Raw genomic sequence first — 54,844 nt, 5'->3', positions numbered from 1 at the left:
CGAAGCGGCGGTCAATGTGGCTTGCATGAGGTTGTTCCTGGTGCGTTGCAGTGCGTTTTGCTAATGATAACGATTCGCAATTACAAGTCAAGCAACAGGAGTGTTTCTTTTTGTTCTTCTGGGTGAGACATTTGATTTCGAATGGTGCGCCGCTGGTTTTGGCGCCGATTTACGCAGCCTCAAGCGGGAAAGTAGGTCAAGCAGCCGGGGGGAAACGGAAACGGTCACGTCTCGGGCGGCGGGTGTCACCCCGCTCCGACGGGAACCGCCCAGGTGTGAACTGACCCCGGATGCGGCGCCGCTGTGGGTCAGTCTTGGCAGAGAACACTGTGGGGTCTCTGCAGGGACCCGCCTCTCCACCGCCGGGTGAGCCGCTTCAGAGGATGAAGGAAGCCAGGGCGTTCTCGGCGCCCGAGCGGGTTCACATCCCCCCGCCGACATCGGGCTGGGCAGGAAAAACGACCCAAAGACGAACAAACCCGGCGCGTCCTCTGCAGCCAATAGTGCAGCGGCCGGGCCGGGCGGGTTTTTGGCGCGCAGGACGCTGGCGGATTGTCTGACTGATTGACTGTCTTCAGGGCGCGGGGTCGGTCACGAAACCGATCTTGCGCACGCCAGCGCGTTGCGCGGCGGCCATGGCCTGGGCCACGCGCTCGTAGCGCACTTCCTTGTCGCCGCGGATGTGCAGATCGGGCTGCGGCTCCTTGGCCGCCTCGACCTGCAGGCGCGGGAAGAGTTCTTCCTCCGTGACCTGCGACTCGTTCCAGTAGTACTTGCCGTCGGCCGATACCGACAGGCGCACCGTCTCGGGCTTGATGTTCTCGGGCTGGTTCGTGGCGCGTGGCAGGTCCACGTTCACCGAGTGCTTCATGACGGGCACGGTGATGATGAAGATGATGAGCAGCACCAGCATGACGTCCACCAGCGGCGTCATGTTGATCTCGTTCATCACGTCATCGGCATCGTCTTGCGTTCCGAAAGCCATGGCTCAGCCGCCTTTCTTCATGGGCAGCACCTTGCCCTGTTCGCCCGCCGCGCTCACGCGGGCGCCGGTGACGAAGTAGGCGTGCAGGTCGTGGGCGAAGCTGTTGAGGCCGCCCAGGATGGACTTGTTGCCGCGCACGAGGGCGTTGTAGCCCAGCACGGCGGGGATGGCCACGGCCAGGCCCAGGGCGGTCATGATCAGCGCTTCGCCGATGGGGCCGGCCACCTTGTCGATGGTGGACTGGCCCGAGGTGCCGATGGCCAGCAGCGCGTGGTAGATGCCCCAGACGGTGCCGAACAGGCCGATGAAGGGGGCGGTGGAGCCGACCGAGGCCAGGATGGCCAGGCCCGACTGCAGGCGCGAGGTGAACTCGTCGATGCAATTGCGCAGGCAGCGGGTGACCCAGTCGCTCACGTCCAGCGTGTCGTGCAGGTGGGCCTTGGTGTTGCGGTGGTGGGCGGTGGCTTCACGGCCTTCCAGCGCCAGGTGGCGGAAGGGGTTGGTAGGGTCCGTGCCCAGCTTGGTCAGGCCGGCGGCGAAGTCCTCGCTGTGCCAGAAGTCCTGCGCGGTGCGGGCGTGCTTCTTGAACTTGATGATGTCCAGCGCCTTGATGAGGATGACGATCCACGAGGCCAGCGACATGGCCAGCAGCAGGATGGCGACGGCGCGGGTGACGAAGTCACCCTGGATCCAGACGTTGGCGATGCCGAATTGCGATTCCATGAGAAAAACTCCCTAAAGCGGTGATTTGCGGTGATTTGGTTATTCGAGAACGAAGTTGACAGGGACCAGGTTCCACATGGTCTCGGGCACGCCGTTGCGTTTGCCGGGCACGAAGCGCCAGCGCATGACGGCTTCCTGGGCCTGTCGGTCCAGCCGGTCGAAGCCGCTGGACTTGTTGATTTCGACCTTCTGGGGCAGGCCGTCGGTGCCGATCAGTACCCGCAGCACCACCTTTCCCTGCTCGCCCATGCGCTTGCTGATGGCCGGATAGCTGGGTTTGGGGTTGTTTAGGTAGGCGGCGTCGCTGGACGGCAGTTCGATCTTGGGCGGCGCGGGGGGCGCTGGAGGAGCTGGCGCCGGTGCGGGCGGGGCCATGGGCGCCTCGATGGGCGGTGCCGGCGGCTGCGGGGTGGTGATGCCCGTGGGGGCATTGGGGGCGGGCGTGGGGTCCGCGATGGCCACCGGCATGGGTGCGGGGCGCGGGGCGGCCTTCGGGGCCGGCTTGGGAGGGGGTGGCGGCGCGGGAGGCGGTGGCGTGACCTTGGGGGGCGCGGGTGGTGCGATGAATTCCGTCAGCAATTCCGCCGGCACGATGACTTCGGCCGCGCGGCGCAGCAGGCCCGACTGCAGGGCCCAGAGGCCCGCAACATGCAGTGCGACGACGGAGCCCACGATCACGGTGTTGCGGCTGAACCCCCCGGGGGTGGCAAAACGATCTGGGTGAGACATAAAAATGATAGCAGCTAGCGCTTGTGGATCAAGCGCTAGCGCCCTAAAAGACCTTGATTATTTGCGAAAGATCCACCAGGCCGAGCCTGCGACGAGGATCAGGCTGCCAGCGAGCGTTGAGAGGAGTTCCATGACTTGCTTTCCAGGATGGAGCTGGCAAGCTGGATCGTTTGCGGCGCTGCCTCATTGTGCAGGGCCGCCACCGGATTCGATGCGCTGCACTGTGCCACCACGTCGCGGGCACAGCTTTCGCAGCATCCGCATTGGGTGGCCACGCCCAGCTCGAACTGGATTTCGTCAAAGCTCATGCCCGCACGTGCGTGGCGGGCAATCTCACGGTCGGAAATCCGGCGGCAAACACAGACGATCATGGCGGCAGGCAGTGTGGCTGGCTGTTGAAGGTGTCGCCATTATAAATAAGAATCTATCGCATTTGCAATAAGCCATTTCTGCCATGAGGGAGAAACCGGCGCAAAGGCGCCGCCTCAGCCGGGGCTGTCTGCGGTGAGCAAGGCTGGCGTGGCGTCTGCCAGCGTGGCGCAGCCGGTGAGCGCCATGGCGATCTCGAGCTCGTCGCGCAGCAGGCGCAGCACGTGGGCGACGCCGGTGGCCCCCGCATTGGCCAGCCCCCAGACGGCCGGGCGCCCCACCAGCACGGCGGATGCCCCCAGCGCCATCGCTTTGAGCACGTCGGTGCCGCGCCGGATGCCGCCATCCACCAGCACCGGCAGTGCGCCGCCCACGGCCTGCACCACGCGCGGCAGGGCGGTGGCCGTGGCCGGGGCGGTGTCCAGCGTGCGCCCGCCGTGGTTGGACACGATGACGCCCGCAACGCCGGCCGCCACGGCCTGGCGCGCATCCGCCGGGTGCAGCACGCCTTTGAGCAGCACGGGCAGCCGGGTCACGGACTGCAGCCACGCCACGTCGTCCCACGTGGGGGCGTGGTGCAGCAGCCCGTCGAACAGCGCGCTCTGGTCCGCGCCGAGGGGTGGGGTGGGCGGCGCCTGCATGCCGGCCAGATTGACGGGGCCGATGCCGGGCGGCAGGCGAAAGCCTGTGCGGCGCTCCCGGTCGCGTGCGCCGCTGGCGGGCGCGTCCACGGTCAGCACCAGGGCTTCGAACCCTGCGGCCTCGGCGCGCTGTGCCAGTGCGCGGGTCAAGCCACGGTCTGGCTGCAGGTACAGCTGAAACCACAGCGGACCGCGGCCGGGGTCGGGCAGTACGGCCTGGGCAATGCTCTCCAGCGACACGCTCGCCTGGGTGCTCAGCACCACCCCCGCGCCCAGGGCCGCAGCCGCGTAGGCCATCGCCAACTCGCCGTCGGCGTGGGCCAGGCGCTGAAAGGCGACGGGTGCCAGCAGGATGGGGTGTGCCAGCGTGCGGCCCAGCAGCTGGACGCGGGTGTGCCCGCCCGCCAGCGGACGCAGCACGCGGGGCCACAGGGGCAGGGCGTCCCATGCGCTGCGGTTGCTGCGCAGGCTGATCTCATCGGCCGCGCCGCCACTGAAGTAGGCCCAGGCGTTGTCGTCCAGGTGCCGCCGGGCCTGCTGCTCGTGGTCGGCCAGGCTGACGATGCCCGGAGGAAGCGGTTGGCGTGCGGGGACGTGGGTCATGGCAATGAAAAAAGCACCTGGCGTTTGTTCAGAGCGCGCAAGGTGCTATCAATAAAGGAGCGAAAGGGGCGGCGCTCACACGTCGGCCCACATGCGCAGCAGGTTGTGGTACGTGCCCGACAGGGCGATGACCGAAGGATCCGTTTCACCCACGCTCTGGCGCAGCCGCAGCAGGGCCAAGTCCATGTCGAACAAGAGCTGGCGCTGCTCCAGCCCGCGCACCATGCTTTCCACCCAGAAGAAGCTGCTGATGCGGTGGCCGCGGGTGACGGGCGACACCTGGTGCACGGTGCTGCTGGGGTACAGGATCATGTCGCCGGCCGGCAGCTTGATGCGTTTTTCGCCCCAGGCTTCGGTGGCGACCAGTTCGCCGCCGTCGTATTCGTCCGGCGGGGTCAGGAACAGCGTGCACGACAGGTCGCTGCGCACCCAGCAGCTGTCTGCCTTGGAGTGCATGACGGCGCTGTCCACATGGCGGCCATAGAAGTTGGCGCCGTCGCCGTAGTTGTTGAACAGCGGGTTGTAGATGCGCCGGGGCAGGGCGGCCGAGAAGAACAGCGCATTGCGGGCCAGCGCGGCCTTGACGATGCCTTGCAGCTGGGCCGACAGCTCGCTGCCCTGCGCGAGTTGCAGGTTGTTCTTCTGGTGCACGGCCTGGCTGCCCGCGCTGCGGGCGCCATCCACCCAGGGGGTGTCGGCCGCCCAGAGCTTTTGCCGGAACAGGGCGACCTCGTCGGCCGTCAGTACGTCTTGGATGTGCAGGAACATGGGGCCTGATTGTGACTCCGCCCCAATGAAGGGGCGGTGTCGTTTCGTCAAAACATCGGCGCTTTCAGTGCGTCAGCAACGCACCACAGGCGCATTGCATGCGCGTCAGAAGCGCGTCTTGAGCGACAGCTGCACGGAACGCGCCGTGCCCGGCGTGTAGAAGCCGCGGTACAGGCCGTCCGCATAGGTGCGGTCGAACAGGTTGTTGACGTTGAGCTTCAGCGTGGTCTTGTCGTCGAACGCGTATTCGACCATGGCGTCCATCACCGCGAAGCCGCTGGCGTACACGGCACGCGAGCCTTCGGGGTTTTGCTTGCCGCGGTAGGTCACGCCCGCGCCCACGCGCACCTTGGAGGTGACGGCGTAGGTCGTCCACACGCTGCCGCTGTGCTTGGGCGTGAGGCCTGGGCGGTCGCCCTGCGCCTGGGCACCACCGCCGTTGGCGGGCACCACCACATTGCTGTGGTCGATCTTGGCCGAGGGGATCCAGGTGTGATTGGCGAACAGTTCCCACTGGGGCGTCAGGCGGCCGGCGAGGTTGAATTCCATGCCGGTGGCGTGGCGCTTGCCGGACAGCAGCTCTTGCTGGGCTGCGGTGTCGGGGTCGGTGTTGCGCTCGTTGTACTTCTGGCTGTAGAACGCGGCCACACCCAGCAGGGCACGGCGCTCGAACAGCTCGAACTTGCTGCCGATCTCGAAGTTGCGGCTCTTTTCAGGGTCGGTGTTGGCCGTGCGCGCCGTGCCGGCGCCGGGGTTGCCGAACTGGTAGGTGTCGCCCGAGGTGTTGTACGAGGTGCCGTACGACACGTAGTACGAGGTCAGCTCGGTGGGCTGGAACAGCAGGCCCACGCGGGGGCTGACCAGGCTGTCGGAGCGGGAGTTGCTCAGCGCGCCGGTGGCGTTCTTGTAGGAAGCCCTGAAGTTGTCGTAGCGCAGGCCGCCCACCAGCTTCAGGGTGTCGTTGATCGCGACCGTGTCCTGGAAGTACAGGCCCAGGTTGCGCGAGGTGAAGGTGTTCCACTGCACCGGTGCGCGGCCGTCGGCCACCCAGGCGCCATCGTTGGGCGAGCCCACGGTGGTGTTGGGGCGCGGCGTGGTGTTGGCGTAGTTCTGGTTGCGCTTGGCATCGTCGTCGTAGTAGTCGACGCCGGCCAGCACCGCGTGCTTGCGGCCGCCCCAGTTGAAGGTGTTGTTGTAGTCGCTTTGCACCTGCAGCACTTCGCTCTCGCCCAGGCGGCCCTTGGAGCCACGGGTCAGCACGGTGCTGCCATTGATCTGGCCCAGCGTGATGCTGCCGTTCTGAAAGCCGATGGTGCTGGCCAGCAGGTCGCGCTCGTATTTGCCGTAGCGCAGGCGCGTGGTCAGCTCGCCGTTGTCGTCGAAGCGGTGGATGTGGCCCAGCGTGACGTACTGCGACGAGGTGTCGTTGTGGTCGCTGGCCAGGCCGTAGTAGTTGCGGGCTTCGAGCGGCGTGTTGATCTTGCCGTCGACCACGCGCCAGGGGTGGTTGTACAGCGGACGGCCCTTGGATTCGAGGTAGTACAGGCCGATCGAGAATTCATCGCGCGTGCCGATGCCCCAGGCGAAGGTGGGCGCAATGCCGCGCTTGTCCTGCTTGGCGCCGTAGTTGTCGTACTCCTGCACCATGGCGTTCAGGCGGAAGGCCGCGTTTTCGCCGGTCTTCCAGTTGAAGTCGCCCGTGGCGCGGTGGAACTGGCCGGTGCCGAAGGTGTAGCTGGCTTCGTGCTGGTCGATCAGCAGCGGGTACTTGTTGACCTGGTTGACGATGCCGCCGGTCGAGCCCTTGCCGAACAGCATGGAGGCCGAGCCCTTGAGGACTTCGATGCGGTCGTTGTTGAACGTGTCGCGCTCGATCAGTGGAGCGTCCTTCATGCCGTCCACATAGATGTCACCGGCCAGGCCCAGCGAGAAGCCGCGCATGCGCACGTCTTCTTCACCCGTTTCGCCCGACTGGAAGGTCACGCCCGCCGTGGTGCGCAGCACCTCGCGGAAGTCGTCCTGGTTGCGGTCGTTCATGAGCTTTTCGGTGAACACCGTCACGGACTGGGGGATGTCCTTGATGTCCTGGTTGCCCTTGCCGACGGTGGTCTTCTTGAGCAGCAGGGTGTCCTTGCCTTGCACTTCGGCCGCTTCCTGCACCGTCACGGTGGACATGGTGGCTTCCGGTGTGCCGGACTGGGCCATGGCGCCCATGGAGGCGGCCAGCATCAGGGCGCCCAGGGGCAGCAGGGCCATGTCGGACGATGCGCCGGTGGCGGTGGAAACAGGGGATGCGGTTTGACGCAGCGCGGTGCTGCGGCGCTGAGCGCGTGATTTTGCCAAGATGGACTCCGTCGATGGGGGATGTGCTGATCGGCGCCCGATGTGCGCCGCAAACGAGCCGGATGCAATGACGCTTGTGAGAAATACGTCACAAAGTCATGCTTCTTCGTGCATCTTTATGTTACATCGAATGAGGGTCATTCTCATTTGCATTGATGTTTACACGCCACACTTTGCCTGGGTACGGACGAAAAAAAGCCGGCAGAGCCGGCTTTTTCGGGGGGCGCGAAGCGCTTACTTGACGTGCTTGCCAATGAGGCCGGCGAGTTCAAACATCGACACCTGGGGCTTGCCGAACAATTCCTTGAGCTTGGCGTCGGCATTGATGTTGCGCTTGTTGGTGGCGTCCTGCAGGTTGTTGGCCTTGATGTAGACCCACAGCTTGCTGATGATCTCCGTGCGCGGCAGCGGTGCCGAGCCCACCACGGCGGCCAGCGCGGGGCTGGGCGTGAGCGCCTTCATGAAGGCAGCGTTGGGGGTGCGCTTCTTGGCGGGGGCAGCAGCCGTCTTGGCTGCGGGGGCTGTTTTTGCCGGAGCTTTTTTTGCAGTTGCCATGTTGGGTTTTCCTTGTTGGAAGTAAATTTTCACCAGCGAAAACTAGGCTGTCCCACTGGCAGGCTGATGCTACTGGGAAAAAAACGCGTTTCCAAGGGAGAAACGGCTTTTTTTGCCTCGATTTGTAGCCGTGGCGCCGCGTGCGGGCCAATAAGTCGCGTGCGCGGCGCTCCTGCCTTGACAAAGCGGTGCGTGTGCACGCGTTTTCCCTATGGCGGCGCAGGCCTGGATGGCGTCCGGGAGGTCTGTATGACAATGCCGGAAGCACCACGGCGCCGGTGGCCCGCCCGCAGCTGGAAACGGACCGCTGGCGGCAGGCCCCGTCCCGTCTCTTTCCTTCTTTTCCTGTTTGAAAGGCCTTTGAAAATGACCGCTGCACTTCCTGTCAACACATTCAGCACCTGCGATTTCTGCGATGTGCACAAGGGGGACATGGGCGGGGCCTTTCGTGTGCTGCCCCCGGTCTTCCAGAGCTTTGGCGGTGTGGCTGCGTTCGCGGGCGCGGTCAGCACCGTCAAGTGCCACGAGGACAACACCCACGTGAAGGCCGCGGTGGAGTCGCCCGGAGAGGGCCGCGTGCTGGTGGTGGATGGAGGGGCCTCGCTGCGCCGGGCGCTGGTGGGCGGCAACCTGGCCGCCGCCGCGGCACGCAATGGCTGGGCGGGCCTTGTGGTCGATGGCTGCGTGCGCGATCTGGCCGAACTCAATGCGGCCGCCGTGGGCATCCGCGCATTGGCGCTGATGCCGCTGCCCACCGAGCGGCGGGGCGAAGGGCAGCGCGACGTCGCGGTGCAGATCCAGGGCGTCTGGGTGCGGCCGGGCGACTGGCTGTATGCCGACGCAGACGGCATCGTGGTCAGCGCGGGGCCCCTGGCTGCATGAACGGGGGGAGGCCGCAGGCCGTGGGCCGCGCCTCAGCTGGCACGCCGGCCCACGCGCAAGGCAGCGCGTGAGGGCAGGGTGGCCATCAGCACGCTGGCCAGGGCAATGGCAAATGCCGCCCATTGCAGGCCTGTGAGCGATTCGCCGAGCACCAGCACGCCCACGAGGGCCGCACTGACAGGCAGCATCACCGAAAAAACGCCCCCCTGCGCCGCCGGGACGGCCTTGAGGCCGGTCATCCACAGCCAGACCGTCCACACGCAGGCGGCCAGCGCGTAGAACACCAGCAGCGTCCACGTGCCCCAGCCCACGGCGGCAAAGTCGAATTGCCAGGCCGCATACAGGCCGAAGGGGGTGGACAGCACGAAGCCCCACAGGTTGATGAGCGAGGTGATGCGTTTGGGCCCGAGGCTGCCCGTGAGCTTCTTTCCGATCACCGTATAGGCGGCCTCGCACACCACGGCACCCACCAGAAGCAAGGGGCCCAGCCATGCCAGATCTTGCATGTTTTGGGCATCTGGCGCTTGTGCAATGTGCGCTGAATGCTCTTGTTTTGATAGCGAAAACAAGACAATGCCGGCCACTGCGCAGGCCACGGCCGCCCAGGTGCGCGGCGCGACCTTCTCGCGCAGGAAGACCCAGCCCATCACGGCCACCGCAGCGGGTATCGCGGCCAGGGTGACGCCGGCCGAGACGGCGTTGGTCAGGCTCACGCCGTACAGCATGCAGACGGTGAACAGGAAGTTGCCCAGAAACGATTGCAGAAACAGCAGCCGCCGGGTTTGCCGTGTGAGCGGGGGTTCCTCCACAGGCTTTCTGAGCCAGTGCAGCATCGCCAAGCCGCCAATGCCAAAGCGCAGCCATGCGAGCAGGAACACGGGCAGTGCCGTCGCCAGGGGCTTGGACAGTGCCACATAGCTGCCGACCAGCGCCATGCTGAGGGCCAGGCACACGTAGGCGAAGGGGCGGCTGGGCGTGGTGTTCACTAGACTGGTGATCGTTCAACGAAAAAGAGTGCGCATCATGCCCGACGAATCCGTGCCCGCCCCCCCTGCACGCCATGTCTTTGTCTATGGAACGCTGCGGCGCGGCGGCACCAACGACATCAACCGCCTGCGGCCGGCGCCAAGGTTCATCGGGATGGCCCGGGTGGCGGGCAGCCTCTATCACCTCGGGGGGTATCCCGGCATGACGCTGGGTGGAGGGCGGTGGGTGACCGGCGAGGTCTATGCCATCGCGCCGGCCCTGGAATCCGTTCTGGACGAGATCGAGGACCTGGGCGCCAATCCGAGCGACGAATATGCCAAGCGCGACATCGTGGTCGAGGTCGAAGGACGCAGCGTTCCCTGCCTGGTCTATGAGATCAACCCGAGGTATGTGGAGTCCGCCCAGCGCATCGCCGGGGGGGATTGGCTGCAGGCTCTGCAGCCGCCAGCCGATTCTTGATCAATCTTTTGCAATGCGGAAATTAGATTTCATAATTTGGAATACGATAGATGTTGCATTGCCGCAATTTTTCTCGATATGAGAAATCAATTTCTGTATTGAGAAATGTTGTGTGTAAGCTGTTGTTTTGAAAGAAGAAAATTTATCTCTTCTATAAGACATAAGAGCTTGCGCAGGTCTTATAGAAGACTTAAAGTTGTCCCCAAGGGCAGCACGCAGCAGCCCGGCGTTTTCAACCAACCCCTGGAGTGATCTCATGCCCCAATCCCTCAACGAACAACTGAGCCGCGAACAGCAAATTGCCGCCCTGGAAAAAGACTGGGCGACCAACCCCCGCTGGAAGGGTGTGAAGCGCGGCTACTCCGCCGCTGACGTGGTGCGCCTGCGCGGCTCGCTGCCCATCGAGCACACGCTGGCCAAGCGTGGCGCTGAAAAGCTGTGGGACAAGATCAACGGCGGCGCCAAGAAGGGCTACGTGAACGCGTTTGGCGCCATCTCCGCCGGCCAGGCCATGCAGCAGGCCAAGGCAGGCCTCGAAGCCGTGTACCTGTCGGGCTGGCAAGTGGCCGCCGACGGCAACACCAGCGAAACGATGTACCCCGACCAGTCGCTGTACGCATATGACTCGGTGCCGACCATGGTCCGCCGCATCAACAACACCTTCAAGCGTGCCGACGAAATCCAGTGGGGCCGTGGCATCAACCCCGGCGACAAGGAATTCATCGACTACTTCCTGCCCATCGTGGCCGATGCGGAAGCCGGTTTCGGCGGCGTGCTGAATGCGTTCGAACTGATGAAGAACATGATCCAGTCGGGCGCCGCAGGCGTTCACTTCGAAGACCAGCTGGCGGCCGTGAAGAAGTGTGGCCACATGGGTGGCAAGGTGCTGGTGCCCACGCAGGAAGCCTGCGAGAAGCTGATTTCCGCACGCTTCGCGGCCGACGTGATGGGCGTGTCCACCATCGTGCTGGCCCGCACCGACGCCGAAGCCGCCAACCTGATCACGTCCGACCACGACGCCAACGACAAGCCTTTCCTGACTGGTGAGCGCACGCAAGAAGGCTTCTACCGCGTCAAGAACGGCCTGGAGCAAGCCATCAGCCGTGGCGTGGCCTACGCCCCCTACGCCGACCTGGTGTGGTGCGAAACCGGCGTGCCGGACATCGGCTTCGCCCGTGAATTCGCCCAGGCCGTGCACGCCGCCTGCCCCGGCAAGCTGCTGTCGTACAACTGCTCGCCATCGTTCAACTGGAAGAAGAACCTCAACGACAAGCAGATCGCTTCGTTCCAGGAAGACCTGTCGGCACTGGGCTACAAGTACCAGTTCATCACGCTGGCCGGCATCCACATCAACTGGTTCAACACCTTCCAGTTCGCCCATGCATACGCCCAGGGCGAAGGGATGAAGCACTACACCGAGATGGTGCAAGAGCCAGAATTCGCAGCACGCGAAAAGGGTTACACCTTTGTGTCGCACCAGCAGGAAGTGGGCGCAGGCTACTTCGACGACGTGACCACGGTGATCCAGGGCGGCTCGTCCTCCGTGAAGGCCCTGACGGGTTCGACCGAAGAAGAGCAGTTCCACTGATCTGTGGTCAAGTGACACGAGGATTGAAAATCCTTGTGTCGGTGGTGTAGTTCTTCCCAGGACCACCAATCAGCATGCACCCCAGCGCCCGCTAAAGGGCTCTGGGGTATTTGTCACTTCTTCAACTTTTTTACGATTAACTGTGAGTCAAGAATTGAGAGGGCGCTTACTGCTTTGGATATCCGCTCTAGTTGATGCGCAATCCTGTCTAGAGTTGGCGGCGCGCATGCTGTATGCGGCGGAAGCTGACGCAATCTTGGCGACCGAAAGGGCTCAGCATCAGCATTATGAAGCGCAAACAGGGCGGCCATACTCTCGTCTAGTGGCTTACGCGGATGATGCTGTAGTGCTCGCTAGCTACGACCGCGTATTGCCGTTGCCGCGCGAATGTTCCGAGGCTGCGATGCATCTGAACAAACTGGCTGCGGTGTACTTCATGCAGCTATACAACAGCGGTTATGCGGACGGTGATCAAGTGGCGGGCAACAAGTCTCCAGAGATTAAGGCACTAAGAGAAGAACTTGAAGTAGCCGCGTTTCCTGTGCGGGAAGAACTGCTGCGATTTCGAAGCTGGCTAGCTGCGGTCGAAGATTTCCGCAATGATGCGGTAGCGCATGCACAAGGAAACGCATTTGCTGTGCAGCACAGGTCGCAAGGAGTTTCCATGACTGTTCCCGTGATGACGCCAATACAGTGCGTTGAGTTGAGCGAAGTTATTCAGCGTCTGCTGCCTGAGATTGAGAGAAGGTACCATCTCCTCTCTCCCGACTCTTAGGGCTACTCGGCCTAACGCGGCAGCTAGACGCTCGCATCCCCTCAAACTCCGGGATTCCATAGATTTTGTGTGACGTGACCGAGGTGATCCAGGACGGTTCGCAGCGTGAAGGCCCTGACGGGTTCGACCGAAGAAGAGCAGTTCCACTGATCCGGCGTCCCCCGCACAGGGGGATGGGGAGACAGCAAGACAAGAAGCCACCCTGCGGGGTGGCTTTTTTCATGGGGTTTCGCCGCAGCTTCCACCGCTCCTCGAATGGCAGGCGCAGTGAGGTGCCCGCTCTACGGGGCGAAGGTGGGCACTACCGCCGTCACGGCGCAGCTTGCGCGGTGGGCGCGCGGGCGATGGCCGACACATCGCAATCAATGGCGCCCAGCGTCGACGAGACGGTGGCGTCCGATGCGCCGGGAGGCAAGGCAAGCGTCCACTCCAGATCGTAGTAGTTGGACCCCAGGTACCTGTGGTGCGCGGATACCAGCGGCTTCTTGATGCTGGCGCCTTGGAGTACCCAGCTTTCTGGCTCCTGCATCGGATAGTCCCTGCCGCAGCGCAACGCCACGCGCAGGGTGATTTCCGGTTGGTGCGCAAGTGCGATAGTCAGCCCGCCTTCAAGCCGTGCCGGCAGGTACGTCATGTAGTCGAGCTTGCTGTCCGATGTGACACTGTGCGTGGCGATGCCGTTGATCTTGATGCCCAGCGGTCTTACTGCATGGATATCCGTCTCGCCGACGGAATCGACGATCTCCAGCCCCTTCGTGAAATCAAACCTCGCCGCATCCTGCCGGGAGTGGATGAAATAGTCCTGAGACTGCGGGGTTGCCGGGGCGCAGGAAGGCAACTGGAATGTCCTGTTCGTGGCATCGCGCACCAGCATGGAGCTCAGGCCTGCAATGTCGGCCTGGCATATGCCCCGGTCGGCCAGTGCTGTGCGCAGGTCGTTCAGGTATCTGTATGTATATCCCGGGATCTTGAAGCCCGCCTCTTCCAGCTTCGGGAAGAACAAGGGGGCCACCAGGAGGTCGTACTTTCCGCGTTTTTCAAGCTGGCCATAGAAAAGTACGTGCGCCGAAAGGACCAGCACGAAGGCTGCGACAGCCAGCCCGTGAAAGCGCAGGCTGGAGAGCCGCAGCCTGTCGCTTGCGCGTGCCAGCCCGAAAGCAGCCAGCAAGGCAAGCCAGGGGTGTATGACGTCCAGGTGCCAGAAGGCTCCCTGGCTCAGGAACGCCATGGACACCGCGAACCAGAGCACCGTGGTGGCCCATATCCAGCGAATGGTGCGGTCTGTGCGGCAGGCGGCGATGCTCAGCAGGAGTCCGGCCAGCATCACCGCGAGCAGGATTCCGGTGAGGCTTCTCAAGGGTGCTATGGCAGGCTCTATCGCCGCGATGGTGCTGTAGGGCATCAGGAGGACGTCGTGCCACTTGCCGACATCCAGGAGATTGGTGAGCCACCCCTGGGTGGGTTGCGCTGCGGCTGGATGGGGTGCTGTGGATTGGAGTTTTTCCACGATGCCTGACATGACGGCCCACAACGCCGTCATGCCGATGATGACGAACACGGTGGTGATCGTCTTGGGGCTTGAGAGCACACGAGGGTTCAGCAGCACGTAGGCTGCAAAACCCACGAGCAGCGGTGCGGCAGAGGGATGGATCTGCACCAGCAGGAATGCAACGAGGGGAAGTGCCAGCCAGTCGTGGCGGCGATGTTGCACGAGCTGGATGAACAGACCCAGAACCACGTTGCTGAGTGTCATGACCAGGGCTGGATTCCAGGCGCTGTGGGTATACAGCGATGAAAAGACCGGGAATGCCAGCACGGCGTAGGCAAGCGCACACCGCGGGCCGAAACAGGCGCTGATGTTCCTCCACAGGTACCACACCGACAACGCGAAGAGGATGCCGAAGGCGATGAATACGGAAACTTCGCTGTCCCGGATCAGCAGGGGGGCCGCTAGCAGATAGTAAAACCCGGGGGGCAGGCTCAGGCGTTCTCCAAAAAGTGGAGGGCCGCGCAAGGGCCATTCGCCGTTGTGGATCAGCTTCCGTGCAATTTCCATGTCCCTGATCTGATCCGGGCCGTGGAACGTGATGTCGTAAAAATAGATCTGGATCGCGCCCAGCAGCGCAATGAAGAGCAGTGCAATCCAATGACTCGGCGATCTGTCGGCAGATGGAGGGGGTGCTGTCGGCATGTCTTCTGTTTCCATGTGGATGTTCTTGGCAGACAGCTATCTGCCGTGTGGCATCAACGGGACGGGGCTTTCTGGGTGAAGGTCCAGGCGTTGTTCAGAACAAAATTGTTGAGTGCGACGGCGCCCACGGCGAAGAAGGCTCCCCATCCGTACCACAGGCCCAAATAGTCCGTGAACAGCTTGATGATGAGGATGTTCAGGCCCAGTCCGATCACCGAGACGATGCAGTACTTGACGAGCGATGCCCAATAGCTTCCGGTGAAGCCGAACGTCCATATCCTGTTCATTGCGTAGGAGATCAGCAGCGCCACCAGAAACCCGGCGGTGGTGGCGACGACAGGGCCCGCGAAATCGAATTCCACCAGGAGGAAGAGCGTGGACATGTGCGACACCGCCCCGATAACGCCCACGACGCCGTAGCGAAGGAGCTTTGATAGCTTTGGCATGGCAGTGGCGGGTATCCGTAATTGTGAGTGTGGGCTTGCGGGGCAGGTGGTGGCGGAAGGGCTGTTGCCACAAAGGTTTGTTTTCACCGGCCGTCTGCTGGCATGCCATGGATGGTGTTCCCGTGCCAGGCACAGTGGCGCCGCCCTGGCGGCACCGGTGCGTATCGGGTCAAGGCCCGTCCTTGGGCAGTTCCGTGGAAACGATGTATCGCGGGCGGTACTTCACTTCGTCATAGATGCGTGCCAGGTATTCGCCAATGATTCCCAGGCCCATCATCAGAAAACTGCCGATGATCAGCAGCAGCAGTATGACCGTGGTGAATCCGTCAACCGCCATTCCACTCAGTTTCATGTAAATGGTGTGCATGCCCAGGAGCACAGAGAAACACAGAAATACCGCGCCGAAAATCGTGATCAGGTGCAGGGGGAAGGAGCTAAAACTGGTGACTGCCACGGCCGCAAGGCGGATCAATCCGAAGACGGACCAGCCGGAGTCTCCAGCGACCCGCGGTTCCACTTCGAAGGGAATCTGGATCGAGCGGAAGCCCATCCAGCTCACCATGCCCCTGAAGAAAACGTTGCGCTCCTTCATGGTGAGATAGGCGTCGACAACCCGCCGGTCCAGCAGTTTGTAGTCTGAGGCACCCTTGAGGTCGTGGCCCGAGAACACCCTCAATATGAAGTAGAAGAGCTTGGCGCGTGCCGCAGACAGGCGGGTTTCGTCGCCCCTGTTCGATTTGACGGCCTCCACGATGTCGACCGTGCCGCTGCGCCATGTTTCGATCATCTGGGGTAGCAGGGAAGGGGGGTGCTGCATGTCTCCATCCATGATGACAACCGCCTTGCCCCTGGCGGCTTCCATTCCCGCGGAGACCGCGGCCTCCTTTCCAAAGTTGCGGCTCAGCTTCAGGGCCCTCAACTGCGGAATTTTCTGGGAGATGGCGCTGAGCTGGCCCCAGGTGTCATCGCGAGACCCGTCATCCACCACCACGATTTCCCAGGAAGATGCTGTCGCGCTGAGGAATCTATCCACTTCGTGCAGCGTGACGTGGATTCCCTTTTCTTCGCAGTAGACCGGGATGACGACGGAAATCTCTGGGTGCATAAACGTTCTCATAAGCCAATGGGCCCGTGGCGGCTGGTCTGCAGGGCGGGCGTGCGTTGCACGGGCTGAGCGCGCGGTCGTGTCCTGGCAAGAGCACTGGCGGCCCTTGCAGGCAAGTCAAGTCACGCGCCAATACACACGGGGCATCTTCGCCAGGCATCTGGGCGTGGTATCGCTGTCGTTTCGAATGCTGCCTGCGCTCGCGCGCATTACTGTCTCACATTTTGGCGAGCCGCCAGGCATCACGCGGTGTTCGCGAGCGCGGTGGCGTGTGTTTGCAACGCAACTGTGTGGCGCAAAAACCATTGAACCCCGGGTAAACGCCGGCACAAATGGAGGATCCAGGGCGGCAGGGGTAAAATGAAGGCAAATTCACTGCACAAGAGCGAGAAAGGCAATCTGGTTATGACACCGCGAACTACATCGGAGATGTTGACCGGCCGTTGAGGCTGGCTGTTCGCGCCTGCACGAGATTGCACACCTCCTCCAGAAAGCGCGGACCCGTTCCGCGCTTTTTTGTTTTTGGGCCTGGCGCGTGCCCGCACCCATTGCACTGATCGAAAAGAAAGAGTTATCCCATGATTCACATCACGCTTCCCGACGGCTCGCAGCGCGAATTCCCGGGTCCGGTCACGGTGGCCGAAGTGGCCGCATCCATTGGTTCGGGCCTGGCCAAAGCCGCCCTGGCCGGCAAGATTGGCGACAAGGTGGTGGACACCAGCTACCAGATCACGGCCGACAGCCCGCTGGCGATCGTGACGGCCAAGGATGCCGATGGGCTGGAAGTCATCCGCCACTCCACGGCCCACTTGCTGGCCTATGCCGTCAAGGAATTGTTCCCCGAGGCGCAGGTGACCATCGGCCCGGTGATCGAAAACGGCTTCTTCTACGACTTCGCGTACAAGCGTCCTTTCACGCCTGAAGACCTGGTGGCCATCGAAAAGCGCATGGCCGAGCTGGCCGCCAAGGACGAACCCGTGGTGCGGCGCGTGCTGCCGCGCGACGAAGCCGTGGCCTACTTCAAGGGCCTGGGGGAGCACTACAAGGCCGAGATCATTGCGAGCATCCCCAGCAATGAAGATGTGAGCCTGTACCGCGAAGGCAATTTCGAAGACCTGTGCCGTGGCCCCCACGTGCCCAGCACGGGCAAGCTCAAGTTCTTCAAGCTCATGAAGGTGGCAGGCGCCTACTGGCGCGGCGACCACCGCAACGAGATGCTGCAGCGCATCTATGGCACGGCCTGGACCTCCAAGGAGGAGCTGCAGCAATACCTCACGATGCTGGAAGAGGCCGAGAAGCGCGACCACCGCAAGCTTGGCCGCGAACTGGACCTGTTCCACATGGACGAGCATTCGCCGGGCACGGTGTTCTGGCACCCCAAGGGCTGGGCGCTGTGGCAGGAGGTGGAGCAGTACATGCGCCGCGTGTACCGCAACAACGGCTACCAGGAGGTCAAGGGGCCGCAGATCCTGGACAAGAGCCTGTGGGAGAAAACGGGCCACTGGGACAAGTACCGCGACAACATGTTCACCACCGAATCGGAAAAGCGCGAGTACGCGCTCAAGCCGATGAACTGCCCCGGCCACATCCTGATCTACAAGCAGGGCATCAAGAGCTACCGCGACCTGCCGCTGCGCTACGGCGAGTTCGGTGCCTGCCACCGCAACGAGCCCACGGGCGGCCTGCACGGCATCATGCGCGTGCGCGGCTTCACGCAGGACGACGGCCACATCTTCTGCACCGAAGAACAGGTGCTGGAAGAGTGCGCCAACTACACGGCGCTGGTGCAGAAGGTCTACAAGGACTTCGGCTTCACCGACATCATCTACAAGGTGGCCACGCGGCCCGAGGCGCGCATCGGTACCGATGAATCGTGGGACCGCGCCGAGAAGGCACTGATGGATGGCCTGCGCCATTCGGGCTGCGAGTTCGAGATCGCCGAAGGCGAGGGCGCCTTCTACGGGCCCAAGATCGAGTACACGCTCAAGGACGCGCTGGGCCGGCAATGGCAGTGCGGCACGATGCAGATCGACCCCAACCTGCCCGAGCGCCTGGACGCCGAGTACGTGGCCGAAGACGGCAGCCGCAAGCGCCCGTTGATGCTGCACCGCGCCACGGTGGGCAGCATGGAGCGCTTCATCGGAATGCTGATCGAGCACTATGCGGGCGCATTCCCGGTGTGGCTTGCGCCCGTGCAGGTTTCGGTGCTCAACATCACCGATGCGCAGGCCGATTACTGTCGCGAAATTGCTGCAAAGCTGCAAAAAGCGCTGCCGAATCAAGACCTTAGGGTGGCGGTCGATCTGCGCAATGAGAAGATTACGTATAAAATACGTGAGCATTCGTTGCAAAAGCTGCCATACATCCTCGTCGCGGGCGACAAGGAAAAGGCCGCAGGCGCCGTTGCAGTACGCGGCCGGGGCAATCGTGACCTCGGAGTGATGTCCATCGAAGCGTTCGCTGAGCTGATCGCCCAGGACATCGCCACCAAAGCCTGAGTTTGATTCAAAACGTGCTTTGTCGCATGCCAGCTGTGCGGTTGTAGCTACATTTTTTGTAGTATTTTGATTGAAGGAAGATAGCCATCGCTACTGAATTTCGTGATCGTCGCCACCGTGAAGAGCGCAAGCACCGCCTGAACCGTGAAATCATGGCCCCGGAAGTCCGTCTGTCCGGGCCAGAGAATGAGCCTTTGGGCGTGGTCAGCCTCATGGAAGCCCTGCGCATGGCAGGCGAGCTGGATGTGGATCTGGTGGAAATCGCTGCCACAGCGAACCCGCCGGTGTGCCGCCTGATGGACTACGGCAAGTTCAAGTACCAGGAGCAAAAGCGCGCTGCGGAGGCGAAGGCCAAGCAGACGGTGATCGAGATCAAGGAAGTCAAATTCCGTCCGGGCACGGACGATGGCGACTACAACATCAAGATGCGCAACATCCGGCGCTTCCTGGCCGATGGTGACAAGTGCAAGATCACGCTGCGTTTCCGTGGCCGTGAAATCACCCACCAGGAACTGGGTCTGGCGCTGCTCAACCGCATTCGCGATGAGCTGGCCGATTCCATCATCATCGAGCAGTTTCCCAAGCTGGAAGGCCGCCAGATGATCATGATGATCGCGCCGGGCAAGAAGAAGCCTGCTGCACCCAAGCCGGCAGCCGCTGAAAGCACGCCTTCGGGCAGTGCGGCCTGAGCGGTCCGCGCAGAAGAGACAGAGATTTGCCTGGGGTGGCCCGCAAGGGACACTTCCGGCGATAGGCAGTGCGAAGGCACTGCCGCACAGCCGGTGAATACCGGCTGAAAAAGTGGCTCGGGGCCAACAAGTTTGCAGATCGGTTTGCAAACGCCTCACGAGCACAACGAAAAGGAGCATTCACATGCCCAAAATGAAGACCAAGAGCAGCGCGAAAAAACGTTTCCGCGTTCGTCCCGGTGGCACCGTCAAGCGCGGTCAAGCCTTCAAGCGTCACATCTTGACCAAGAAGACCACCAAGAACAAGCGCCACCTGCGTGGTGCAGTTGCTGTGCATGAGACCAACATGGGCTCTATCGCACAAATGCTGCCCGGTGCTGGCCTTTAATAACGACGAACAAGGAGTACTCACATGCCTCGCGTCAAACGTGGTGTAACGGCCCGTGCCCGTCACAAGAAAGTTCTCGCCCTCGCCAAGGGCTTCCGTGGTCGCCGCGGTAACGTCTTCCGCATCGCCAAACAGGCGGTAATGAAGGCTGGGCAATATGCCTACCGTGACCGCCGCACCAAGAAGCGCGTGTTCCGCCAGCTGTGGATCGCCCGTATCAACGCCGCTGCCCGTGAACTGGGCCTGACCTACAGCCAGTTCGCCAACGGCCTGAAGAAGGCATCCATCGAGATCGACCGCAAGATGCTGGCCGACCTCGCAGTGCACGACAAGGCTGCCTTTGGCAGCATCGTGGAGCAAGTCAAGGCTAAGCTGGCTGCTTGAGTTCACGATGGGTGGCTATCTTTTTGATAGCTGCTTGCGCAATAACAGCAAGGGCTAGGGCTTGAAAAGGCGCTAGCCCTTGTTCATTTTCAAGAGTCGATATGAACGAGTTGGATTCCCTGGTCGAGAGCGCGACGCAACTGTTTGCCCAAAGCGCCACCCCTGCTGATCTGGAAAACGCCAAGGCGCAGTTCCTGGGCAAGTCGGGTCGCGTGACCGAGCTCATGAAGGGCATGGCGCAGCTGTCGGTGGATGAGAAGAAGTCCCGCGGCGCCGCCATCAACGTCGCCAAGCAGGCCATCGAGGCCGCGCTCACCGCGCGCCGCCAGGCATTGGCCGATGCGGAACTGCAGGTCCAGCTCAAGGCAGAGGCCCTGGACGTGAGCCTGCCAGGGCGCCAGCGCGGGCAGGGCGGCCTGCACCCCGTGTCGCTCACGCTCGAGCGTATTGAGGGCATCTTCGGCTCCATGGGTTTCGATGTGGCCCAGGGCCCCGAGATCGAGACCGACTGGTTCAACTTCACCGCACTGAACACGCCGGAAGACCACCCCGCGCGTTCCATGCACGACACTTTCTACGTGGAAGGCGGCACCCCCGAGGCGCCCAACCTGCTGCGCACCCACACCAGCCCCATGCAGATCCGCCACGCGGTGCAGCATGTGAAGAAGCACCGCGCGCTGCTCGACGCCGGCCAGCCCATGCCCGAGATCCGCGTGATCGCGCCGGGCCGCACTTACCGTGTGGACAGCGACGCCACGCACTCGCCCATGTTCCACCAGTGCGAAGGCCTGTGGATTGGTGAGAACGTGAGCTTCAAGGACTTGAAGGTGATCTTCACGGCGTTTTGCCGCACCTTCTTTGAAAGCGACGACCTGGTGCTGCGCTTTCGCCCGAGCTTCTTTCCTTTCACGGAGCCCAGCGCCGAGATCGACATCCAGTTCCAGACCGGCCCGCTCGCCGGCCGCTGGCTGGAAGTGGCCGGCTCCGGCCAGGTGCACCCGAACGTGGTGCGCAACATGGGTCTGGACCCCGAAAAATACATCGGCTTTGCCTTCGGCATGGGCCCCGACCGCCTGACCATGCTGCGCTATGGCGTGAACGACCTGCGCCTGTTTTTTGACGGCGACATCCGTTTTCTGTCGCAGTTCCAGTAACCAGCAGGGCCGGACGGCTGCCATTCGGGCAGCCCGGCGGTCCGCCCAGCCGTTTTCACCCTGGCGCATGTGTCCCGAGAGACCGCGCAGGGTAATTTCCGTATACGACCCCGTACAAGAGTTCGACTATGCAATTCCCTGAATCCTGGTTGCGTGAGTTCTGCAACCCACCCCTTTCGACCGCCGAGCTGGCCGAGACGCTGACCATGGCCGGCCTGGAGGTGGAGGAGCTGCGCCCCGTGGCGCCGCCGTTCGCGAAGATCGTTGTGGGCGAGATCAAGGAAGCCGTGCAGCATCCCGATGCCGACCGCCTGCGCGTGTGCCAGGTGGACGTAGGGCAGGGCGCCCTGCTCAACATCGTGTGCGGCGCACCCAATGCGCGCGTGGGCATCAAGGTGCCCTGCGCCCTGGTGGGCGCCGAGCTGCCGCCGGGCGACGACGGCAAGCCCTTCCTGATCAAGGTCGGCAAGCTGCGCGGTGTGGAAAGCCAGGGCATGCTGTGCTCGGCGCGCGAGCTCAAGCTGTCGGAAGACCACGGCGGCCTGCTCGAACTTGATGCCTCCGCGCCCGTGGGCCAGGACATCCGCGAGCACCTGAACCTGGACGACACGCTATTCACCCTCAAGCTCACGCCCAACCTGGCGCACTGCCTGAGCGTGTACGGCATTGCGCGCGAAGTCTCGGCGCTGACCGGCGTGCCGCTCTCGCAGCCGGCGTTTCCTGCAGTGTCCCCCACGGTCTCGGACACCCTGGCCGTCAAGGTCAGTGCGCCCGACCTGTGCGGCCGTTTCAGCGGCCGCGTGGTGCGCAACGTGAACACCCGCGCCACCACGCCGCAGTGGATGCTCGACCGCCTGGCGCGCTGCGGCCAGCGCGGCGTGTCGCCGCTGGTGGACATCTCCAACTACGTGATGTTCGAGCTGGGCCGTCCCTCGCACATCTTCGACCTGGACAAGATCCATGGCGGGCTGGATGTGCGCTGGGGCAAGGCGGGCGAGTCGCTCAAGCTGCTCAACGGCAACACCATCACCGTCGACGAAAAGGTCGGCGTGATCGCCGACAGCCAGCAGGTCGAGTCGCTCGCCGGCATCATGGGCGGGGACGCCACCGCCGTCTCGGACGACACCAAGCACATCTACATCGAGGCTGCCTTCTGGTGGCCCAAGGCAGTGGCCGGGCGTTCGCGCCGCTACAACTTCTCGACCGATGCGGGCCACCGCTTCGAGCGCGGCGTGGACCCTGCGCTGACGGTGGAGCACATCGAGCGCATCACCCAGCTGGTGATCGACATCTGCGGCACGCCCGAGACGGCCTGCGGCCCGATGGACGACCAGCGCGTGAACCTGCCCGTGCCCCAGCCCGTCACGCTGCGCGTGGCGCGCGCGGCCAAGGTCATCGGCATGCCGCTCACGCAGTTGCAGTGCGCTGACGTGTTCAGGCGCCTGGGCCTGCCGTTCACGGAAGGCGATGGCACTCTCACCGTGGCGCCACCGGCCTACCGCTTTGACATCACCATCGAAGAAGACTTGATCGAAGAGGTTGCGCGCATGGTGGGTTACAACAACCTGCCCACGACGCCGCCGCTGGCCCCCATCACCCCCAAGCTGCCGGCCGAGGCCACGCGCAGCCCGTTCGCCGTGCGCCGTACGCTGGCGGGCCTGGGTTACCAGGAAACCATCAACTTCAGCTTCGTGGAAGAGCGCTGGGAGCGGGAGCTGGCGGCCAACGCGCAGCCCATCAAGCTGCTCAACCCCATCGCCAGCCAGATGAGCGCGATGCGCTCGAGCCTGCTGGGCTCTCTGCTGCAGGTGCTCAAGTTCAACCTGGATCGCCGCGCCGAGCGCGTGCGCGTGTTCGAGCTGGGCCGTGTGTTCCTGCGGGATGCCAGCGTGGCCAACAGCGACACCACGGTGGAAGGCTTTCACCAGCCCATGCGCGTGGCCGGTCTGGCTTATGGACCCAACGATGCGCTCCAGTGGGGCCGCAAGGAGCAGTCGATCGACTTCTTCGATGTGAAGGGCGATCTCGAGGCCTTGCTGGCGCCGCTGCGAGCCACGTTCGAGCCGGCCGTCCATCCTGCGATGCACCCCGGCCGTTGCGCGCGGGTGCTCCTCAACGGGCGGGCCGTGGGTTTCGTGGGCGAGCTGCACCCGCAGTGGCGCCAATCGTGGGAGCTCCCGCAAGCGCCGGTGATGTTTGAACTCGAACTGGATGCCGTATTGCAGCGTGCAGTGCCCCAATTCAAGTCCGTGGCCAAGCACCAGTCCGTCGAACGTGATCTGGCGGTGGTGGTCGCTGAGCGGGTCACCCATGCCGAGGTCATGGCGGCGGTCCAGCAAGCGGTGCCCGGCGCAATGCTGCGTTCGGCCGTGCTGTTCGATGTGTACCGGCCCAAGGCGCTGCGTGCGGGCGAAGAGGCACCCGCCGGTGGCCTGGCTCCCGGGGATAAGAGCCTGGCGGTGCGCCTGACTCTGGGCAGCGACGAGGCGACGCTCACCGAGGCCGAGATCGATGCCGCTGTTCAAGCGGTGGTGGGGCAATTGGCCCAGCGCATGGGCGCACGGCTGCGTGTCTGATGATGTTCAAGGGAGCTGACGCCATGATCGAATTCGCCGTCGAAAGCCTGGAAACGCCAGCGCTGACCAAGGCACAACTGGCCGATCTGCTGTTTGACCAGATTGGCTTGAACAAGCGCGAGTCCAAGGACATGATCGACGCATTCTTCGACCTGATCTCGCAGAGCCTGGTGGAGGGCAAGGATGTGAAGTTATCGGGTTTCGGCAACTTCCAGATTCGCACCAAGGCACCACGGCCCGGGCGCAACCCGCGCACGGGCGAGGCCATTCCGATCAAGGCACGCCGCGTGGTGACGTTTCACGCCAGCAGCAAACTCAAGGAACAGATCCAGACGGCTGCCGGATCGTGAATTTGTGCCGTTTTTGTGACCAGAATGTTGCCGATGACTGGCGGTCCGTGCGCGTCTGCAGTACGCTAGCTGGCTGACCGGTTTGAATCCACCACCCATGGGCACCCCCCTTCCTTCGATCCCCGCCAAGCGCTACTTCACGATTGGTGAGGTCGCGGAGCTTTGTGGCGTCAAGCCCCACGTATTGCGTTACTGGGAGCAGGAGTTCACTCAACTGCGCCCCATGAAGCGGCGTGGCAACCGGCGCTACTACCAGCATCATGAAGTGCTCATGATCCGCCGCATCCGGGATCTGCTGTATGACCAGGGGTTCACCATCAGTGGCGCGCGCAATCGCCTGCAGGAGCTTGCGCATCCCGCCCGCGATGAGGCAGGGGCCGACGGCGCGATGAACGGGTTTGATTCCGAGATGCCCAGCATGCTGGTGGACAGCGCACGCGATCTTTCCATCGATGCGATGGGCATCACGCTGGACTCCAATGCGGTGCGCAAAGAATTATTTGAAATTCGGGCGCTACTTTCTCTGGGTTGACCTTTTTTCTGCATATAATCTAAGTCTTGTCGGCGTGTAGCGCAGCCTGGTAGCGCACTTGCATGGGGTGCAAGGGGTCGCGAGTTCGAATCCCGCCACGCCGACCATTGTTAGCAAAAGCCCAGAACCGAAAGGTTCTGGGCTTTTTTGCTTGGTCGCGGAAAAACATGCCACACGGCCTGGGGTGAAATGAAAGGCGGCTTGCTGCTGCGTGCTGTGCAGGCATGGTGGCGATACCGAGCCCCCGCTGATCAGCAGGCTCCCTGTCGAGGTAGTGCTGACATGTGGTCAGCCCGTGTTGCGGTTGCCCCCGCCAAAACCAAAGTAGCGGCTCGCCCCGCAAAGGACTCTCATGATCGATGGACTGGTGGCCGGCAGGCTGTATGGCGAGGCCGAGCGGCGTACTGACAAGGCCGGGAAGCCTTTTACCGTCTCCAAGGTGCGAGCAAGCACCGCGGATGGCGAGACGCTGTTCGTCAACGTGATTGCATTTGAGGCAGGGGTCTGCGCCTCCATGCACGCCCTGCGCGATGGAGACTCTGTGGCGCTGGCGGGAAGCATCACGCCAAGAGTCTGGACGGACAAGCAGGGAAACACGCGGCCCGCGCTGGACATGGTCGCGCACCGCCTGCTCACGCTGCACGGCGAATAAAAAACAAGGCGATGCAAAACTGATCCTGCGACTCGCGCTCGCCACGGCGTGACGTGCCAACGGGCGGTGCAAGAGGAGAGGGTGGGCGAGTCCAGCCGCCTGCCTGGGCGGTGCTTGCGACGGATACCCTGCCGCGCACGAAACAGCATTGAAAACGTGGCTGCTGCCAGGTCGCAGCGATCAGGTTGGTTTTTGGGGTGCTGGCTGGTCCTGCGCGAATCCCAGTGCCTTGAGTTCTTCTTCGCTCAGGTGCAGTTCCGTCAGCTCGGGTTGCCGCGCTTCGACCGTGCGCCTGCGTTCATAGTTGGTGGGCGGCCCTTTTTCCACTTGCCGGCGGTCCTTTCCGCTGCGCCTGTCCGCGCTGCCTCTGCGTTCCACGCTCATGTTGGTAGTCCTCATATAGGAAAAAAAAGCTCTGGGATTCCTGCCCTGGCTGGCCATCCTTTCAGGAGCACTGAACAGGTGTCCTGACCGGCCGGACTGCATCGTCTCAGTCTGCATGAGGCGGGCACGTTTGAAAAAGAAAGAATGGCAACAAACCAGCACACGGCACGCCTTCCAGGTATCAGAACTCCTGGCTGTCCCTGGGGCATTCCGACGCGGTCTGCCTGCGGCAATTTGTCCCAACCTGAGGCGATGCCCTGATTTGGTGATGGTTTGCACCGCATTGATGCGACTCCGTGCCGGCCGGGTCGCTGATGCCAACCCGCTTGCCCGCTCCTGGCGAGCGCGATGTGGCCGCAGGGGTTGAAAGGGCGGCATGGATATTGCGATCTACCGTTGCATGTCTGCCGGTAAAGCTGCCGTCGGACCGACCAACACCCTCCGCTAATGATGGCGGAACCCCCGGACGAGCGAGGCTATGAGCCTCTCGTGGGGTCGTTCCAATCCACACCCGTGCCGTTGCGGAGGGTGAGGTGCACTGGTTGCCTCCCTCGGGGCTGCCGATGCACAGCATCCCTGCACTTGCCCTCCGGGCGGCCCGGTCCATTGCAGGATCACTAGCATGAAAATCGTTCTCATCGGCCACGGCATGGTCGGCCACAAGTTCCTCGAAAGCCTGGCCGAGACCGGCATGACCGGCGTCGAGGTCACCGTGCTGTGCGAGGAGCCACGCCCCGCCTACGACCGGGTGCACCTCTCCGCCTTCTTCAGCGGCACCACGGCCGAGCAACTCTCCCTGGTCGAGCCCGGCTTCTTCGAGCGCACCGGCTTCACCCTGCGCCTGGCGGCGCGGGCCGCTTCGGTGGACCGCCGCATTCGCACCGTGACCACGGTCGACGGCGAGGTGCTGCACTATGACAAGCTGGTGCTGGCCACTGGCTCCAACCCCTTCGTGCCCCAGGTGCCGGGGCGCGACCGCGACCACTGCTTCGTCTACCGCACCATCGAAGACCTGGAGGCCATGCAGGCCTCGGGCGCCAAATCCAAGACCGGCGTGGTTGTGGGCGGCGGTCTGCTGGGTCTGGAATGCGCCAAGGCGCTGCGCGACATGGGCCTGGAAACCCATGTGGTCGAGTTCGCCCCGCGCCTCATGGCCGTGCAGGTGGACGAGGGCGGCGGCCGCGTGCTGCGCGCCAAGATCGAGGAGCTGGGCGTGCAGGTACACACCGGCCGCAACACTCAGGAGATCACCAATGGCGCCCGTGCGCGCCACCGGATGGTGTTTGCCGACGGGACCTGGCTGGAGACGGACATGATCGTCTTCTCCGCCGGCATCCGCCCGCGCGACGAGCTGGCGCGCCAGAGCCTGCTGGCCGTCGGCCCGCGCGGTGGCGTGGCCATCGACAGCGCCTGCCGTACCAGCGACCACGACGTCTACGCCATCGGCGAATGCGCCTCGTGGAACGAGCAGACCTTCGGCCTGGTGGCACCCGGCTACGACATGGCCCGTGTGGCCGCCCGCCACATCGCAGGCGAGACCGACGCCGCCTTCGTCGGCGCCGACATGAGCACCAAGCTCAAGCTCATGGGCGTGGACGTGGCCAGCATCGGCGACGCCCATGCGAAAACGCCCCACAGCCGCACCTGCCAGTATGTGGACGAGCGCCGCCAAGTCTACAAGAAGATCGTCATCAGCGAAGACGGCAAGCAACTGCTGGGCGCCGTGCTGATTGGCGATGCCACCGAATACGGCACGCTGCTGCAGATGGCCCTGAACGGCATCACGCTGCCCGAGGACCCCGAGTTCCTGATCTTCCCGTCCAGCGATGGCAAGGCCAAACCCGGCCTGGGCGTGGATGCCCTGCCCGACACGGCACAGATCTGCTCGTGCAACAACGTCACCAAGGCCGGCATCTGCGAAGCCGTGGGCAATGGCGCCTGCACCATCGCAGAGATGAAGGCCTGCACCAAGGCCGGTGCCACCTGCGGCGGCTGCGTGCCCCTGGTCACCCAGGTCATGAAAGCCGAGATGGCGCGCCGCGGCATGGCCGTGAACAACCACATCTGCGAGCACTTCGCGTACTCGCGCCAGGAGATCTACCACCTGGTGCGCGTGGGCAACATCAGGAGCTTCGCGGAGTTGCTGGCCCAGCATGGCAAGGGCATGGGCTGCGACATCTGCAAGCCGGTGGCGGCCAGCGTGTTCGCCTCGTGCTGGAACGAGTTCGTGCTCAAGAAGGAGCTGGCCGGCCTGCAGGACAGCAATGACTACTACCTGGGCAACATCCAGAAGGACGGCACCTACTCGGTGGTGCCGCGCATGCCCGGTGGCGAGGTCACGCCCGACGGCCTGATCGCCGTGGGCCAGGTGGCCAAAAAGTACGGCCTGTACACCAAGGTCACCGGCGGTGCGCGGGTGGACATGTTCGGGGCGCGCCTGGAGCAACTGCCCCTGATCTGGGAAGAGCTGATCACCGCCGGGTTCGAGTCCGGCCATGCCTACGGCAAGTCGCTGCGCACGGTCAAGAGCTGCGTGGGCTCGACCTGGTGCCGCTATGGCGTGGGCGACAGCGTGGGCCTGGCCGTGGAGCTGGAGAACCGCTACAAGGGCCTGCGTGCTCCGCACAAGATCAAGTTCGGCGTCTCGGGCTGCACGCGCGAATGCGCCGAGGCGCAGGGCAAGGACATCGGCATCATCGCCACCGAAAAGGGCTGGAACCTCTACATCTGCGGCAACGGCGGCATGAAGCCGCGCCATGCCGAGCTGTTCGCGTCCGACCTGTCCAAGGAAGACCTGGTGCGCATGATCGACCGGGTGCTGATGTTCTACGTGCGCACGGCCGACCGGCTGCAGCGCACCAGCACCTGGCGCGAGAACCTCGAAGGTGGCCTCGACTACCTCAAGGACGTGCTGCAAAAGGACAGCCTGGGTCTGTGCGCCGAGCTCGAATCGCAGATGCAGAACGTGGTCGATACCTACCAGTGCGAATGGAAGACCGCCGTGACCGACCCCGAGACGCGCAAGCGCTTCCGCTCGTTCGTGAACAGCGACAAGGCCGACGAGAACGTGCTCTTCGTCGAGGAGCGCGGCCAGATCCGCCCGGCCCGCGCGGAGGAGCGCGGCGCCAAGGTCATCCCCATCCGCCAGGCCGCCTGACATGAAGCAGCCCCTGAGTCGCTTCGCGCCTTCACCCTTCTCTCGACGCGCTGTGCGAGTCCGGGAGGGGGGGCGCCCCCAGCGCATGCGCTGGATACGCCGCCTTCGCGGCGGGGCGGCCCTTGCGTGGGGCACTGGTGTCGGCTGCGCCAGTTGCGCGCGCTGCGGGCAACCTGTAGCGCAATGAATCAATAACGGAGAACTCCCATGAGCGCACTTCCCATGAACAGTACCGACCCCCTTGCCTGGACCGACATCTGCGCGGTCGACGACATCCTGCCCAGCACCGGCGTCTGCGCCCTGGTGGCCAACCGCCATGTGGCGGTGTTCCGCACCGGCAGCGACCAGTTCTTCGCCATCGACAACGTGGACCCGAAGTCGGGCGCCAGCGTGCTCTCGCGCGGGCTGATCGGCAACCTGGGCGAGCGCGTCGTCGTCGCCTCGCCGCTGTACAAGAACCATTTCGACCTGCGCACGGGCGAATGCCTGGAGGCGCCCGAGCATTCGGTGCGGGCGCACGGCGTGCGCGCCGAGGGTGGGCGCATCAGCATTGCAATGGCCTGAGGGCCTGCCCTTGAGGTCTCTTGAGGCCGTGTCCCGGCAACTCTTCGGGCCGGGTTGTGCGGAAGTGCATTGCATCGCGTTCCGCGCAGGCCCCTGGAGGCTTGGCGGGCGCGCGGCAGGTTCTGGGGTTAGCATTCCCTCGTATCGATTTTCTGGAGTTCCCGCATGCCCGACCAGGCCGCGTCCCTGACCGTTTCGACCCTTGTGCTGCGCTCGCGCCAGCTGGAGATCGACGCGGTGCGCCACCTCGCCAGCCGGGCCGTTCTGGTGGACACGATCGGCCAGCTGATAGAAGGTCTGCAGCGCGAGCGCGGCGCATCGGGCGCCTACCTGGCGTCCAATGCCCAGCGTTTTGCCGACATGCGCAGCCGGATCATCCAGGAGGTGCTGCCCCTGGAGGCGCGACTGCGCCAGGAATTTGCCCAGCATGTGGAACCCGAACAGGGCGCGACGGCCAAGGCCTTGTCGCTCATGGCGTGGGCCCTCCTGGGGCTTGATTCTCTGCCCGCGCTGCGCAGCCAGATTGACAAGCAGGCGATGACCGCACACGACTCGATCGCTGCGTTCAGCCACCTGATCGCGGGTCTGATCGAGCTGGTCTTCCATGTGGCCGATGCGGCGGGGCTGCCCAGCGTATCGCGCCAGCTGGTGGCTTTGCTGCACCTGGTGCAGGCGCAGGAAGAGGCGGGCCAGGAGCGCGCCATGGGCGCGCTGCTCTATGCCTCTGGCCAGGGCAGCGACGCGCACCAGCAGCGGGTGCTGCACCTCATCGACGCGCAGGAGCGCAGCTTGCGCGTGTTTTCCGAGTTTGCCGATCCGGCCCTGCGTGGACGCTGGGAGCAGCAGCAGCTTGCCCCCGGCATGGCCCAGCTGGAGCGGCTGCGGCGCACGCTGTGCGTGGTGCGCCCCGGCGCCGCCCTGGACAGCAACCTGAGCGACGCCTGGTTCGACGTGTGCACGGAGCGCATCAACGCGCTGTGGCAACTGCAGGTCGAACTGGTCCAGCGTCTGCGCGAGGACTGCGAGGCTCGCATCCTCGAAGCGCAGCAGGACCTGCAGGACTCCAGGGGCCTGCTGCGCGGCCTGCGCGACAACCCGCCGCAGCGCACGCACGCGGTGGACCGGTTCTTCGACATCGCGATTGCACCCACGTCCGTGCCGGAGGCGGCGGCCGGCACGCACGGGGCCGAATCGGCTTCGCTGCTGGAACTGCTGCAGGCCCAGTCGGCGCGCATGGCCGGCATGGAGGCCGAGCTGGAGGCGGCGCGCCGCACGCTGAACGAACGCAAGGTGATCGAGCGCGCCAAGGGGGTGCTGATGGCCCGCCTGGGCATGAACGAGGAAGTCGCCTTCCGCGTGTTGCAGAAAACCTCGATGGACCAGAACCGCCGGCTGCTCGAGGTGGCGGAGGCCACGCTGTCCCTGCCCGATCTCGCCTTTGCGCAGTCTGCGCTGTCAGGCGCCAAGTCCTCATAGATAGCGTCGCGGTGCCCCGCAACGGGGCGGGCAGGCACTGGTGACCCACTGTGGTGCCGGTGCCGCACCGAGTGGAGGCTCATTTCTTGCGGTGGTCGCCGCGCATGCGCCAGAGAGGGACGGGCCACGCTCCGATGCACCATTCCATCAGGGGTATGGAACTTGCATGGAGAGAAGTGGTTGTCGGCTAAAGGCGGCTTGCCAACCCACCGTCCGTGGTCTTCCGCGGGCAAAGGAATCGCGCATCCAAGGATAACGGCGTCCCTTGCGTCTCCTCCAGATGACTGGAGGACGGCGCAGCGGACGCCGTTTTCTTTTTTCCTCCTTGCGCGTTCCGCCGGCCCGCCGTCCGGGACGCTGTCAATAGTCTCCCGTCCCAAAGGAAATTCAATGGCCTACCTTGCCCCTGCCGAGTTCGTGACCAAGATGGTCGACTCCGGTGAATCCAAGCTCCTGATGTCCACCCGCGACACGCTGATCCGCTCCTACATGGCCGGCGCCATCCTGGCGCTGGCGGCCGCGTTTGCCGTGACCGTCACGGTCAACACCGGCAACCCGCTGGTCGGCGCCATGCTGTTCCCCGTGGGCTTCATCATGCTGTACCTGATGGGTTTCGACCTGCTGACGGGCGTGTTCACGCTCGCACCGCTGGCGGTGTTCGACAAGCGCCCAGGTGCCACCTGGGCGGGCGTGCTGCGCAACTGGGGCCTGGTGTTCGTGGGCAACTTCGCGGGCGCACTGACGGTGGCGGTGTTCATGGCCATCATCTTCACCTTCGGCTTCAGCGAGGCGCCCAATGCCGTCGGCGAGAAGCTCGGCCACATCGGCGAGGGCCGCACGGTGGGCTATGCCGCCCATGGCGCTGCCGGCATGCTCACGCTGTTCGTGCGTGCCGTGATGTGCAACTGGATGGTCTCCACCGGCGTGGTCGCCGCGATGATGTCCACCACGGTCTCGGGCAAGGCCATCGGCATGTGGATGCCGGTCATGATCTTCTTCTACATGGGTTTCGAGCATTCCATCGTCAACATGTTCCTGTTTCCCACCGGCCTGATGCTGGGCGGCAAGTTCACGCTGATGGACTATCTGATCTGGAACGAGCTTCCCACGGTGCTCGGCAATCTGGTCGGAGGCCTGACCTTCGTCGGTGCCACTCTGTATTCCACGCACTACAAGACCGCGCCCAAGCGCCACCATGCCTGAGCTTCTCCCTGAGCGACCTCGCCGCTGCGCGCTGCGGGCATGGGGACGCCGCCAGCGCGGCGGGGCGGCCCCCGCGCGGCGGCTGGCGGGTGGGCCGCGCCGGTTGCGTGGGCTGGCGGTGGCGTGCAGCGCCATGGACCGCTGATGGGCCACGGCACGGATCCGGGCGGGCTGCGCGTCACGCTGGGCCAGCACTCGCGGGCGGGGCGCAAGGGCGTCAACCAGGACTTCCATGGTGCCATGTTGCCCGGTGAGCCGCTGCGCGGCTCCAAGGGGATCGTCGTCGCCCTGGCCGATGGCATAGGGTCCAGCACGGTCAGCCAGGAGGCCAGCGCGGCCTCGGTGCGCAGTTTCCTGGACGACTACTACGCCACCTCCGACGCCTGGTCGGTGCGCCGCTCGGCCCAGCGCGTTCTGAGTGCCACCAACGCGTGGCTGCATGCGCAGACCATGCGCAGCCACGCGCGTTTCGACAAGGACCGCGGCTATGTGACCACCTTCAGCGCGCTGATCCTGAAAGGCCGCGACGTCCATGTGCTGCATGTGGGGGATGCGCGCATCTATCGCCTTCACGGGCAGTCGCTCGAGCAGCTGACGCAGGATCACCGTGTCCACCTGTCGTCGGCCGAATCGTTCCTCGGCCGCGCGCTCGGCACGAGTGCCCATGTCGAGATCGACTATTGCTGCCTGCCGGCCGATGTGGGGGCCCTCTACGTGCTGGCCACCGACGGTGCGTACACGCATTTCGATGCAGCCGCAGTGCATGCGGCGCTGGCACGGTTCCCCGGGGACTTCGATCAGGCCGCGCAAGATCTCGTGGAGGGTGCGCAGGCCCGCGGCGCCGACGACGACATGACCGTGCAGATCCTGCGCATCGATGCGCTGCCCGATCCTGAAGCCCACCGCCTGCATGCGCTGCGCGAAGGCCTCGCGTTCGCGCCGCCGCTGTCGCCCAGGATGCGTTTCGAAGGCTACACCGTGGTGCGCGAACTGCACGCGAGCGCGCGCAGCCACGTGCACCTCGCGGTGGACGACGCGACGGGGCAGCAGGTGGTACTGAAGACCCCATCGACGGCGTTGCGCGATGACGCCGGCTATCTCAACAGCTTCCTGCTGGAAGAGTGGGTGGCGCGGCGTATCCATAGCCCCCATGTGCTCCGGCCACACACCAGCGACCGGCCGCGCCAGCATGTCTACGTGGCCATGGAATTCGTGGAGGGCCAGACCCTGGCGCAGTGGATGATCGACCATCCCCGCCCGGATCTCGACGCGGTGCGCAGCCTGGTGGCGCAAGTGGCGAAGGGACTGCAGGCCTTCCATGGCAAGGAAATGCTGCACCAGGACCTGCGGCCGGAGAACGTGATGATTGACCGCACGGGAACCGCCCGGATCATCGACTTCGGCTCCACGCTGGTCGCTGGCCTGGCCGAGGAAGCGCACGGTCTGGACATGGGCTCATCCATTGCCGGCACCTTGCAGTACACCGCCCCGGAGTATTTTGCGGGCATGGGGGGCAGCGCGCGTTCCGACCTGTTCTCGCTGGCGGTGCTCGCGTACCAGATGCTGTCCGGGCAGCTGCCGTATGGCCTGCAGGTGGTGCGCATCCGCTCGGCGGGTGACGTGAAACGGCTGCGGTACGTGCCGGTCCGCCACTTGCGGGCCGACCTGCCGGATTGGCTGGATGCCGTGCTGCAGAAGGCCTTGCACCCCGATCCGGCCAGGCGCCAGGAGGCGGTGTCGGAGTTCATCCACGACCTGCAGTCCCCAGGGCTGCGGTTCCAGCGCCGCAGGGCGGCACCGCTGGTGGAGCGCAATCCGGTCGTTTTCTGGCAGACCGCCACGCTGGTGCTGGCGCTGGCCGTGCTCTTGCTGGCCGGGTTGCGTGTTTTTGGGCGCTGAGCAGCCAGAAAGGGCGGTGCTGCCGGGCAGCAGGCCCTCCTGGCATGCGCAAAAAAGAAAGCCCCGCCATTTATCCAATAGCGGGGCTTTCTTTACTGACTTGGTGCCGGAGAGATGAATCGAACACCCGACCTTCTCATTACGAATGAGCTGCTCTACCGACTGAGCTACACCGGCGTAAGCCTCAGATTATAGCGTGGAATGGTAGGCTGTCACGCGCTCCACCTCATTTTTTGATCCCAGGATCACGCTGACGCGCTCGTGCAGCTGGGTGGGCTGGATGTCCAGGATGCGCTGCTTGCCGTTGGTGGCGGCGCCGCCGGCCTGCTCCACCAGCCAGCCCATGGGGTTGGCCTCGTACATCAGGCGCAGCTTGCCGGGTTTGTTGGGTTCGCGCTTGTCCCAGGGGTACATGAAGACGCCCCCGCGGGTGAGGATGCGGTGCACATCCGCCACCATGCTGGCGATCCAGCGCATGTTGAAGTCCTTGCCGCGCGGGCCGTCCTTGCCCTGCAGGCACTCGTCGATGTAGCGCTTCACGGGCGTGTCCCAGTGCCGCATGTTGCTCATGTTGATGGCGAATTCCTTGGTGTCCTCGGGAATGCGGACGTTCTCCTCGGTGAGCACGAACGAGCCCTGTTCGCGGTCGAGCGTGAACATGGCGACGCCGTCGCCCACGGTGAGCACGAGCGTGGTCTGCGGGCCATAGATGCAATACCCCGCAGCCACTTGCTGGGTGCCGGGCTGCAGGAAGTCGCCTTCCTCCACGCCACGGTCGCCATCGGGCTTTTTCAGCACGCTGAAGATGGTCCCGATGCTCACGTTCACGTCGATGTTGCTGGAGCCGTCCAGGGGGTCGAACAGCAGCAGGTATTCGCCTTGCGGATAGCGGTTGGGCACCAGGTAGATGCCGTCCATTTCCTCCGAGGCCATGGCCGCGAGGTGGCCGCCCCATTCGTTGGCCTCGATCAGCACCTCGTTGGCGATGATGTCGAGCTTCTTCTGGATCTCGCCCTGCACGTTTTCGCTGCTGGCCGTGCCCAGCACGCCGCCCAGCGCGCCCTTGTTCACGGCGTGGCTGATGCTCTTGCAGGCGCGGGCCACCACTTCCAGCAGCAGGCGCAGTTGCGAGGGGATGAGGCCGTCCACCCGTTGCTGTTCAACGAGGTAGCGGGTCAGGCTGATGCTTTTTGCCATGTCAGTCCTTTCTTGGTCGTGGTTTATTCGGCGAGTGCACGGGTCACGACCTCGCGCACGTCGTTGGAGAGCGCGGGCCTGGCGGCAACACGGGCGATGGCTTCGCGCGCGGAGGTGCGCCAGGGGTCTGCGAGTTTCTTCCAGCGGTCCAGGGCCCGGGCCAGGCGTGCGGCCACCTGGGGATTGATGGCGTCCAGCTCGATCACGCGGTCGCTCCAGAACACGTAGCCCGCCGCGTCTGCGCGGTGGAAGGCGCCGGGGTTGGCGCTGCAGTAGCTGAAGATCACGCTGCGCGCGCGGTTCGGGTTCTTCAGGCTGAAGTCAGGGTGCTGCATGAGCTGGCGCACGGCGGGCAGCACGTTGCCGCCACGGTCCGGCGCGCCGGCCTGCAGCGCGAACCACTTGTCGATGACCAGAGGTTCGTCCTTGAACAGCGCATGGAAGCGTGCCAGGGCAGGGGCCGCCAGTTCACTGCCGCTGGCCACCAGGGCGGTCAGTGCGTTGAAGCGGTCCGTCATGTTGCTGGCCACCTTGAAGCGCTGGTAGGCCTTGCCGGGCCAGACCGCATCGCCCGTCTTCTGGGCGGCGATGCACAGCATGTGCAGCGCCAGCCCGCTGAGCGCGCGGCGGCCCGAAGAGACAGGATCGGGGCTGTAGCCGCCGGTGTCCTGGTTCTGCTCCCAGGCCGACTCCCAGTCCGCCTGCAGCGACAGGGCCAGCTGTTCGCGCATGGCTTCGCGCACGGCGTGGATGCGCTGCGGGTCCACCACATCGAGCTGCTCGGCGATGTAGGTCTCGGACGGCAGGGTGAGCACGAGTTCCTTGAAGGCTGCATCCAGCAGGGGGTTGCGCAGCACCGCGCGCATCGCTTCCACAAACGCGGCCGGCAGGATCTGGTGATCAAAACGGCCTCCAGCGCTTGTCTGTTGTGCGCTGTCAGCTATTGTATTGATAGCAATGCGCAGTGCCAGACGCTGGCCCGCTTCCCAGCGGTTGAAGGCGTCGGCATCGTGCGCCAGCAAGGTGAGCAGCTGGGCATCGGTGTAGTCGATGTCCAGCACCACGGGCGCGCTGAAGTTGCGCAGCAGCGAGGGCACGGGTTCGCTGTCCAGGTCCGTGAAGGTCAACGTCTGCGAGGCTTCGGTCAACACCACCACGCGCGAGGCTGCCTGCGCGGCGCCTTCGCCCGCCAGGTGAAGGGGCAGGGGGGCGCCGCTGTCGCTGAGCAGGCCCAGCTCCACGGGGATGACGAAGGGTTCCTTGGCGGGCTGGCCGGGCGTGGGGGCGCAGCTTTGCGACAGCGTGAGCGCATAGCAGCGCGTGGCGGCGTCGTAGCGGCCCGTGGCCCGAACGCGCGGCGTGCCTGCCTGGCTGTACCAGCGCTTGAACTGGGGCAGAAGGCGTGCAAGGTCGCTCGCGGGGTTGGCATCGGCGATGGCCTGGGCGAAGTCGTCGCAGGTCACGGCCTGGCCGTCGTGGCGCTCGAAGTACAGCTTCATGCCCCTGGCGAAGCCGTCGCGGCCCACCAGGGTGTGCATCATGCGCACCACCTCGGCACCCTTTTCGTAGATGGTGACGGTGTAGAAGTTGTTGATCTCGACGTAGCTGTCGGGGCGCACCGGGTGGGCCATGGGGCCCGCGTCCTCGGGGAACTGGGCGGTGCGCAGCACGCGCACGTCCTCGATGCGCTTGACGGCGCGGGCCGAGGGGCTGCCCGCCAGGTCCTGGCTGAATTCCTGGTCGCGAAAGACGGTCAGGCCTTCCTTCAGGCTCAGCTGGAACCAGTCGCGGCAGGTCACGCGGTTGCCGGTCCAGTTGTGGAAGTATTCGTGGCCCACCACGCTTTCGATGTTGGCGAAGTCGGTGTCGGTGGCCGTGGCCTCGCTGGCCAGAACGTACTTCGTGTTGAAGATGTTCAGGCCCTTGTTCTCCATGGCGCCCATGTTGAAGTCGCTGGTGGCGACGATCATGAAGCGCTCCAGGTCCAGCGGCAGGCTGAAGCGGGCCTCGTCCCAGGCCACGCTGTACATAAGCGAATTCATGGCGTGTTCGGTCTTGCCCAGGTCGCCGGGGCGCACGTACACCTGCAGCAGGTGCTCGGTGCCCGAACGGCTCTTGATCTTCTGCTCGCGGGCCACCAGCTTGCCCGCCACCAGGGCGAACAGGTAGCAGGGCTTCTTGTGCGGGTCCACCCACTTGGCGAAGTGGCGGCCGTCCTCCAGGTCGCCGCTGTCCACCAGGTTGCCGTTGGACAGCAGCACCGGGTACTGGGCCTTGTCGGCGCGCAGGGTGACGGTGTAGCTGGCCATCACGTCCGGGCGGTCCAGGAAGTAGGTGATGCGGCGAAAGCCCTCGGCCTCGCACTGCGTGAAGAACGTGCCCTGGCTCACGTACAGGCCCATCAGGTGCGTGTTCTTGGCGGGGCAGCAGGTGGTGAAGATCTCGAGCGCGAAGGCGTCCGTGCCCGTGGGCAGGTTCTCCAGCACCAGGCGCGAGCCCTCCATCTTGAACGAGGTGCCCTGGCCGTTGACCAGCACGCGCGCCAGGTTCAGGTCCTCGCCGTCGAGCTTGAGCGGCTGCTCGGCCACCTCGGGGTTGCGGCGCAGCAGCATGCGGTTGAGCACGCGGGTCTTGGCGGGGTCCAGGTCGAACGTGAGCTCGACGCTGTCGATCCAGTAGGCAGGCGCGGTGTAGTCCTCGCGGCGGATGGCGACGGCCGGGCCGGCGCCTTCTCCGCTTCCGTCGGCTTTATGCAGTTGCAACATGGAGGCTCTCCAGAAAGTCGGTGTTCATGAGTTCGGTGTAGTCGCGCACGGCGGCCAGCACGTGGGGTCCGGCCAGTTCCTGCGCGCTGTGCGTGCTGCATATCGCCACGGCGCGCATGCCCGCGCGGCGCGCGGCTTCGATGCCGAAAGGCGCATCCTCGAAGACGATGCAGTGTGCGGGGCTGGCGCCGATGCGGCGCGCCGCCTCCAGGAAGATCGCGGGCTGGGGTTTGCCGGGCAGGCCTTCGTCGCCGCGCACGATGGCCAGGGGCGCGGGCTCCAGGCCCAGGCGTGTCATCGCGAACTGCACGTTGTGGATATCGCCGGCGGTGCCCACGGCCACTTTCAGGCCGCGTTCGCCGAGCTGCGCGGCAAAGCGGCGAAAGCCCGCCACTTCGGTGAAGCGGGGCCCGAACAGCTCGCGGTAGATGTCTTCCTTCTCGCGGGTGAGCGCGTCGGCCTCATCCTGCGGCACATCGCGGCCCAGCAACTCGCGGATGCACTCGGTGCCGTTGCGGCCCGTGGTGCGCGCCATGAGATCGGGCACGTCGATGTCCATGCCGCGGCGCCGGGTGAATTCGACCCAGGCCTTGGCGTGCCAGGGCATGGAGTCGATCATGGTGCCGTCCATGTCGAAGATGATGGCCTCGGCGTGCATCACACGCCCTGCTTCAGGCTGGCTTCGATGAACGCGTCCAGATCGCCGTCCAGCACCTTCTGCGTGGCCGAGATCTCGACGTTGGTGCGCAGGTCCTTGATGCGGCTGTTGTCCAGCACGTAGCTGCGGATCTGGTGGCCCCAGCCCACGTCGGTCTTGGTGTCCTCGAGCTTTTGCTGCTCTTCCTGGCGCTTGCGCATCTCGTGGTCGTACAGGCGCGAGCGCAGTCGCTGCCACGCGATGTCGCGGTTGCCGTGCTGGCTGCGGCCGTCCTGGCACTGCACCACGATCCCGGTGGGGATGTGCGTGAGGCGCACGGCCGAGTCGGTCTTGTTGATGTGCTGCCCACCCGCGCCGGAGGCGCGGTAGGTGTCGGTGCGCACGTCGGCCGGATTGATGTCGATCTGGATCGAGTCATCGATCTCGGGGTAGACGAACAGGCTGGCGAAGCTGGTGTGGCGGCCGCCCGACGAGTCGAACGGGCTCTTGCGCACCAGTCGGTGCACGCCGGTTTCGGTGCGCAGCAGGCCGTAGGCGTATTCGCCCTCGACCTTGATCGTGGCGCTCTTGATGCCCGCCACGTCGCCCGGGGTTTCTTCCTCGACGGTGGTCTTGAAGCCCTTGCGCTCGGCGTACTTGAGGTACTGGCGCAGCAGCATGCTGGCCCAGTCGCAGGCCTCGGTGCCGCCGGCGCCGGCCTGGATGTCCACAAAGCAGTTGAGCGGGTCGGCCTCGTTGCTGAACATGCGGCGGAACTCCAGCTCTTCGATGAGCGGGCGCAGCTTGGCCGTCTCGGCCTCGATGGTCAGGAGGCCGGGTTCGTCGCCTTCTTCCTTGCTCATTTCATAGAGCTCGGTGTTGTCTGCCAGCTCGCGCGTGAGCTTGTCGAGCGTGAGCACGACGGAGTTCAGCGACTTCTGTTCCTTGCCCAGCTCCTGGGCCTTTTTGGGATCATTCCAGACCGAAGGGTCTTCCAGCGACGCGTTTACCGTGCGCAGGCGTTCGAATTTGGCATCGAAGTCAAAGATACCTCCGTAACTCTTGCGTGCGCAGGGCCAGGTCGCCGAGGGTGGTGCCGATGAGGTTGATGCGTTCTGCGTCCATGATTCTTGTCCTGTGTGTTCTGTGGAATAACCAGCGATTTTCTCATGGGACGGCATCGCGCCCCGGCAAAGCCCCCAGGCGGGCCGCCCGCCCGGGCCGCCTTGGCCCGTGGTGGCGCCATCGGATGCCGGGTCTTTCAAAAATGATAGCTGCCAGCGCTTGATGGATAAGCGCTGGAGGCCATTTTTGCTTGAAGGCTGCTCAGGAGGGGGCGAGAAACTGCTCGATGAGCTGTGCCACCTGCCCGGGCTGGTCGTGGTGCAGCATGTGCCCGGCGTCCTGCACGACGGCGGTGCGCACGTCGCGCACATGGGTCAGGCGCTGGTGGTATTCCTCCAGGCTGTACTTGCCTTTCCACCACTGGCCCAGGCTGTCGTCGCTGGCCTCCACGGCCAGCACGGGCGCGGAGATGCGGCCGTACAGCGCGAGCGCCTCGTCCAGCCGGTAGAGCTGCGCGCTGGTGATCTTGTGGGCCGGGTCGCCCAGGATTTCCCACTGGCCCTGCGCGTTGGGCCGGGCCCAGTGGCCGGCCAGCCACCGGGCCTTGTCTTCGGACAGGCGCGGGTTGGTCTTCATGAGGCGGCGGGCCACGCCGTCCTGGCTGTCGTAGGTCTTGAGGGCCAGCTCGCCGCTGCGCAACTGCTTGAGCTCGTCGATCCACTGCGCATAGCGCCTGGGCGCCTGCTCGGGCCGCGAGGCGGGCATGCCGAAGCCCTCCAGGTTGACGAGGCGGCGGATGCGCTCGGGCCGCACGCCCGCGTACATCATGGCGATGTTGCCGCCCATGCTGTGGCCCACGAGGTCGATGGCTTCGCCGGGCGCGCAGTGGTCCAGCAGCAGGTCCAGGTCGGCCAGGTAGTCGGCAAAGAAGTAGTGGTCGGCCTGGGCGGCGGAGGTCAGGCCGAAGCCGCGCCAGTCGGGCGCGATGATGCGGCGCTCCTGCCGCAGCGCGTCCACCGTGAACTGGTAGGACGCGCTCACGTCCATCCAGCCGTGCAGCAGCACCAGCGTGGGCAGCGGGCTTTGCTCGGGCCCCCAGTGGCGGACGTGGTAGTTCAGGTGGCGCAGGGGCAGCGTGCTGCTGCGGGAGGGCTTGAGCGGGGTGTACATGGGCGGCGGCGCGAAGTGGGGCGGCAGGAAAGTCCCGCAAAGCCCAGGGCCTGCGGGTGCTCCCGGATGGTAATGGGGCGGCCGGATGCCTGCCGCCCTCGGTGTCGCCTGCGCGGCTGGTGGCTCAGCGGCGATGCGGTGGACTTGCGGGTGGAGCTGGACGGTCCTTGCCGATGGACGTGTTGTGGTCGGAGCCCTCGATCGCCCCGCCGGCAAGGGCGGCAGCCAGCTCGCGCGGGATGGCGGGGCAGGGGCCTTCGGGCATGGCGAGGCGGCCTGCAGAGCACGGCGAAATCCATTATTCTGCGCAGTCCTTCGTTTGCCCGTACTCCTTCTTCCCATGCAAAAAATCCAACTCGGCACCAGCGATCTGCAGGTCACTCCCATCTGTCTGGGCACCATGACCTTTGGCGAGCAGGTGGGTGAAGCCGATTCGCACGCCATCCTGGCGCGCTCGCTCGACCGTGGCGTGAACTTCATCGACACGGCCGAGATGTACTCGGTGCCCGCCAGGGCCGAGACCTTTGGCGCCACCGAAACCATCATCGGCAACTGGTTTGCCCGGAACCCCGGCGCGCGCCAGAAGCTGGTGGTGGCCACCAAGGTGGCGGGCCCTTCGCGCGGGATGCCCTGGGTGCGCGAAGGCAAGGGCATGGCCGCCGCCGACATCGTGGCGTCGTGCGAGGGCAGCCTGCGCCGCCTGCAGACCGACGTGATCGATCTCTATCAGATCCACTGGCCCGAGCGCCACGTGCCTGCCTTTGGCAACCTGTACTACGACCCGGCCAAGGAAACGTCGCAGAACCCCATCCGCGAGCAGCTCGACGCGCTGGCGGGCCTGGTCAAGGCTGGCAAGGTGCGCCACATCGGCCTGTCGAACGAAACACCCTATGGCGTGCACGAGTTCGTGCGCCTGGCCGAGCAGCACGGCCTGGCGCGCGTGGCCACGGTGCAGAACCCGTATTGCCTGATCAACCGGACCTGGGAAAACGGCCTGGATGAAACCTGCCATCGCTTGAATGTCGGGCTGCTGGCGTATTCGCCCCTGGGCTTTGGCCTGCTGACGGGCAAGTACGACGGCAGCGGCCTCACCGGCCCGGGTGCCCCGCAGGGTGCGCGCATCGCCACGTACGAATCCGTGCGCAAGCAGCGCTGGGGCCGCCCCGAGGCGCTGGCCGCCGCGCGCCGATACAACCAACTGGCCCGCGACAACGGCCTCACGCCCACCCAGATGGCGCTGGCGTTCTGCTACACCAAGTGGCAGGTGGCCAGCACGATCATCGGCGTCACGTCGGTGGCGCAGCTCGACGAAGACCTGAACGCCTGGGGCACCCAGCTGCCGCCCGAGGTGCTGCAGGCGATCGACGCGATCCGCTGGGAAGTGCGCGACCCGGCACTGTAAGGGCTCCCCCTGAGTCGCCTGCGGCGCCTTCCCCCTTGAAGGGGGACGACACCCTCGCTGCGGGGCGGCCCTTGCCTGGTGTCTCTCGCCTGGGGCCGCGCCAGTTTTTCAGGCCACGCGCAATGGGTCGCGGCCAGTAGCTCACGCCGCCGCCGGGGCTTCTGGTGTGCTCAGCGCGCCGGCTTTCCACGGCACGCCTTGGGCCTCGCCCAGGTCCCAGAACAAGCCCGCCATCACCGCCAGCCCTTCGCGCGCCACCGAGGCCAGCAGATGCTCGTTGGGCGCGTGCTGGGCACAGGCCGGGTACGAATGCGGCACCCACAACGTGGGCAGGCCCAGCTGGTCGGCGAAGATGTCGTTGGGCAGCGAGCCCGCCAGGTTGGGCAGCAGCGTGGCGCGCTGGCCCGCGCTGGCCTGCAGCGATGCCAGCGTCCAGTCCACCCAGGGGTTGTGCAGGTCCAGCCGCGTGGCGCCGCACACCATGCCCATGCCGATGGCCACGTCGGTGAAGCCTCGGGCGTCCAGGTGTTCGCGCAGCGTGCGCTCGACGTTGCGCCAGTCGGTGCCCACCACGAAGCGCAGCTGGCAGTGCGCCACCGCACCGGACGGAATGGCATTGACCGGGCGCTGGGGAGAGCCCGCGCCCAGGGCCAGCACTTCGAGCGTGTTCCAGCCCACCAACTGCTCGGCCGGCGTGAGGCCCGGCTCGCCCCAGCCGGGCGTGAGCGCGGGGTCGTCGGCGCCTGCGCCGATCACCACATCCTTGAGGGCGGTGCGCAGCTTGCCGGGAACCGCGGGCGGCAGCAGGCCCTTGACGAGGATGCGGCCTTTGGCATCGACGAGCGTGGCCAGCGCGTGCGTGAGCACGGTGGCCGGATTGGCCAGCACGCCACCCCAGTTGCCCGAGTGATAGGCCTTGTCGCGGCTGCGCACGGTGAGCGAGAAGTTGATCGCGCCGCGCGAGCCCAGGAAGAGGGTGGGGTGGCCCGCGTTCACGCGCGGGCCGTCGCTGGCGACGAACAGGTCGGCCTTCAGCGCGTCGCTGTGCTGCTCGCAGAACGCGCCCAGGCCGGGCGAGCCGGCCTCTTCGCCCATCTCCATGATCAAGGTCACGTTGTAGCCCAGCCGGCCGCCGCGCGCCTCGATGGCGTGGGCCAGGGCCGCCAGGCTCACCGTGTGCTGGCCCTTGTTGTCGGCGGTGCCACGGCCATACCAGCGCTCGCCCTCGATGGTCAGTTCCCAGGGCGAGAGGCCTTCGCGCCAGCTGCTCTCCTGGCCATTGACCACGTCGCCGTGCCCGTAGGTCAGGACGGTCGGCAGGGCCGGGTCTTCCACGCGCCGGGCGATGAGGAAGGGCCCGCCCAGGGGCGAGGGGTTGTCCAGCACCTGGCATTCGAAGCCCAGGGGCGCAAGCCACGGCACCATTTCGTCGGTGAGGTAGGTGCGCAGTTCAGGCGGCACCTTGCCGGTGTCGCTCTCGGTGCGCCAGGCCACGCGGCGGCGCAGGTCGCCGGCAAAGCGGCCGTCGTCGAAGTAGCGCTGGACGTTCTGGATCAGTTGCTCTCGGTTCATCGTGTTCTCCTTGTGTCAGCTTCACTCCACCACGATCTGCGCGCGGTGGGCCAGCGCACGGTAGCGGCCGATCTCGTCGTCGATCACGGCGCGCGTGGCCGCGGGCCCCAGGTGCACGGGTTCCATGCCCTGGGCGCGCATCTGCTCCTGCATGCCGCTGTCGCGGGTCACGGCCTCCACGTCAGCCACCAGCTTCCTGATGATGGCCGCCGGTGTCCTGGCGGGTGCGGCAATGGCATACCAGGCGTCGAACACCGCATCGGGCAGCTTCAGTTCTTCCACCGTGGGCACGCCGGGCAGCATGCTCGAGCGCGATTTGCCCGCAATCGCCAGCGCGCGCAGCTTGCCGGCCTTCACCTGCGGCGCGGCGGCGGCCACGGTGTCGATGCCGAGCTGGATTTCCCCGCCGATGAGGGCCATCAGCGACTGGCTGCTGCCCCGGTAGGGCACGTCCTGCAGCTTGATGCCCGCGGCCTGCTCCAGCAGCGCCCCCGCCAGGTGCGGGCCCGAGCCGGAACCGAACGTGGCGTAGTGAATGCCCTTGGGCGCGGCCTTGGCGGCGGCGATCAGCGCGTTCAGGTCCTTGTAGGGCGCGGTGGCGCTGACCACCAGCACCAGGGGCGCGCGGGCCACGGTGGCCACGGGCACCAGGTCCCTGGCGGGGTCGTAGGGCAGCTTGCTGCGCAGGGCCGGGTTCACCGTGTAGCTGGTGGAGCCAGACACCAGCAGCGTGTAGCCGTCGGGGTCAGCCCGCACCACGGCCTCGGTCCCGATGATGGTGGAGGCCCCTGGCTTGTTGTCGATGACCACGGGCTTGCCCAGGCGCACCGACAGCTTCTGGCCCAGTGCGCGGGCCACGGCATCCGTGCCGCCGCCGGGCGGAAAGGGCACGACCATGCGCACCGGGCGCTGGGGCCACGCATCGGCGGGCGCCGCCTGGGCATGGGAGAGGCTGGCGGCGCAGGACAGGGCGGCGGACAGCAAAGAGGCTTGAACAAGGCGTTTCATGCGGACTCCGGAAGGTGGGGCCCGTGGCGCAGGCGGTGCCACCTTGAAGGCGGCACCGCTGTGGCACACGGCCATGGGTGAATTGGAGCCTTAAACCATGCAAGATGGGCGCCGGTTTACCATTGCCATGGATAGAGATTTGGCAATTGACCATTCTCTTTTTGTTCATTGCCCCACCATGCCCGTTTCACTGCTCAGCCTGCCCCTGCGCTACTTTCTGGAAGTGGCGCGCACCGGCTCCGTCAACCAGGCGGCGCAGCGTCTGCATGTGGCCGCGTCCGCCGTGAGCCGCCAGCTTGGCAAGCTGGAGGACAGCCTGGGGGTGGTGCTGTTCGAGCGCCAGGCGCGCGGCATGGCCTTGACCGAGGCGGGCACCCGCCTGCTGGCGCATGCCAACGCCCATGACGTGCAGTCCGTGGAGCTCATGGCGCAGTTGCGGGGGCTGTCGGCCCAAGGCGCGGTGCGCGTGCGCGTGGCCTGCACCGAGGGCTTCGCCGCCACCTTCATGCCCCTGGTGATGTCGGCCTTCCGGCAGGCGCACCCGCAGGTGCAGCTGCAGTTGCAGGTGGCCGTGCCGCACGAGGTGTCGGCCCTGGCGCTGCGCGGCGAGGTCGACCTGGCGCTGAAATACAGCGTCGCTCCCGAGAAGGGGCTGCAGCTGCTGCATTCGGCCATTGCACCGATCTACGCCATCATGCCGGCGCAGCACCCGCTCGCGCGCCAGCGCAGCGTGTCGGTGGCCGATGTAGTGCGCTACCCGCTGTTGCTGGGGGCCAGCAGCATCACCGGGCGGCAGCTGTTTGACCTGAGCTGCGCGGTGCAGGGCCTGCGCTACGTGCCTGCCGTGGAGAGCAATTTTTCCTCGGCGCTGCTGCCGCTGCTCGGCGGCCAGGATGTGGCCCTGGCCAGCTATCTGACGGCCGCGCGCTGGGTGGAGGCCGGGCTGCTGGCGGCCAGGCCGTTCGATGAAACACAGCTGCAGCAGCGGCGCCTGCAGGTGCTGGCGGCCGAGGGGCGGGTCCCGTCGGCCCTGGTGCAGCAGTTCACGCAGGCGCTGGTGGCGGCCATCGAGCAGTACGGCAAGCGCAAGGTGGGGCGGCGCAGGACCGCGGTGGCCATGCGGCCCGCCGCACCCTGACCGCCGAGGGGCGTTCACAACTGGATACCATTCGCTTCCTACGCACACCGCACCATGGCCAAGAAAGAACACGTTTCCGAGACCCAAGCCACCCAGTTGCTCAAGGCCAACAAGGTGGCTTTCACCGAGCACCCCTATGACTATCTGGAGCACGGAGGCGCATTGCACAGCGCCGAGGTGCTGGGGCTCGACCCCTTCACCGTGGTCAAGACGCTGGTCATGCAGGACCAGGATGCCAAGCCGCTGCTGGTGCTGATGCACGGCAACCGCAAGGTCTCCACCAAGAACCTCGCACGCCAGATCGGCGCCAAGTCGGTGGAGCCCTGTGCCCCCGAGGTGGCCAACCGCCACAGTGGCTATCTGGTGGGTGGCACTTCGCCGTTCGGCACACGGCGCGCCATGCCGGTGTACATCGAGGAGACCATCCTCGCCTTGCCCCGCATCGCCATCAACGGCGGGCGCAGGGGCTTTCTGGTGCAGCTGGACCCGCAGGTGTGTGTGCAACTGCTGGGGGCGAAGCCCGTGCATTGCGCGCTGGCAGAATAGGCCGCCGGGAAAAACAGCCCATGAATAGCCATTGAACAGCCTCCAAGGGCTGAACCATCCGATTACCGAGGAGTTGCTTTGACCGCCGTCTATCCCGTTCTCGCCGCCGTGGCCGCCTACCTGCTGGGCTCGCTCTCTTTCGCCGTCATCGTGACGCGCGTGATGGGACTGAGCGACCCGCGCACCTATGGCAGCAAGAATCCGGGGGCGACCAATGTGCTGCGGTCGGGCAGCAAGGCCGCGGCCATCGTGACGCTGCTGCTCGACGCCCTGAAGGGCTGGCTGCCCGTGGCGCTGGTGATGTGGTTCGGCCGCCCCTACGGGCTGGAGGACGGCACCGTGGCCATGGTGGGTCTGGCCGCCTTCCTGGGCCACCTGTGGCCGGTTTTCTTCCGCTTCCAGGGCGGCAAGGGCGTGGCCACGGCGCTGGGCGTGCTGCTGGGCATCAGCGTCTGGCTGGGGCTGGCCACGGCCGTCACCTGGCTCATCATCGCCTTCTTCTTCCGGTATTCGTCGCTTGCCTCGCTGGTGGCCGCGGCATTCGCTCCGGTGTACTACCTGCTGGTGGATGGCGTGGTGTGGTACGCCGAAGGCACGATTGCCGCGTCCATCGTTGTGATGGGCGTGCTGCTGGCATGGCGCCACAAGGAGAACATCCAGCGGCTCATCGAAGGCAAGGAGTCGCGCCTGGGCAGCAAGAAGGCCAAGCCGGGAGCCGAGGCGGCACCCGGCAAGCGCTGAGGCCGGGCGGCGCTGGCCGCTGCCGGGCACCAAGGCGGCCGGGAGCCGCCTTTTTTTTGCATGGCCCCACCCGGTTTTTCATCGGAGTCAGAGGGACCCTGGCCCGGTGATGAGTCCCCGCAGCCCCGCGCTGTGCTGTGCCGCATACAGTCCCAGGCGCACCATGGTGCGGTGGTTGAGCTCCAGCCCCACGGCGGAGCGGGCCAGCGCGGACTGGATGCGGGGTTTTCCACTGGCTGTCTGGTACAGGCTGGGCTGGGTGTGGTGGTGGCCGCTGCGGTCCAGCAGGCTTGCCACCAAAGGGTGGTTGGCCTTTTCGCTGCGGCGCAGCACGATGGCCGTCTCGCCGTTGTCGAGCTTCACGAAGGTGCCTGGCGGGCACAGCCCGATGGAGCGCACCAGGGTGTAGCTCACTTCGTCGCGCTGGTCCACCTCCTGGCCCACGAGGGCGCGCACCGAATCGGTCGCGCTGCGGCCGGCGCGCGACTTGCGCGGGCTGATCATGGCCGCGTAGCGGTCAATGGTGCTCAGGACGCGGGTGAGGCGGTCTTCGGGCTCTTGCTGGGCCAGCGGCACACGGTCGGCAATGCTGGCGTGGTGCTGCCCGACCACGTCCAGCCAGAGCGCGTCATTGATGAACAGGCGCTCCAGCAGTGCCTGGCTTTCCAGCGGGTGGCTCTTGATGGCCTCCTGCTGGGCCGTGGTGGGGCGCTCGCGCTGCTCGGCCAGTTCGTCCTGCAGGGCGGTCATGCCGATGTTCATGGTCAAGGCCGCGCGCACCAGGCTGTCGCGCTCGCGCGCGGGCAGCTCCAGCTCATGGGCCATGATGTGGCACAGCGTGCCGCACACCAGGGCGTGGGAGGCGCTGTAGCCCACGGTGGACGTGGAGGCCAGCTGGAACATCAGGTACAGGGCGGCGTCGATATCGTGCGCCACCAGGTCTTGCAGCCAGCCATCGAACTGGCGCACCTTGGCGGCGAAGTCCTGCACCTGCAGCGGGCGGGACAGCAGCACCGACAGCGCGGATTCCAGGTCCGCCCACAGGCTCAGCAGGTCCTCGTATTCGCCTTCGGCGTGGTGGTGGTGGCCGGCGTGATGGTGGTGGCCGGCGTGATGGTGGACGGACATGGCGGTGCGCGTCGGGGGCTCAGTTGCGCTTTTCCAGCACCATCTGGTCGTTGATGCGGGTCATCTGGAACTTGGTCAGGAAGCTGTTTCCCAGCAGCACGTAGGGCATGGCCTGCGAGGTGATGACGGCTTCGACCCCGAACACCTCGACGTCGCCGATGCGCACCGAGTCGAGCTTCATGCGCCACCCTTGCGCCACTCCGTTCGCGGTGCTCATGCGCACGGGCTGGCCGCTCTGGTAGTTCAGGCCCATCCGTTCCGCGTCGGGCCGCCCGATGGCCACGGTGGAGGCGCCCGTGTCGACCATGTACTGCATCACGCGGCCGTTGATCGTGCCGCTGTTGACGAAATGCCCGCGGCTGTCGGCCATCAGCACAATGCGCTTGCCGCTGCCTCCCCGGCTGCCCACGCTCACGGGGGCCTCGCCCAGCCGCAGGGTGCGGCGCGCTCCCTTGACTTCGACGGTGGCCTCGTCCCCGGTGACGGCGATCACCTTCACGCCTTTGTATTCATCGCCCGCCCCGACCGCGCGCGGTGGGTTGGCATCCACCACCAGCAAGGCCTTGCTGCCCAGCATGCCCGCCAGCGCCACCGCCTGCGCATGGGCCCAGGACGGGGCCAAGCACAGAGCAACCAGCGCGGCCAGGGCAAAGGAGTGGATCGTCATTCGTCGATGGCGCTGTGCGCCTCCCCCGTACCTCGGAACTGGCGCGGCCCAGGTGAGGGACGCCAAGCCAGGGCCGCCCCGCAGCGAGGGCGTCGTCCCCCTGGAGGGGGAAGGCGCGAAGCGACTCAGGGGGTGCTCCATCTCAGTCGCGGAAGTTGTCGAAGGACAGGGGCACGTCGGTCACGTCCTTGCGGATGAGCGCCATGGCCGCCTGCAGGTCGTCGCGCTTGGCGCCGGTCACGCGCACCTTGTCTTCCTGGATGGCGCCCTGCACCTTGAGCTTGCTCTCCTTGAGCAGCTTCTGGATCTTCTTGGCCAGCTCGCTCTCGATGCCGTTGCGCACCTTGATGACCTGCTTGACCTTGTCGCCACCCATTTTCTGGACATCGCCCAGGTCGAGAAAGCGCACATCGACGTTGCGCTTGGTGAGCTTGTTGCGCAGCACGTCCTCGATCTGGGTGAGCTGGAAGTCGGCGTCGCCGATCAGCGTGATGTCCTTGTCCTTAATCTCGATGCTGGCCGAAGTGCCCTTGAAGTCGAAGCGGGTGGCGATTTCCTTGGCGGTGTTCTCGACCGCGTTTTTCACTTCGACGAGGTTGGCTTCGCAGACGGTGTCAAAAGATGGCATGGTGGCTCTCAATCTCAGGGGAAACGGTGCAATTCGCAGGGGGCCGGAAGGGCCCGGTGCGACAATCGGGCCAATGGTAGTCGAGAAAAACGCCCCTTTGCAGCCCTGGAACACCTTTGGCATCGCTGCGCGCGCCCAAACCCTGGTGCGCGTGCGCTCGGCGGCCGATGTGCTGGCCGTGCTGAACGCTGCCGCTTTGGCCGCGGCGCCCAAATTCGTCCTGGGCGGTGGCAGCAACATCATCCTGACGGGCGATGTGAAACCCGTCGTGCTCAAGATGGAGATCAAGGGCCTGCGCCTGGTGGAGGACACGCCCAAGGCCTGGATCGTGGAGGCGGGCGCGGGCGAGGTCTGGCACGACTGCGTGGCCTGGACGCTGGAGCAGGGCTACGCGGGCCTGGAGAATCTGGCGCTGATCCCGGGCACCGTGGGGGCTGCGCCCGTGCAGAACATCGGCGCGTATGGCGTGGAACTGCAGGACCGCTTCGAGTCGCTGGACGCGATGGACCTGGCCACGGGCCGGACGTTCACGCTGGATGCCGCCCAGTGCGGCTTTGGCTACCGGGATTCGGTGTTCAAGCATGCGCCGTCGGAGGCACTGGATGCGGGCGGGTTGCCGCGCGGCATGGGACTGGAAGGCCGGGCGGTGATCACCCATGTGCGCTTTCGCCTGCCCAAGCCCTGGAAACCGGTGCTGGGCTACCTCGACCTGGAGCGCCGCCGCATGGAAGAGGGCGTGGAGCATCCCACGGCGCGGCAGATCTTCGGCTGGGTCTGCGACATCCGCCGCGCCAAGCTGCCCGATCCGGCCGTGGTGGGCAATGCGGGCAGTTTCTTCAAGAACCCCACGGTGTCGCCGGACCAGTGCGCCGACATCATCGCGCGCGAGCCGCGCATCGTGCACTACCCCATGCCCGACGGCAGCATCAAGCTGGCCGCGGGCTGGCTGATCGATGCCTGCGGCTGGAAGGGCAAGTCCATCGGCAAGGCCGGCGTGTATGAAAAGCAGGCCCTCGTGCTGGTCAACCGGGGACGGGGTGCCGACAGCGTGACCGGCGGCGAGGTGATGACCCTGGCCAAGGCCATCCAGACCAGCGTGTACGAGCGCTTCGGCATCCGGCTGGAGCCCGAGCCCGTGGTGGTATAGCCTTCTGCACAGGCACCCGGAGCCCGCCAGAACACCGGCAGCCGGAGCCGCATAAAAAAAGCCACCTGATCGGTGGCTTTGCTATTTATTTTATAGCATCTCGCGCTTGCCTGTCCAGCGGCAGGGCATGTTTTTGTGCCTGTTTGGCAGGGCGCGGAGGCGGGCGTGCTCCCGGCCGCCCGCGCCCTTGCCAGCATCACTTGCGGTCGTTTTCCAGCTGCGCCAGTGCCGCATTGCCACCCAGCGACAGCAGGCCGGCGCGCGAGTACACGCCCAGCTTGTCGCGGGTGTCCGAGATGTCCAGGTTGCGCATGGTCAGCTGGCCGATGCGGTCCAGCGGGCTGAACGGCGCGTCTTCCACCTTTTCCATCGACAGGCGCTCGGGTGCGTAGGTCAGGTTGGGCGATTCGGTGTTGAGCAGCGAATAGTCGTTGCCACGGCGCAGCTCCAGCGTCACGGTGCCGGTCACGGCGCGCGCCACCCAGCGCTGGGCGGTCTCGCGCAGCATGATGGCCTGCGGGTCGAACCAGCGGCCCTGGTACAGCAGGCGGCCCAGCTTCAGGCCGTTCATGCGGTACTGCTCGATGGTGTCTTCGTTGTGGATGCCGGTCACCAGGCGCTCGTAGGCGATGTGCAGCAGCGCCAGGCCCGGGGCCTCGTAGATGCCGCGGCTCTTGGCTTCGATGATGCGGTTCTCGATCTGGTCGCTCATGCCCAGGCCGTGGCGCCCGCCGATGCGGTTGGCTTCGAGGATCAGTTCCACCGGGTCGTTGAACTCCACGCCGTTGAGGGCCACGGGCTGGCCTTCTTCAAAGCGCACCGAGACTTCCTCGGCTTTGACGGTCACTTCGTCCTTCCAGAACGCCACACCCATGATGGGGTTCACGATGCGGATGCCGCTGGACAGGAACTCCAGGTCCTTGGCCTCGTGCGTGGCGCCCAGCATGTTGCTGTCGGTGCTGTAGGCCTTCTCGGCGCTCATCTTGTAGCCGAATCCGGCCTGGGTCATGAACGCCGACATCTCGGCGCGGCCGCCCAGCTCGTCGATGAACAGCTGGTCCAGCCAGGGCTTGTAGATCTTGAGCGAGGGGTTGGTGAGCAGGCCGTAGCGGTAGAAGCGCTCGATGTCGTTGCCCTTGAAGGTCGAGCCGTCGCCCCAGATGTTGACGTCGTCTTCCTTCATCGCCGCCACGAGCATGGTGCCGGTCACGGCACGGCCCAGCGGCGTGGTGTTGAAGTAGGTCAGGCCACCGGTGGAGATGTGGAAGGCGCCGGCCTGCAGCGCGGCGATGCCTTCGTGGGCCAGCTGCGTGCGGCAGTCGACCAGGCGGGCCTTCTCGGCGCCGTACTCCATCGCCTTGCGGGGGATGGCGTCGTAGTCGGGTTCGTCGGGCTGGCCCAGATTGGCGGTGTAGGCGTAGGGCACGGCGCCCTTGAGCTTCATCCAGTGCAGGGCTGCGCTGGTGTCCAGGCCGCCCGAGAAGGCGATGCCGACTTTTTGCCCCAGGGGCAGGTTTTGGAGAATGGTGGCCATGTGCGGTCGTCCGTTGTTCTTGTCGATGGAAATGCCGGTTCAGCCGAAATGGCAGATGTAGTGGTAGGCCTCGGTCACGCGGATGTCGAACTTGGAGTTGCCTGGCACGCTGAACTTCTCGCCAGCGGAGGACTTCGCCCAGTTGTCGGTGCCCGTCAGCTTGTACTCGCACGAGCCCGCCACGCATTCCATGATTTCCGGCGCGCCGGTGTTGAAGGTGAGCGTTGCGGGCAGCACCACGCCCACCGACTTCTTCGTGCCATCGGGGAAGGTGATGCCGTGGCTCACGCACTTGCCGTCAAAGTACACATTGGCCTGGGTGGTGACGGACACGCCGTCGATTTTTTCGGTGGTCATGGGTGCGCTGGATAAGGTTGGAGGAAACCCGCGATTTTAGGGCAGGGGGGCGGCGGCCTGGCCGGCGGGGCCCCACTAAAAACCCCCCGCCCGCAGATCGCCCAAGCAAAAGAGCCCCGAAGGGCTCTTTGCGATGGCTGGCGCCAGGGGCTCAGCGCCAGTAGGGATTGCGGTGGTGCGGGTAGTACGGGCGGCTGTCGTAGCCGTATTCGATCACGGTGACGGGCGGCGTCACATAGGTGGGCTGCTGGTACACCGGTTGCGCGGGATAGGTGGAGGTCACCACGCCAGGCTGGCTGTACACGCCTTGCGAAGCGTACGGGTCGGGCTGCGTGGAGTAGGTCTGGCCCGCGGGCTGCACGCTCAAGGGAATCCAGCGGCCCGGATCCGTCTGGGTGCGGGTGGTGTACTGGCGCCCGGCGTACTCATAGACCACGTCGTAGCCGACCGTGCGATTTTCGTAGTACGTCTCGGTGGTGCAACGCTGCACGTTCTGGTACTGGGGCTGTCCGCCTTCGATCTGGTTGCCCAGTACGGCACCGCCCAGCACGCCGATGGCGGTGGCGGCGGCACGGCCGCTGCCTTTGCCGATGGCATTGCCGGCGGCGCCACCGGCAATGGCGCCCATCACGGCGCCAGCGCCGCTGGTGCGGTTGCCGCTGTACACCGTTTCATTGCCGCACACCTGCTGCGGCGTGGCGACCTGCTGCACGACGGGGGTGGCGGAGAGCACGCGGCCCTGCTCCTGCGCGCTGGCCATGGTGGCGATGGCCGCCATGGCGGAAAAAATGACGATCTTTTTCATGGAGAAACTCCTTTCGGGTCGGTACATAACGCACCAGACTGTGGAAAAGTTTAGGCCGGCAAGGTCAATCCAGGGCCTGGTCGCCGTAAATCTGCGTAAAGATTTGTGCAATTTCCCCGGTCTGTGCGCTTGATTCACGCGGCCGCAGGCCGTTCCATCCAGGTTTGCCACAGATCGGGGGCAAAACCCACCGAGATGTGGGTCTTGCCGCCCTGCTGCCACTCGACCACCGGGCGCTTGATCACGCTGGGCTGGGCCTGCATCAGGGCACTGGCGCTGTCTTCGCCTTGCACGGCTGCCTGGACGTTCGAGTCCAGCTTGCGCCAGGTGGTTCCCTGGCGATTGACCAGCTTCTCCCAGCCGACGGCCAACATCCAGCCGGGGAGGCGGGCGGCGGGAACGCCCTGTTTCTTGAAATCATGGAACGCGTAGTCCAGCCCCTGTTCCGTGAACCAGGCGCGGGATTTCTTGACGGTGTCGCAGTTGGGAATGCCGTAGACGGTGATGTGTGAGGTTGTCATGCCGCGCATCATCCGCCAATTGCGGCCTGGGCGACAATCCCGCCCTGTATGCATACCAAAATCCACACCCTGGAAGGCTGGCTTCGCCACTGCGAACAGCTTCACCCCCGCAATATCGAGATGGGCCTGGACCGCGTCCGTGAAGTGGCGCGCCGGATGACCTTGCGGTTCGACTGCCCCGTGGTCACCGTGGCGGGCACCAATGGAAAAGGCTCCACCTGCGCCATGCTGGAAGCCGTGGCCCTGCAGGCGGGCTACCGCACCGGGGTGTACACATCGCCCCACCTCGTGCATTTCGAGGAACGGTGCCGTGTGCATGGCGAGATCATTCCTGCTTCGGACCTGATAGCGCATTTCGAAGCTGTGGAAAGCGCCAGGACCCAAAATGGCGATGAAGTCTCCCTTACTTACTTCGAATTCACCACGCTGGCCATCCTGCGCCTGATGAGCCATTCCCGGCTGGATGTGGCCATCCTTGAAGTGGGCCTCGGGGGGCGGCTGGATGCCACCAACATCATTGATGCCGATTGCGCCGTCATCACCAGCATCGACATCGACCACACCGAGTTCCTCGGGCCGGACCGCGAGAGCATCGGCCGGGAAAAGGCCGGCATCATGCGCACGGGGCGCCCGGTGATCGTGAGCGACCCCATGGCGCCGCAGAGCATCGCCGACCACGCCCTCGAAATCGGGGCTGATCTGTGGCGGTTCGGCAAGGATTTCAATTTCTCGGGCGACAAGCTGCAGTGGAACTGGGCCGG

54 protein-coding genes and 2 tRNA genes (2 of these 56 only partly in view) are annotated in these 54,844 nt (G+C 65.2%); 25 read left to right on the top strand and 31 right to left on the bottom strand.

The genetic code is table 11. The features are described 5' to 3' along the window. The 9 genes from AC07PV_RS04495 to AC07PV_RS04455 all read right to left on the bottom strand — a co-directional run. Positions 1-27, bottom strand: the start of a protein-coding gene (locus AC07PV_RS04495; protein ID WP_492255206.1) for a hemin uptake protein HemP. 201 nt of this gene lie to the left of the window's left edge; 27 of the gene's 228 nt are visible here — the first part of the coding sequence; the start codon lies at positions 25-27; its stop codon lies beyond the left edge, outside the window. A 547-nt stretch (positions 28-574) separates the two neighbouring features. After that, positions 575-985, bottom strand: coding sequence for an ExbD/TolR family protein (locus AC07PV_RS04490; RefSeq protein ID WP_218297556.1), 411 nt, complete (start codon positions 983-985; stop codon positions 575-577). A gap of 3 nt (positions 986-988) precedes the next feature. Further along, a complete protein-coding gene (locus AC07PV_RS04485; protein ID WP_218297555.1) occupies positions 989-1,708 on the bottom strand; it encodes a MotA/TolQ/ExbB proton channel family protein in 720 nt (239 codons plus the stop codon). Positions 1,709-1,747: 39 nt separating this feature from the next. Then, positions 1,748-2,437, bottom strand: coding sequence for an energy transducer TonB (locus tag AC07PV_RS04480; protein ID WP_218297554.1), 690 nt, complete (start codon positions 2,435-2,437; stop codon positions 1,748-1,750). Between the two features lie 98 nt (positions 2,438-2,535). Then, positions 2,536-2,808: a (2Fe-2S)-binding protein gene (locus AC07PV_RS04475; RefSeq protein WP_218297553.1), complete on the bottom strand. Its 273-nt coding sequence runs from the start codon at positions 2,806-2,808 to the stop codon at positions 2,536-2,538. A gap of 114 nt (positions 2,809-2,922) precedes the next feature. Beyond that, positions 2,923-4,050 (bottom strand): alpha-hydroxy acid oxidase, encoded by a 1,128-nt coding sequence (locus AC07PV_RS04470; protein WP_494629529.1) that lies wholly within the window; start codon positions 4,048-4,050, stop codon positions 2,923-2,925. Positions 4,051-4,125: 75 nt separating this feature from the next. Continuing rightward, positions 4,126-4,818 (bottom strand): Fe2+-dependent dioxygenase, encoded by a 693-nt coding sequence (locus AC07PV_RS04465; RefSeq protein ID WP_494629527.1) that lies wholly within the window; start codon positions 4,816-4,818, stop codon positions 4,126-4,128. 105 nt (positions 4,819-4,923) lie between these two features. Beyond that, entirely contained in the window at positions 4,924-7,074 is a 2,151-nt protein-coding gene (locus tag AC07PV_RS04460; protein WP_255594913.1) for a TonB-dependent receptor, read from the bottom strand. A gap of 321 nt (positions 7,075-7,395) precedes the next feature. Next, on the bottom strand, positions 7,396-7,716 hold the full coding sequence (locus AC07PV_RS04455; protein WP_055402700.1) for an SWIB/MDM2 domain-containing protein: 321 nt from the start codon (positions 7,714-7,716) through the stop codon (positions 7,396-7,398). A gap of 366 nt (positions 7,717-8,082) precedes the next feature. On the opposite strand from AC07PV_RS04455, the gene rraA reads away from it, so the two are divergent. Then, complete coding sequence (rraA, locus tag AC07PV_RS04450; RefSeq protein ID WP_218338801.1) at positions 8,083-8,598, top strand: ribonuclease E activity regulator RraA; 516 nt, start codon at positions 8,083-8,085, stop codon at positions 8,596-8,598. Positions 8,599-8,630: 32 nt separating this feature from the next. Here rraA and AC07PV_RS04445 read toward each other — a convergent pair whose 3' ends face one another. Beyond that, entirely contained in the window at positions 8,631-9,533 is a 903-nt protein-coding gene (locus tag AC07PV_RS04445; RefSeq protein WP_370627733.1) for a DMT family transporter, read from the bottom strand. An 88-nt stretch (positions 9,534-9,621) separates the two neighbouring features. Here AC07PV_RS04445 and AC07PV_RS04440 point away from each other — a divergent pair, with 88 nt between their 5' ends. Continuing rightward, positions 9,622-10,044, top strand: a complete 423-nt coding sequence (locus AC07PV_RS04440; protein WP_218338799.1) for a gamma-glutamylcyclotransferase family protein — start codon at positions 9,622-9,624, stop codon at positions 10,042-10,044. Here the strand turns inward: AC07PV_RS04440 and AC07PV_RS04435 are convergent, their stop codons facing one another. Continuing rightward, positions 10,045-10,302, bottom strand: a complete 258-nt coding sequence (locus AC07PV_RS04435) for a hypothetical protein (protein WP_492255210.1) — start codon at positions 10,300-10,302, stop codon at positions 10,045-10,047. Here AC07PV_RS04435 and aceA point away from each other — a divergent pair. Both aceA and AC07PV_RS04425 read left to right on the top strand, forming a co-directional pair. Continuing rightward, complete coding sequence (gene aceA, locus AC07PV_RS04430) at positions 10,301-11,632, top strand: isocitrate lyase (RefSeq protein WP_055402695.1); 1,332 nt, start codon at positions 10,301-10,303, stop codon at positions 11,630-11,632. The two genes, AC07PV_RS04435 and aceA, sit on opposite strands and share 2 nt — an antisense overlap. A 142-nt stretch (positions 11,633-11,774) precedes the next feature. After that, positions 11,775-12,407, top strand: a complete 633-nt coding sequence (locus AC07PV_RS04425) for a hypothetical protein (RefSeq protein WP_494629525.1) — start codon at positions 11,775-11,777, stop codon at positions 12,405-12,407. 310 nt (positions 12,408-12,717) lie between these two features. Here the strand turns inward: AC07PV_RS04425 and AC07PV_RS04420 are convergent, their stop codons facing one another. The 3 genes from AC07PV_RS04420 to AC07PV_RS04410 all read right to left on the bottom strand — a co-directional run bounded on the left by AC07PV_RS04420 (position 12,718) and on the right by AC07PV_RS04410 (position 16,149). Then, complete coding sequence (locus AC07PV_RS04420; RefSeq protein WP_494629524.1) at positions 12,718-14,613, bottom strand: ArnT family glycosyltransferase; 1,896 nt, start codon at positions 14,611-14,613, stop codon at positions 12,718-12,720. Positions 14,614-14,651: 38 nt separating this feature from the next. Then, positions 14,652-15,044 carry a GtrA family protein gene (locus tag AC07PV_RS04415; protein WP_218297545.1) on the bottom strand — a complete coding sequence of 131 codons (393 nt, stop codon included), beginning with the start codon at positions 15,042-15,044 and terminating at the stop codon, positions 14,652-14,654. Between the two features lie 169 nt (positions 15,045-15,213). Beyond that, complete coding sequence (locus tag AC07PV_RS04410; protein WP_492807632.1) at positions 15,214-16,149, bottom strand: glycosyltransferase family 2 protein; 936 nt, start codon at positions 16,147-16,149, stop codon at positions 15,214-15,216. Between the two features lie 578 nt (positions 16,150-16,727). Between AC07PV_RS04410 and thrS the strand changes: the two genes are divergently transcribed. The 10 genes from thrS (at position 16,728) to AC07PV_RS04360 (ending at position 25,372) form a co-directional block, all read left to right on the top strand. Beyond that, on the top strand, positions 16,728-18,647 hold the full coding sequence (thrS, locus tag AC07PV_RS04405) for a threonine--tRNA ligase (RefSeq protein WP_492807630.1): 1,920 nt from the start codon (positions 16,728-16,730) through the stop codon (positions 18,645-18,647). 80 nt (positions 18,648-18,727) lie between these two features. After that, complete coding sequence (gene infC, locus AC07PV_RS04400; RefSeq protein WP_492807827.1) at positions 18,728-19,336, top strand: translation initiation factor IF-3; 609 nt, start codon at positions 18,728-18,730, stop codon at positions 19,334-19,336. 184 nt (positions 19,337-19,520) lie between these two features. Beyond that, positions 19,521-19,724 (top strand): 50S ribosomal protein L35, encoded by a 204-nt coding sequence (gene rpmI / locus AC07PV_RS04395; RefSeq protein WP_056645539.1) that lies wholly within the window; start codon positions 19,521-19,523, stop codon positions 19,722-19,724. 24 nt (positions 19,725-19,748) lie between these two features. After that, positions 19,749-20,108 carry a 50S ribosomal protein L20 gene (gene rplT, locus AC07PV_RS04390; RefSeq protein ID WP_005795139.1) on the top strand — a complete coding sequence of 120 codons (360 nt, stop codon included), beginning with the start codon at positions 19,749-19,751 and terminating at the stop codon, positions 20,106-20,108. 101 nt (positions 20,109-20,209) lie between these two features. Continuing rightward, positions 20,210-21,262: a phenylalanine--tRNA ligase subunit alpha gene (gene pheS, locus AC07PV_RS04385; protein ID WP_218297542.1), complete on the top strand. Its 1,053-nt coding sequence runs from the start codon at positions 20,210-20,212 to the stop codon at positions 21,260-21,262. 128 nt (positions 21,263-21,390) lie between these two features. Continuing rightward, positions 21,391-23,838, top strand: coding sequence for a phenylalanine--tRNA ligase subunit beta (gene pheT / locus AC07PV_RS04380; protein ID WP_494629522.1), 2,448 nt, complete (start codon positions 21,391-21,393; stop codon positions 23,836-23,838). 23 nt (positions 23,839-23,861) lie between these two features. Further along, on the top strand, positions 23,862-24,188 hold the full coding sequence (locus tag AC07PV_RS04375; RefSeq protein WP_218297540.1) for an integration host factor subunit alpha: 327 nt from the start codon (positions 23,862-23,864) through the stop codon (positions 24,186-24,188). Between the two features lie 97 nt (positions 24,189-24,285). After that, positions 24,286-24,720 carry a MerR family transcriptional regulator gene (locus tag AC07PV_RS04370; RefSeq protein WP_218297539.1) on the top strand — a complete coding sequence of 145 codons (435 nt, stop codon included), beginning with the start codon at positions 24,286-24,288 and terminating at the stop codon, positions 24,718-24,720. Between the two features lie 30 nt (positions 24,721-24,750). Beyond that, positions 24,751-24,827: transfer RNA gene (locus AC07PV_RS04365), tRNA-Pro, on the top strand. 245 nt (positions 24,828-25,072) lie between these two features. Next, complete coding sequence (locus tag AC07PV_RS04360; RefSeq protein WP_218297538.1) at positions 25,073-25,372, top strand: single-stranded DNA-binding protein; 300 nt, start codon at positions 25,073-25,075, stop codon at positions 25,370-25,372. Positions 25,373-25,552: 180 nt separating this feature from the next. On the opposite strand, the gene AC07PV_RS04355 is transcribed toward AC07PV_RS04360, so the two are convergent. Beyond that, positions 25,553-25,756 (bottom strand): hypothetical protein, encoded by a 204-nt coding sequence (locus AC07PV_RS04355; RefSeq protein WP_218297537.1) that lies wholly within the window; start codon positions 25,754-25,756, stop codon positions 25,553-25,555. Positions 25,757-26,378: 622 nt separating this feature from the next. Between AC07PV_RS04355 and nirB the strand changes: the two genes are divergently transcribed. The 5 genes from nirB (at position 26,379) to AC07PV_RS04330 (ending at position 34,055) form a co-directional block, all read left to right on the top strand. Beyond that, positions 26,379-28,913, top strand: coding sequence for a nitrite reductase large subunit NirB (gene nirB, locus AC07PV_RS04350; protein WP_494629521.1), 2,535 nt, complete (start codon positions 26,379-26,381; stop codon positions 28,911-28,913). A gap of 207 nt (positions 28,914-29,120) precedes the next feature. After that, entirely contained in the window at positions 29,121-29,477 is a 357-nt protein-coding gene (nirD, locus tag AC07PV_RS04345; RefSeq protein ID WP_369642344.1) for a nitrite reductase small subunit NirD, read from the top strand. Positions 29,478-29,642: 165 nt separating this feature from the next. Continuing rightward, on the top strand, positions 29,643-30,953 hold the full coding sequence (locus tag AC07PV_RS04340; RefSeq protein ID WP_369642345.1) for a nitrate- and nitrite sensing domain-containing protein: 1,311 nt from the start codon (positions 29,643-29,645) through the stop codon (positions 30,951-30,953). A gap of 390 nt (positions 30,954-31,343) precedes the next feature. Next, positions 31,344-32,156, top strand: coding sequence for a formate/nitrite transporter family protein (locus AC07PV_RS04335; RefSeq protein ID WP_218338790.1), 813 nt, complete (start codon positions 31,344-31,346; stop codon positions 32,154-32,156). Between the two features lie 144 nt (positions 32,157-32,300). After that, entirely contained in the window at positions 32,301-34,055 is a 1,755-nt protein-coding gene (locus tag AC07PV_RS04330; protein ID WP_494629518.1) for a bifunctional protein-serine/threonine kinase/phosphatase, read from the top strand. A 101-nt stretch (positions 34,056-34,156) separates the two neighbouring features. Here the strand turns inward: AC07PV_RS04330 and AC07PV_RS04325 are convergent. The 7 genes from AC07PV_RS04325 to AC07PV_RS04295 all read right to left on the bottom strand — a co-directional run bounded on the left by AC07PV_RS04325 (position 34,157) and on the right by AC07PV_RS04295 (position 41,154). Then, positions 34,157-34,232: transfer RNA gene (locus AC07PV_RS04325), tRNA-Thr, on the bottom strand. 12 nt (positions 34,233-34,244) lie between these two features. Next, complete coding sequence (locus AC07PV_RS04320; RefSeq protein ID WP_218297531.1) at positions 34,245-35,252, bottom strand: class 1 fructose-bisphosphatase; 1,008 nt, start codon at positions 35,250-35,252, stop codon at positions 34,245-34,247. Between the two features lie 23 nt (positions 35,253-35,275). After that, on the bottom strand, positions 35,276-38,017 hold the full coding sequence (gene pepN / locus AC07PV_RS04315) for an aminopeptidase N (RefSeq protein WP_494629517.1): 2,742 nt from the start codon (positions 38,015-38,017) through the stop codon (positions 35,276-35,278). After that, the gene (locus tag AC07PV_RS04310) at positions 38,001-38,675 is read right to left on the bottom strand and encodes an HAD family hydrolase (protein WP_218297529.1); all 675 of its coding nucleotides are present in this window, start codon (positions 38,673-38,675) and stop codon (positions 38,001-38,003) included. Before AC07PV_RS04310 ends, pepN begins: the two co-directional genes overlap by 17 nt. Continuing rightward, a protein-coding gene (gene prfB / locus AC07PV_RS04305; RefSeq protein WP_218297528.1) for a peptide chain release factor 2 occupies positions 38,675-39,779 on the bottom strand; the annotation gives its coding sequence in 2 pieces (ribosomal slippage) (positions 38,675-39,697 and positions 39,699-39,779; 1,104 coding nt in all). Before prfB ends, AC07PV_RS04310 begins: the two co-directional genes overlap by 1 nt. Positions 39,780-39,980: 201 nt before the next feature. After that, entirely contained in the window at positions 39,981-40,889 is a 909-nt protein-coding gene (locus AC07PV_RS04300) for an alpha/beta fold hydrolase (protein WP_492807614.1), read from the bottom strand. Positions 40,890-41,013: 124 nt separating this feature from the next. Beyond that, on the bottom strand, positions 41,014-41,154 hold the full coding sequence (locus AC07PV_RS04295; protein WP_492807612.1) for a hypothetical protein: 141 nt from the start codon (positions 41,152-41,154) through the stop codon (positions 41,014-41,016). A gap of 75 nt (positions 41,155-41,229) precedes the next feature. Between AC07PV_RS04295 and AC07PV_RS04290 the strand changes: the two genes are divergently transcribed. Continuing rightward, positions 41,230-42,291, top strand: a complete 1,062-nt coding sequence (locus AC07PV_RS04290) for an aldo/keto reductase (RefSeq protein WP_494629515.1) — start codon at positions 41,230-41,232, stop codon at positions 42,289-42,291. Positions 42,292-42,432: 141 nt separating this feature from the next. On the opposite strand, the gene AC07PV_RS04285 is transcribed toward AC07PV_RS04290, so the two are convergent. Together AC07PV_RS04285 and AC07PV_RS04280 are read right to left on the bottom strand one after the other, a co-directional pair. After that, complete coding sequence (locus AC07PV_RS04285) at positions 42,433-43,863, bottom strand: M20 family metallopeptidase (protein ID WP_494629513.1); 1,431 nt, start codon at positions 43,861-43,863, stop codon at positions 42,433-42,435. Between the two features lie 21 nt (positions 43,864-43,884). Next, complete coding sequence (locus AC07PV_RS04280) at positions 43,885-44,871, bottom strand: Bug family tripartite tricarboxylate transporter substrate binding protein (protein WP_218297524.1); 987 nt, start codon at positions 44,869-44,871, stop codon at positions 43,885-43,887. Between the two features lie 178 nt (positions 44,872-45,049). Between AC07PV_RS04280 and AC07PV_RS04275 the strand changes: the two genes are divergently transcribed. From AC07PV_RS04275 to plsY, 3 genes are all read left to right on the top strand, one after another. Continuing rightward, complete coding sequence (locus AC07PV_RS04275) at positions 45,050-46,009, top strand: LysR family transcriptional regulator (RefSeq protein ID WP_218338771.1); 960 nt, start codon at positions 45,050-45,052, stop codon at positions 46,007-46,009. Between the two features lie 54 nt (positions 46,010-46,063). Continuing rightward, positions 46,064-46,555, top strand: a complete 492-nt coding sequence (locus AC07PV_RS04270) for an aminoacyl-tRNA deacylase (RefSeq protein WP_218338770.1) — start codon at positions 46,064-46,066, stop codon at positions 46,553-46,555. A 78-nt stretch (positions 46,556-46,633) separates the two neighbouring features. After that, positions 46,634-47,296 (top strand): glycerol-3-phosphate 1-O-acyltransferase PlsY, encoded by a 663-nt coding sequence (gene plsY, locus AC07PV_RS04265; protein WP_218297521.1) that lies wholly within the window; start codon positions 46,634-46,636, stop codon positions 47,294-47,296. 87 nt (positions 47,297-47,383) lie between these two features. Here the strand turns inward: plsY and AC07PV_RS04260 are convergent, their stop codons facing one another. From AC07PV_RS04260 to AC07PV_RS04250, 3 genes are all read right to left on the bottom strand, one after another. Further along, entirely contained in the window at positions 47,384-48,424 is a 1,041-nt protein-coding gene (locus AC07PV_RS04260) for an HD-GYP domain-containing protein (RefSeq protein ID WP_492255222.1), read from the bottom strand. A 19-nt stretch (positions 48,425-48,443) separates the two neighbouring features. After that, complete coding sequence (locus tag AC07PV_RS04255; RefSeq protein ID WP_494629510.1) at positions 48,444-49,091, bottom strand: retropepsin-like aspartic protease family protein; 648 nt, start codon at positions 49,089-49,091, stop codon at positions 48,444-48,446. A gap of 142 nt (positions 49,092-49,233) precedes the next feature. After that, on the bottom strand, positions 49,234-49,719 hold the full coding sequence (locus AC07PV_RS04250) for a YajQ family cyclic di-GMP-binding protein (RefSeq protein ID WP_218297518.1): 486 nt from the start codon (positions 49,717-49,719) through the stop codon (positions 49,234-49,236). A 73-nt stretch (positions 49,720-49,792) separates the two neighbouring features. Here AC07PV_RS04250 and murB point away from each other — a divergent pair, with 73 nt between their 5' ends. Then, positions 49,793-50,866 (top strand): UDP-N-acetylmuramate dehydrogenase, encoded by a 1,074-nt coding sequence (gene murB, locus AC07PV_RS04245; RefSeq protein WP_494629508.1) that lies wholly within the window; start codon positions 49,793-49,795, stop codon positions 50,864-50,866. Between the two features lie 196 nt (positions 50,867-51,062). On the opposite strand, the gene argG is transcribed toward murB, so the two are convergent. The 4 genes from argG to AC07PV_RS04225 form a co-directional block, all read right to left on the bottom strand. Further along, positions 51,063-52,400 carry an argininosuccinate synthase gene (argG, locus tag AC07PV_RS04240; protein ID WP_218297516.1) on the bottom strand — a complete coding sequence of 446 codons (1,338 nt, stop codon included), beginning with the start codon at positions 52,398-52,400 and terminating at the stop codon, positions 51,063-51,065. A 39-nt stretch (positions 52,401-52,439) separates the two neighbouring features. After that, positions 52,440-52,757: a pyrimidine/purine nucleoside phosphorylase gene (gene ppnP, locus AC07PV_RS04235; protein WP_494629506.1), complete on the bottom strand. Its 318-nt coding sequence runs from the start codon at positions 52,755-52,757 to the stop codon at positions 52,440-52,442. A gap of 151 nt (positions 52,758-52,908) precedes the next feature. After that, a complete protein-coding gene (locus tag AC07PV_RS04230; RefSeq protein WP_218297514.1) occupies positions 52,909-53,562 on the bottom strand; it encodes a glycine zipper 2TM domain-containing protein in 654 nt (217 codons plus the stop codon). A gap of 134 nt (positions 53,563-53,696) precedes the next feature. Next, entirely contained in the window at positions 53,697-54,083 is a 387-nt protein-coding gene (locus AC07PV_RS04225) for an arsenate reductase (protein WP_218338767.1), read from the bottom strand. 48 nt (positions 54,084-54,131) lie between these two features. On the opposite strand from AC07PV_RS04225, the gene folC reads away from it, so the two are divergent. Continuing rightward, positions 54,132-54,844, top strand: the 5' portion of a protein-coding gene (folC, locus tag AC07PV_RS04220) for a bifunctional tetrahydrofolate synthase/dihydrofolate synthase (RefSeq protein WP_494629504.1). Its footprint extends 613 nt past the window's final position; the window shows 713 of its 1,326 coding nt (coding positions 1-713); it begins with the start codon at positions 54,132-54,134; the stop codon falls past the right edge of the window.

The organism is Acidovorax sp. GW821-FHT09A11 (assembly GCF_059418365.1).
The sequence above is the reverse complement of the archived record's forward strand: the minus strand, read 5'-3'. Positions and strand labels throughout refer to the sequence as shown.

Excerpts from the sequence above, each read along its gene's own strand:
- AC07PV_RS04375 (WP_218297540.1), top strand. The coding sequence starts at position 23,862 with ATGATCGAATTCGCCGTCGAAAGCCTGGAAACGCCAGCGCTGACCAAG.
- AC07PV_RS04445 (WP_370627733.1), bottom strand. The coding sequence starts at position 9,533 with ATGGCGCTGGTCGGCAGCTATGTGGCACTGTCCAAGCCCCTGGCGACG.
- thrS (WP_492807630.1), top strand. The coding sequence starts at position 16,728 with ATGATTCACATCACGCTTCCCGACGGCTCGCAGCGCGAATTCCCGGGT.
- AC07PV_RS04355 (WP_218297537.1), bottom strand. The coding sequence starts at position 25,756 with ATGAGCGTGGAACGCAGAGGCAGCGCGGACAGGCGCAGCGGAAAGGAC.
- nirD (WP_369642344.1), top strand. The coding sequence starts at position 29,121 with ATGAGCGCACTTCCCATGAACAGTACCGACCCCCTTGCCTGGACCGAC.
- AC07PV_RS04440 (WP_218338799.1), top strand. The coding sequence starts at position 9,622 with ATGCCCGACGAATCCGTGCCCGCCCCCCCTGCACGCCATGTCTTTGTC.
- AC07PV_RS04470 (WP_494629529.1), bottom strand. The coding sequence starts at position 4,050 with ATGACCCACGTCCCCGCACGCCAACCGCTTCCTCCGGGCATCGTCAGC.
- AC07PV_RS04250 (WP_218297518.1), bottom strand. The coding sequence starts at position 49,719 with ATGCCATCTTTTGACACCGTCTGCGAAGCCAACCTCGTCGAAGTGAAA.
- AC07PV_RS04320 (WP_218297531.1), bottom strand. The coding sequence starts at position 35,252 with ATGGCAAAAAGCATCAGCCTGACCCGCTACCTCGTTGAACAGCAACGG.
- AC07PV_RS04330 (WP_494629518.1), top strand. The coding sequence starts at position 32,301 with ATGGGCCACGGCACGGATCCGGGCGGGCTGCGCGTCACGCTGGGCCAG.
- murB (WP_494629508.1), top strand. The coding sequence starts at position 49,793 with ATGGTAGTCGAGAAAAACGCCCCTTTGCAGCCCTGGAACACCTTTGGC.
- AC07PV_RS04340 (WP_369642345.1), top strand. The coding sequence starts at position 29,643 with ATGCCCGACCAGGCCGCGTCCCTGACCGTTTCGACCCTTGTGCTGCGC.
- AC07PV_RS04300 (WP_492807614.1), bottom strand. The coding sequence starts at position 40,889 with ATGTACACCCCGCTCAAGCCCTCCCGCAGCAGCACGCTGCCCCTGCGC.
- AC07PV_RS04270 (WP_218338770.1), top strand. The coding sequence starts at position 46,064 with ATGGCCAAGAAAGAACACGTTTCCGAGACCCAAGCCACCCAGTTGCTC.
- AC07PV_RS04420 (WP_494629524.1), bottom strand. The coding sequence starts at position 14,613 with ATGGAAACAGAAGACATGCCGACAGCACCCCCTCCATCTGCCGACAGA.
- AC07PV_RS04285 (WP_494629513.1), bottom strand. The coding sequence starts at position 43,863 with ATGAACCGAGAGCAACTGATCCAGAACGTCCAGCGCTACTTCGACGAC.
- rpmI (WP_056645539.1), top strand. The coding sequence starts at position 19,521 with ATGCCCAAAATGAAGACCAAGAGCAGCGCGAAAAAACGTTTCCGCGTT.
- AC07PV_RS04290 (WP_494629515.1), top strand. The coding sequence starts at position 41,230 with ATGCAAAAAATCCAACTCGGCACCAGCGATCTGCAGGTCACTCCCATC.
- AC07PV_RS04460 (WP_255594913.1), bottom strand. The coding sequence starts at position 7,074 with ATGGCCCTGCTGCCCCTGGGCGCCCTGATGCTGGCCGCCTCCATGGGC.
- AC07PV_RS04335 (WP_218338790.1), top strand. The coding sequence starts at position 31,344 with ATGGCCTACCTTGCCCCTGCCGAGTTCGTGACCAAGATGGTCGACTCC.
- AC07PV_RS04360 (WP_218297538.1), top strand. The coding sequence starts at position 25,073 with ATGATCGATGGACTGGTGGCCGGCAGGCTGTATGGCGAGGCCGAGCGG.
- AC07PV_RS04475 (WP_218297553.1), bottom strand. The coding sequence starts at position 2,808 with ATGATCGTCTGTGTTTGCCGCCGGATTTCCGACCGTGAGATTGCCCGC.
- AC07PV_RS04280 (WP_218297524.1), bottom strand. The coding sequence starts at position 44,871 with ATGAAACGCCTTGTTCAAGCCTCTTTGCTGTCCGCCGCCCTGTCCTGC.
- AC07PV_RS04230 (WP_218297514.1), bottom strand. The coding sequence starts at position 53,562 with ATGAAAAAGATCGTCATTTTTTCCGCCATGGCGGCCATCGCCACCATG.
- AC07PV_RS04455 (WP_055402700.1), bottom strand. The coding sequence starts at position 7,716 with ATGGCAACTGCAAAAAAAGCTCCGGCAAAAACAGCCCCCGCAGCCAAG.
- AC07PV_RS04255 (WP_494629510.1), bottom strand. The coding sequence starts at position 49,091 with ATGACGATCCACTCCTTTGCCCTGGCCGCGCTGGTTGCTCTGTGCTTG.
- AC07PV_RS04480 (WP_218297554.1), bottom strand. The coding sequence starts at position 2,437 with ATGTCTCACCCAGATCGTTTTGCCACCCCCGGGGGGTTCAGCCGCAAC.
- rplT (WP_005795139.1), top strand. The coding sequence starts at position 19,749 with ATGCCTCGCGTCAAACGTGGTGTAACGGCCCGTGCCCGTCACAAGAAA.
- AC07PV_RS04490 (WP_218297556.1), bottom strand. The coding sequence starts at position 985 with ATGGCTTTCGGAACGCAAGACGATGCCGATGACGTGATGAACGAGATC.
- aceA (WP_055402695.1), top strand. The coding sequence starts at position 10,301 with ATGCCCCAATCCCTCAACGAACAACTGAGCCGCGAACAGCAAATTGCC.
- pepN (WP_494629517.1), bottom strand. The coding sequence starts at position 38,017 with ATGTTGCAACTGCATAAAGCCGACGGAAGCGGAGAAGGCGCCGGCCCG.
- AC07PV_RS04370 (WP_218297539.1), top strand. The coding sequence starts at position 24,286 with ATGGGCACCCCCCTTCCTTCGATCCCCGCCAAGCGCTACTTCACGATT.
- AC07PV_RS04310 (WP_218297529.1), bottom strand. The coding sequence starts at position 38,675 with ATGCACGCCGAGGCCATCATCTTCGACATGGACGGCACCATGATCGAC.
- AC07PV_RS04260 (WP_492255222.1), bottom strand. The coding sequence starts at position 48,424 with ATGTCCGTCCACCATCACGCCGGCCACCACCATCACGCCGGCCACCAC.
- rraA (WP_218338801.1), top strand. The coding sequence starts at position 8,083 with ATGACCGCTGCACTTCCTGTCAACACATTCAGCACCTGCGATTTCTGC.
- pheT (WP_494629522.1), top strand. The coding sequence starts at position 21,391 with ATGCAATTCCCTGAATCCTGGTTGCGTGAGTTCTGCAACCCACCCCTT.
- ppnP (WP_494629506.1), bottom strand. The coding sequence starts at position 52,757 with ATGACCACCGAAAAAATCGACGGCGTGTCCGTCACCACCCAGGCCAAT.
- AC07PV_RS04295 (WP_492807612.1), bottom strand. The coding sequence starts at position 41,154 with ATGCCCGAAGGCCCCTGCCCCGCCATCCCGCGCGAGCTGGCTGCCGCC.
- AC07PV_RS04225 (WP_218338767.1), bottom strand. The coding sequence starts at position 54,083 with ATGACAACCTCACACATCACCGTCTACGGCATTCCCAACTGCGACACC.
- AC07PV_RS04275 (WP_218338771.1), top strand. The coding sequence starts at position 45,050 with ATGCCCGTTTCACTGCTCAGCCTGCCCCTGCGCTACTTTCTGGAAGTG.
- AC07PV_RS04415 (WP_218297545.1), bottom strand. The coding sequence starts at position 15,044 with ATGCCAAAGCTATCAAAGCTCCTTCGCTACGGCGTCGTGGGCGTTATC.
- AC07PV_RS04435 (WP_492255210.1), bottom strand. The coding sequence starts at position 10,302 with ATGAGATCACTCCAGGGGTTGGTTGAAAACGCCGGGCTGCTGCGTGCT.
- argG (WP_218297516.1), bottom strand. The coding sequence starts at position 52,400 with ATGGCCACCATTCTCCAAAACCTGCCCCTGGGGCAAAAAGTCGGCATC.
- AC07PV_RS04485 (WP_218297555.1), bottom strand. The coding sequence starts at position 1,708 with ATGGAATCGCAATTCGGCATCGCCAACGTCTGGATCCAGGGTGACTTC.
- pheS (WP_218297542.1), top strand. The coding sequence starts at position 20,210 with ATGAACGAGTTGGATTCCCTGGTCGAGAGCGCGACGCAACTGTTTGCC.
- AC07PV_RS04465 (WP_494629527.1), bottom strand. The coding sequence starts at position 4,818 with ATGTTCCTGCACATCCAAGACGTACTGACGGCCGACGAGGTCGCCCTG.
- nirB (WP_494629521.1), top strand. The coding sequence starts at position 26,379 with ATGAAAATCGTTCTCATCGGCCACGGCATGGTCGGCCACAAGTTCCTC.
- AC07PV_RS04410 (WP_492807632.1), bottom strand. The coding sequence starts at position 16,149 with ATGCACCCAGAGATTTCCGTCGTCATCCCGGTCTACTGCGAAGAAAAG.